At 38.6% G+C, this 57,671-nt stretch carries 50 protein-coding genes and 2 pseudogenes (1 of these 52 only partly in view); 21 read left to right on the forward strand and 31 right to left on the reverse strand.

Going from position 1 to position 57,671, the window contains the following annotated elements; genetic code table 11:
* The 3 genes and pseudogenes from J3U42_RS07900 to gss all read right to left on the reverse strand — a co-directional run.
* Positions 1-2,351 (reverse strand): annotated as a pseudogene (locus J3U42_RS07900) (hypothetical protein); the annotation flags it as partial.
* Positions 2,352-2,462: 111 nt separating this feature from the next.
* Positions 2,463-3,287, reverse strand: a complete 825-nt coding sequence (locus J3U42_RS07905; protein WP_267336160.1) for a virulence factor SrfC family protein — start codon at positions 3,285-3,287, stop codon at positions 2,463-2,465.
* A 161-nt stretch (positions 3,288-3,448) separates the two neighbouring features.
* Positions 3,449-5,344 carry a bifunctional glutathionylspermidine amidase/synthase gene (gss, locus tag J3U42_RS07910; protein WP_220218695.1) on the reverse strand — a complete coding sequence of 632 codons (1,896 nt, stop codon included), beginning with the start codon at positions 5,342-5,344 and terminating at the stop codon, positions 3,449-3,451.
* A 198-nt stretch (positions 5,345-5,542) separates the two neighbouring features.
* On the opposite strand from gss, the gene ybeD reads away from it, so the two are divergent.
* Both ybeD and J3U42_RS07920 read left to right on the forward strand, forming a co-directional pair.
* On the forward strand, positions 5,543-5,812 hold the full coding sequence (gene ybeD, locus J3U42_RS07915; RefSeq protein WP_294954205.1) for a DUF493 family protein YbeD: 270 nt from the start codon (positions 5,543-5,545) through the stop codon (positions 5,810-5,812).
* Between the two features lie 66 nt (positions 5,813-5,878).
* Positions 5,879-7,156, forward strand: coding sequence for a bifunctional O-acetylhomoserine aminocarboxypropyltransferase/cysteine synthase (locus J3U42_RS07920; protein ID WP_220218693.1), 1,278 nt, complete (start codon positions 5,879-5,881; stop codon positions 7,154-7,156).
* Between the two features lie 59 nt (positions 7,157-7,215).
* Here J3U42_RS07920 and adk read toward each other — a convergent pair whose 3' ends face one another.
* The 11 genes from adk to putP all read right to left on the reverse strand — a co-directional run bounded on the left by adk (position 7,216) and on the right by putP (position 18,270).
* Positions 7,216-7,860 carry an adenylate kinase gene (gene adk, locus J3U42_RS07925; RefSeq protein WP_220218692.1) on the reverse strand — a complete coding sequence of 215 codons (645 nt, stop codon included), beginning with the start codon at positions 7,858-7,860 and terminating at the stop codon, positions 7,216-7,218.
* 38 nt (positions 7,861-7,898) lie between these two features.
* Positions 7,899-8,150: a zinc-ribbon domain-containing protein gene (locus tag J3U42_RS07930; RefSeq protein ID WP_220218691.1), complete on the reverse strand. Its 252-nt coding sequence runs from the start codon at positions 8,148-8,150 to the stop codon at positions 7,899-7,901.
* A gap of 3 nt (positions 8,151-8,153) precedes the next feature.
* On the reverse strand, positions 8,154-9,620 hold the full coding sequence (der, locus tag J3U42_RS07935) for a ribosome biogenesis GTPase Der (protein WP_267329635.1): 1,467 nt from the start codon (positions 9,618-9,620) through the stop codon (positions 8,154-8,156).
* Between the two features lie 18 nt (positions 9,621-9,638).
* Positions 9,639-10,811 carry an outer membrane protein assembly factor BamB gene (bamB, locus tag J3U42_RS07940; protein WP_267336161.1) on the reverse strand — a complete coding sequence of 391 codons (1,173 nt, stop codon included), beginning with the start codon at positions 10,809-10,811 and terminating at the stop codon, positions 9,639-9,641.
* A 46-nt stretch (positions 10,812-10,857) separates the two neighbouring features.
* Positions 10,858-11,562, reverse strand: a complete 705-nt coding sequence (locus tag J3U42_RS07945; protein ID WP_220218688.1) for a YfgM family protein — start codon at positions 11,560-11,562, stop codon at positions 10,858-10,860.
* A 23-nt stretch (positions 11,563-11,585) separates the two neighbouring features.
* On the reverse strand, positions 11,586-12,863 hold the full coding sequence (hisS, locus tag J3U42_RS07950) for a histidine--tRNA ligase (RefSeq protein WP_267329633.1): 1,278 nt from the start codon (positions 12,861-12,863) through the stop codon (positions 11,586-11,588).
* Between the two features lie 24 nt (positions 12,864-12,887).
* Positions 12,888-13,997, reverse strand: a complete 1,110-nt coding sequence (gene ispG / locus J3U42_RS07955; protein ID WP_267336162.1) for a flavodoxin-dependent (E)-4-hydroxy-3-methylbut-2-enyl-diphosphate synthase — start codon at positions 13,995-13,997, stop codon at positions 12,888-12,890.
* A gap of 86 nt (positions 13,998-14,083) precedes the next feature.
* Entirely contained in the window at positions 14,084-14,524 is a 441-nt protein-coding gene (locus tag J3U42_RS07960) for a helix-turn-helix domain-containing protein (protein WP_220218685.1), read from the reverse strand.
* Positions 14,525-14,583: 59 nt separating this feature from the next.
* Positions 14,584-15,450, reverse strand: coding sequence for a pyridoxal kinase PdxY (gene pdxY, locus J3U42_RS07965; protein WP_267336163.1), 867 nt, complete (start codon positions 15,448-15,450; stop codon positions 14,584-14,586).
* Between the two features lie 4 nt (positions 15,451-15,454).
* Positions 15,455-16,726 carry a tyrosine--tRNA ligase gene (gene tyrS, locus J3U42_RS07970; protein ID WP_267336164.1) on the reverse strand — a complete coding sequence of 424 codons (1,272 nt, stop codon included), beginning with the start codon at positions 16,724-16,726 and terminating at the stop codon, positions 15,455-15,457.
* A 50-nt stretch (positions 16,727-16,776) separates the two neighbouring features.
* The gene (putP, locus tag J3U42_RS07975; protein WP_366518715.1) at positions 16,777-18,270 is read right to left on the reverse strand and encodes a sodium/proline symporter PutP; all 1,494 of its coding nucleotides are present in this window, start codon (positions 18,268-18,270) and stop codon (positions 16,777-16,779) included.
* A gap of 259 nt (positions 18,271-18,529) precedes the next feature.
* Here putP and nth point away from each other — a divergent pair, with 259 nt between their 5' ends.
* Together nth and smrB are read left to right on the forward strand one after the other, a co-directional pair.
* The gene (gene nth, locus J3U42_RS07980; RefSeq protein WP_255556188.1) at positions 18,530-19,168 is read left to right on the forward strand and encodes an endonuclease III; all 639 of its coding nucleotides are present in this window, start codon (positions 18,530-18,532) and stop codon (positions 19,166-19,168) included.
* Between the two features lie 6 nt (positions 19,169-19,174).
* On the forward strand, positions 19,175-19,705 hold the full coding sequence (gene smrB, locus J3U42_RS07985) for an endonuclease SmrB (RefSeq protein ID WP_267336165.1): 531 nt from the start codon (positions 19,175-19,177) through the stop codon (positions 19,703-19,705).
* 572 nt (positions 19,706-20,277) lie between these two features.
* Here the strand turns inward: smrB and cgtA are convergent.
* The 4 genes from cgtA to rplU form a co-directional block, all read right to left on the reverse strand.
* A complete protein-coding gene (gene cgtA / locus J3U42_RS07990; RefSeq protein ID WP_267329628.1) occupies positions 20,278-21,447 on the reverse strand; it encodes an Obg family GTPase CgtA in 1,170 nt (389 codons plus the stop codon).
* A complete protein-coding gene (locus tag J3U42_RS07995; RefSeq protein WP_220218679.1) occupies positions 21,447-22,412 on the reverse strand; it encodes a DMT family transporter in 966 nt (321 codons plus the stop codon). The genes cgtA and J3U42_RS07995 overlap by 1 nt, the downstream gene beginning before the upstream one ends.
* Before the next feature lie 86 nt (positions 22,413-22,498).
* Positions 22,499-22,759, reverse strand: coding sequence for a 50S ribosomal protein L27 (gene rpmA / locus J3U42_RS08000; RefSeq protein WP_025314437.1), 261 nt, complete (start codon positions 22,757-22,759; stop codon positions 22,499-22,501).
* Positions 22,760-22,774: 15 nt separating this feature from the next.
* Positions 22,775-23,083, reverse strand: a complete 309-nt coding sequence (gene rplU / locus J3U42_RS08005; protein ID WP_220218678.1) for a 50S ribosomal protein L21 — start codon at positions 23,081-23,083, stop codon at positions 22,775-22,777.
* A 214-nt stretch (positions 23,084-23,297) separates the two neighbouring features.
* Here rplU and narX point away from each other — a divergent pair, with 214 nt between their 5' ends.
* Together narX and narL are read left to right on the forward strand one after the other, a co-directional pair.
* Complete coding sequence (gene narX, locus J3U42_RS08010; protein WP_267336166.1) at positions 23,298-25,121, forward strand: nitrate/nitrite two-component system sensor histidine kinase NarX; 1,824 nt, start codon at positions 23,298-23,300, stop codon at positions 25,119-25,121.
* Positions 25,122-25,125: 4 nt separating this feature from the next.
* On the forward strand, positions 25,126-25,779 hold the full coding sequence (gene narL, locus J3U42_RS08015; protein ID WP_220218676.1) for a two-component system response regulator NarL: 654 nt from the start codon (positions 25,126-25,128) through the stop codon (positions 25,777-25,779).
* A gap of 142 nt (positions 25,780-25,921) precedes the next feature.
* Here narL and cysG read toward each other — a convergent pair whose 3' ends face one another.
* From cysG to nirB, 4 genes are read right to left on the reverse strand one after another with little or no spacing between them, the layout of a single operon-like run.
* On the reverse strand, positions 25,922-27,295 hold the full coding sequence (gene cysG, locus J3U42_RS08020; protein ID WP_220218675.1) for a siroheme synthase CysG: 1,374 nt from the start codon (positions 27,293-27,295) through the stop codon (positions 25,922-25,924).
* A gap of 10 nt (positions 27,296-27,305) precedes the next feature.
* Positions 27,306-28,079: a nitrite transporter NirC gene (nirC, locus tag J3U42_RS08025; protein WP_267329625.1), complete on the reverse strand. Its 774-nt coding sequence runs from the start codon at positions 28,077-28,079 to the stop codon at positions 27,306-27,308.
* Between the two features lie 25 nt (positions 28,080-28,104).
* On the reverse strand, positions 28,105-28,440 hold the full coding sequence (gene nirD, locus J3U42_RS08030) for a nitrite reductase small subunit NirD (RefSeq protein WP_267336167.1): 336 nt from the start codon (positions 28,438-28,440) through the stop codon (positions 28,105-28,107).
* A gap of 1 nt (position 28,441) precedes the next feature.
* Positions 28,442-30,967, reverse strand: coding sequence for a nitrite reductase large subunit NirB (gene nirB, locus J3U42_RS08035; RefSeq protein WP_267336168.1), 2,526 nt, complete (start codon positions 30,965-30,967; stop codon positions 28,442-28,444).
* Positions 30,968-31,526: 559 nt separating this feature from the next.
* Here nirB and J3U42_RS08040 point away from each other — a divergent pair.
* From J3U42_RS08040 to agp, 11 genes are all read left to right on the forward strand, one after another.
* The gene (locus J3U42_RS08040; protein ID WP_220218671.1) at positions 31,527-32,024 is read left to right on the forward strand and encodes a MarR family winged helix-turn-helix transcriptional regulator; all 498 of its coding nucleotides are present in this window, start codon (positions 31,527-31,529) and stop codon (positions 32,022-32,024) included.
* A gap of 76 nt (positions 32,025-32,100) precedes the next feature.
* Entirely contained in the window at positions 32,101-33,213 is a 1,113-nt protein-coding gene (locus J3U42_RS08045; protein WP_267336169.1) for an HlyD family secretion protein, read from the forward strand.
* Positions 33,210-34,379 carry an ABC transporter permease gene (locus tag J3U42_RS08050; protein ID WP_220218669.1) on the forward strand — a complete coding sequence of 390 codons (1,170 nt, stop codon included), beginning with the start codon at positions 33,210-33,212 and terminating at the stop codon, positions 34,377-34,379. The genes J3U42_RS08045 and J3U42_RS08050 overlap by 4 nt, the downstream gene beginning before the upstream one ends.
* Positions 34,380-34,810: 431 nt before the next feature.
* Positions 34,811-35,593: a transcriptional repressor AgaR gene (agaR, locus tag J3U42_RS08055; protein WP_220218668.1), complete on the forward strand. Its 783-nt coding sequence runs from the start codon at positions 34,811-34,813 to the stop codon at positions 35,591-35,593.
* Positions 35,594-35,642: 49 nt separating this feature from the next.
* Positions 35,643-36,809 (forward strand): SIS domain-containing protein, encoded by a 1,167-nt coding sequence (locus J3U42_RS08060; protein WP_267336170.1) that lies wholly within the window; start codon positions 35,643-35,645, stop codon positions 36,807-36,809.
* A 45-nt stretch (positions 36,810-36,854) separates the two neighbouring features.
* The gene (agaV, locus tag J3U42_RS08065; protein WP_267329619.1) at positions 36,855-37,343 is read left to right on the forward strand and encodes a PTS N-acetylgalactosamine transporter subunit IIB; all 489 of its coding nucleotides are present in this window, start codon (positions 36,855-36,857) and stop codon (positions 37,341-37,343) included.
* 15 nt (positions 37,344-37,358) lie between these two features.
* A complete protein-coding gene (gene agaW / locus J3U42_RS08070; protein WP_267336171.1) occupies positions 37,359-38,141 on the forward strand; it encodes a PTS N-acetylgalactosamine transporter subunit IIC in 783 nt (260 codons plus the stop codon).
* Positions 38,131-39,027, forward strand: a complete 897-nt coding sequence (locus tag J3U42_RS08075) for a PTS system mannose/fructose/sorbose family transporter subunit IID (RefSeq protein WP_220218664.1) — start codon at positions 38,131-38,133, stop codon at positions 39,025-39,027. The genes agaW and J3U42_RS08075 overlap by 11 nt, the downstream gene beginning before the upstream one ends.
* Before the next feature lie 9 nt (positions 39,028-39,036).
* Complete coding sequence (gene agaF, locus J3U42_RS08080; RefSeq protein ID WP_220218663.1) at positions 39,037-39,474, forward strand: PTS galactosamine/N-acetylgalactosamine transporter subunit IIA; 438 nt, start codon at positions 39,037-39,039, stop codon at positions 39,472-39,474.
* Entirely contained in the window at positions 39,464-40,621 is a 1,158-nt protein-coding gene (nagA, locus tag J3U42_RS08085; RefSeq protein WP_220218662.1) for an N-acetylglucosamine-6-phosphate deacetylase, read from the forward strand. The genes agaF and nagA overlap by 11 nt, the downstream gene beginning before the upstream one ends.
* 113 nt (positions 40,622-40,734) lie before the next feature.
* The gene (gene agp, locus J3U42_RS08090; protein ID WP_267336172.1) at positions 40,735-41,994 is read left to right on the forward strand and encodes a bifunctional glucose-1-phosphatase/inositol phosphatase; all 1,260 of its coding nucleotides are present in this window, start codon (positions 40,735-40,737) and stop codon (positions 41,992-41,994) included.
* 141 nt (positions 41,995-42,135) lie between these two features.
* On the opposite strand, the gene J3U42_RS08095 is transcribed toward agp, so the two are convergent.
* From J3U42_RS08095 to gatA, 8 genes and pseudogenes are all read right to left on the reverse strand, one after another.
* The gene (locus tag J3U42_RS08095; protein WP_267336173.1) at positions 42,136-42,798 is read right to left on the reverse strand and encodes an HAD-IA family hydrolase; all 663 of its coding nucleotides are present in this window, start codon (positions 42,796-42,798) and stop codon (positions 42,136-42,138) included.
* 1 nt (position 42,799) lies between these two features.
* Complete coding sequence (locus J3U42_RS08100) at positions 42,800-43,654, reverse strand: tagatose bisphosphate family class II aldolase (RefSeq protein WP_267336174.1); 855 nt, start codon at positions 43,652-43,654, stop codon at positions 42,800-42,802.
* Positions 43,655-43,680: 26 nt separating this feature from the next.
* The gene (lacC, locus tag J3U42_RS08105; protein WP_267336175.1) at positions 43,681-44,619 is read right to left on the reverse strand and encodes a tagatose-6-phosphate kinase; all 939 of its coding nucleotides are present in this window, start codon (positions 44,617-44,619) and stop codon (positions 43,681-43,683) included.
* A 205-nt stretch (positions 44,620-44,824) separates the two neighbouring features.
* Entirely contained in the window at positions 44,825-45,598 is a 774-nt protein-coding gene (locus J3U42_RS08110) for a DeoR/GlpR family DNA-binding transcription regulator (RefSeq protein ID WP_267329614.1), read from the reverse strand.
* A gap of 93 nt (positions 45,599-45,691) precedes the next feature.
* Positions 45,692-46,735 carry an alcohol dehydrogenase catalytic domain-containing protein gene (locus J3U42_RS08115; protein ID WP_267336176.1) on the reverse strand — a complete coding sequence of 348 codons (1,044 nt, stop codon included), beginning with the start codon at positions 46,733-46,735 and terminating at the stop codon, positions 45,692-45,694.
* A 95-nt stretch (positions 46,736-46,830) separates the two neighbouring features.
* A pseudogene (locus tag J3U42_RS12430) lies at positions 46,831-48,232 on the reverse strand (PTS galactitol transporter subunit IIC).
* A gap of 4 nt (positions 48,233-48,236) precedes the next feature.
* Positions 48,237-48,521 (reverse strand): PTS galactitol transporter subunit IIB, encoded by a 285-nt coding sequence (gatB, locus tag J3U42_RS08130; RefSeq protein WP_065734968.1) that lies wholly within the window; start codon positions 48,519-48,521, stop codon positions 48,237-48,239.
* Positions 48,522-48,538: 17 nt separating this feature from the next.
* Positions 48,539-48,991 carry a PTS galactitol transporter subunit IIA gene (gene gatA / locus J3U42_RS08135; RefSeq protein ID WP_267336179.1) on the reverse strand — a complete coding sequence of 151 codons (453 nt, stop codon included), beginning with the start codon at positions 48,989-48,991 and terminating at the stop codon, positions 48,539-48,541.
* A gap of 293 nt (positions 48,992-49,284) precedes the next feature.
* Between gatA and gntK the strand changes: the two genes are divergently transcribed.
* Together gntK and edd are read left to right on the forward strand one after the other, a co-directional pair.
* On the forward strand, positions 49,285-49,815 hold the full coding sequence (gene gntK, locus J3U42_RS08140) for a gluconokinase (RefSeq protein ID WP_220218653.1): 531 nt from the start codon (positions 49,285-49,287) through the stop codon (positions 49,813-49,815).
* Positions 49,816-49,861: 46 nt separating this feature from the next.
* The gene (edd, locus tag J3U42_RS08145) at positions 49,862-51,667 is read left to right on the forward strand and encodes a phosphogluconate dehydratase (RefSeq protein ID WP_267336180.1); all 1,806 of its coding nucleotides are present in this window, start codon (positions 49,862-49,864) and stop codon (positions 51,665-51,667) included.
* Between the two features lie 111 nt (positions 51,668-51,778).
* Here the strand turns inward: edd and J3U42_RS08150 are convergent, their stop codons facing one another.
* Positions 51,779-53,500 (reverse strand): thiamine pyrophosphate-dependent enzyme, encoded by a 1,722-nt coding sequence (locus J3U42_RS08150; protein WP_220218651.1) that lies wholly within the window; start codon positions 53,498-53,500, stop codon positions 51,779-51,781.
* Between the two features lie 288 nt (positions 53,501-53,788).
* On the opposite strand from J3U42_RS08150, the gene J3U42_RS08155 reads away from it, so the two are divergent.
* Together J3U42_RS08155 and fmt are read left to right on the forward strand one after the other, a co-directional pair.
* Positions 53,789-55,630: an SLC13 family permease gene (locus tag J3U42_RS08155; protein ID WP_366915704.1), complete on the forward strand. Its 1,842-nt coding sequence runs from the start codon at positions 53,789-53,791 to the stop codon at positions 55,628-55,630.
* 1,348 nt (positions 55,631-56,978) lie between these two features.
* Positions 56,979-57,671: the 5' portion of a methionyl-tRNA formyltransferase gene (fmt, locus tag J3U42_RS08160; protein WP_267336181.1), read on the forward strand. The gene runs 264 nt beyond the window's last position; 693 of the gene's 957 nt are visible here — the first part of the coding sequence; it begins with the start codon at positions 56,979-56,981; its stop codon lies beyond the right edge, outside the window.

A 57,671-nucleotide genomic window follows, 5' to 3' on the forward strand; every position in this document is an offset into this window, starting at 1 on the left:
GGTGCCGTTGGCGTTGACGCTACTGGTTTCGTCGGCTCTACCGAATTCGTCGGTGCCGTTGACGTTGACGCTACTGGTTTCGTCGGCTCTACCGGTTTCGTCGGTGCCGTTGGCGTTGACGCTACTGGTTTCGTCGGCTCTGGTTTCGTATCAGACTCTACCGGTTTCTTCTGCTCTACTTTTGGCTCCGGTTTTACTGATGCCGCCTGCTCTGGCTTCGTATCAGACTCTACCGGCTTTTTCTGCTCTACTTTTGGCTCCGGTTTTACTGATGCCGTCGGCTCTGGCTTGGCATCAGACTCTACCGGTTTTTTCTGCTCTACTTTTGGCTCTGGTTTTACCGATGCCGTCGGCTCTGGCTTGGCATCAGACTCTACCGGTTTTTTCTGCTCTACTTTTGGCTCCGGTTTTACCGATACCGCCGGCTCTGGCTTCGTATCAGACTCTACCGGCTTTTTCTGCTCTACTTTTGGCTCCGGTTTTACTGATGCCGTCGGCTCTGGCTTCGTATCAGACTCTGCCGGCTTTTTCTGCTCTACTTTTGGCTCTGGTTTTACCGAGGCCGTCGGCTCTGGCTTCGCATCAGATCCTGCCGGTTTCTTCTGCTCTACTTTTGGCTCCGGTTTTACTGATGCCGTCGGCTCTGGCTTCGCATCCGATTCTACCGGTTTCTTCTGCTCTACTTTTGGCTCCGGTTTTACTAATGCCGCAGGCTCTGGCTTCGCATCAGATTCTATAGGCTTTTTCTGCTCTACTTTTGGCTCCGGTTTTACCGATGCCGTCGGCTCTGGCTTCGTATCAGACTCTACCGGCTTCTTCTGCTCTACTTTTGGCTCCGGTTTTACTGACGCCGTCGGCTCTGGCTTCGTATCAGACTCTACCGGTTTCTTCTGATCTACTTTTGGCTCCGGTTTTACTGATGCCGTCGGCTCTGGCTTCGTATCAGACTCTACCGGTTTCTTCTGATCTACTTTTGGCTCTGGTTTTATTGATGCCGTCGGCTCTGGCTTCGTATCAGATTCTACCGGCTTTTTCTGCTCTACTTTTGGCTCCGGTTTTACTGATACCGTCGGCTCTGGCTTCGTATCAGACTCTACCGGCTTTTTCTGCTCTACTTTTGGCTCCGGTTTTACTGACGCCGTCGGCTCTGGCTTCGCATCAGATTCTACAGGCTTTTTCTGCTCTACTTTTGGCTCCGGTTTTACCGATGCCGTCGGCTCTGGCTTCGTATCAGACTCTACCGGCTTCTTCTGCTCTACTTTTGGTTCCGGTTTTACTGACGCCGTCGGCTCTGGCTTCGTATCAGACTCTACCGGTTTCTTCTGATCTACTTTTGGCTCCGGTTTTACCGACGCCGTCGGCTCTGGCTTCGCATCAGACTCTACCGGCTTCTTCTGCTCTACTTTTGGCTCTGGTTTTACCGATGCCGTCGGCTCTGGCTTGGCATCAGACTCTACCGGCTTTTTCTGCTCTACTTTTGGCTCCGGTTTTACCGACGCCGTCGGCTCTGGCTTCGCATCAGATTCTACAGGCTTTTTCTGCTCTACTTTTGGCTCCGGTTTTACTAATGCCGCCTGCTCTTGCTTCGCATCAGACTCTACCGGCTTCTTCTGCTCTACTTTTGGCTCTGGTTTTACCGACTCTTGTTGTGTTTGCAACGTTTGCTCTGTTTCATTTTTGAAGATCATAAAATACCATGTTGCAAAAGCGGCACCACCAAACATCATAAGAATAAAAAATAGAATAAAAATAATTCCCAAACGGCTTTTTTTCTTAACAGTCTTTAAGTTCTGTCCTTTCTTTTCTTCAGGTTTTTGCGGATCTTGTACCGTTTCGCCTTCAGATGTAGACTCGTCGTGTTCAGCAACTGTTTCATTTTGAGAATCAATATTCGGCTCTTCAATGAATGCTGATTCATTTTCACTAGCCGATTCTTTTACAGACTCTGACGCTTGTTGCATGTCTACTTGCTCATCGTCGGGTAATGTATCTTGCATACTCGATGCTGTTGAAGGACTGACCGTTTCTGAAAAATTGATTACACCGCCACAAACACAATTTACATTTTGTTTATCACGGATTTGCATTGAAAATTGAATCTGACCTTCTTGGGATAATAATGAATCAATCAACCATTCATCAATTTGACCTATTAATTGTTCATTATCTAGTGTGATCTTTTCAATTGTATGCCAACACTCTTCTGGGCCCCATTGATTGTGTTCCAATAGATAATAGTTATCCTGAGCTCGTTGTATTAGTATCTCAACATCAGAACTACCAATCCATTCATGTACTAAAAACTTAATACTATCGGGGTTATCTCCAATTAATTCAATGCGTAATGCCATGATATCCTCTACCTTATACTCAAAAATTTATGAGCTTTATTTATTTAATTTATGAAGTAGAAAAATGCCTTTCGCTCAAAAGACGTTGTTACTTCAATTTTATTATTTATTTTAAAGAATATGATACTGCTCGAAACAATTCACAATTTTACCTGATTGGTGATTGTTTTCTTGATTGATTTCGCAATCTCTATAATGTGCTATGTTTGTATTCACAAATGTAATAAGCCGATTTAATATTGCATTCTGAGAATAATTTCTAGTTATATTGTTTAATCCTGTTAATGAATGCGTTACTTGAATATTAAATTCACCGTTTGGTGAAGAAAAAATCGGTTTATTATTATTTAATCTTTTTATAAATTTATCACTTGCTCGATTTTTAACAAAAACATACCAAACAATAAAATCTGCTAATAAAGTATGGGCAGTACCAGCTTGTCTGAACGCCATATCGTCACGTTTACGGCTTGTATAATTGTTTTTGAAAAGCCCAAGGGTTAAATTTGCTTGGATCTTCATACTACCAATAGCAGTAATGAGTTGTTTCACTATAAAAGAAAGCGATTTTATAAACTTTGAGTGGATTGATAATCGGGTGGAGGGTTTGACTGTTAGCGATGATTTAGATTGAGAAAAGAATTTAGAATCTACTTTTAATCTTAATTTATTGAGGATATTAAGAGCGGTTTTTAGTTTTTCACTGACCGAACTGCAAGCAATATCGTTGTTACTTGCATCAGAAGGTGTGTACCAATCAATCCTATTGGCTATAGCATTTTTTTGCAAAATAGCTAAATCATTGGCATATTGCTTACCAATTTTTAGTTTAAATATTTCACAATTTTGCACGCCAACAAGATAGAAGGCTGTTCTATCATGTTCTAGCTTTTTGAAACATTTGATATCACTACTTCTGAGCAATGCACTTGCCATATGTTCCTTTCTATTCCCTATGTATTATTTCTTATTAATTTTTAATTTTTAATTTTTATTAATTTTTTAATAATTATATTATTATTGATTATTATATTATTTTATATATTAAAGCTAAGTTTAACAGAAAATACTATTAATGTAATCGATATCATCAATTTTTAATTATTCTTTTTGGCAACTTGTTTTAAAAATTCCTCATCGGTTAATACTCGTAATGGTTGCATATCACTTTCACCTCGTATCACTAAAGAAGGATCGGAGCGTAAGCAGGCGCCACCATAATGGCCTCCAACAGTGAAGGTACAAACCTGTAGATAGCGATCATCAACTTTTGGTAAGCACCATAGTTCTTGATAAATATTCTCTTGCTTAGCAAATTTACCAACCGTTTTATCAAGGATTTGCTCTTTACTGCTAACTAATTCAATATCACTACCTCGGCGACCAGCAATTGGCTTAATAGCATAACCTTTTTTAATTAGATCATCATTGAGCTCAAACGTTGATTCTAACAAGTAACGATGATGAGGAAATAAAGACCATAACACAGGTAATATCGCTTTATTACTTGGGATCACAGTCCATAAAGGTTCAAAAACAGATACTTCGGGACGTAACAAAACATCAATTAGTCTCACAGCATTTTCAGGATGCCAAGTACGAATAGGCAATCCGGCAACTTGTGCTTCACTTTCTTGACGCAGTTGCTCTAAAACGGTTTCCCATGCCCATGTTTTCCATACGCAAGTAACTTGACGATCTTCATCATCAACCAATCTACCTTGTTTATCCCATTTTAAACCAGTAAGGCCACGTAAAATTTTACTCTCAAAACCAGCTTGCGTTAGCGCTTTTTGCATAAATAATGCATGATAATTCTCTTCACTATCATTATCTTGCATGATATGAACAAAGGCTTGAGCATCACTATGTTTCCAACAGTTTGCTAAAGAATTGAGCAAGCCAGCACTTGGATTCACACCAACATTTAGTTCAGCTTGTATCGCCCAATTTTGTAATATTTGCCCGGCTTCAGTATGGCACGATGCAGAGTCTGCATTATATTCATAAACTTTAAAACCTCGTTCATCCATACAAAAATCTAAACGACCGGTTATCATTTGATAACGCCGTTGTTGCCAAGAGAGTCTTAACCTTGGCCAGAGAATTTCCGGTACATTAAAATTGAGTAATAATTTATCATCTTTTAAAACTTTATCAGTAGCATGTAAATACATTAAATGCAGTTCATTGGTTGCGCGAATAAGTTCTTGCTCAGCACTTTCTGAAATAGTGAAGTAACGATAATGGTCATCATGGCTAATAGCATGCCCGGCAGCTAGCACATATGCACTCTCGAGCGGGTCAAGCTCATTTAACCACTTCTTATCAAATTGACCTTTGTTTTTAATATGTACACTATGAATAGCAAGTAATGGCGCTGGAACATTAGGTTGAGGTAAACTGTGTTGGTTTTTTTCGGTTTGAATCATCCACCCTAAAATAGTGGTATCGTCAAAGGTGTCATGAATATAATAACCTTGATCGTTAACGGTCATCTTTAATTCACGTGTCCATTGTTGGCCAATTGGTAAACGTGTGTGAATTACATTTTGTTCAGCAATGCGGATTTTATCTTCGAACACTTCAGTAATAATGGCAACATGTCCTGTTCTATCAAACACGCCACCATCATCCCATATAAGCAAAGAGCCAGCTTCTGGCATTTTTTTGCTACCGTTAGCAAATGCTTGCAAAGGTAAGATGGCTTCATTGATAACTTGGCGAAGAAAACGCAAGGAGAAAATTTCGTGAGCCATACCTACATCGGTAAACACAATACCATAATTGAGAAATAAAAACCGTCTGGCAAATTCAACACATTGCCACTTGTATCCCATATATTCGTGACCGGAATAACTACGAAATGAGGCATCATTAGGGTATTGGCAAGGATCTAATGTTTCATAATCAGATGAATAAATCGCAACGCCACCAGGCGCATAACCTAATAATGTTCCAAAAGGCTCTTTAATAGTAGACTGGGATGACATATTTTTTGACCTTTTTAATTGAAAGCAAGCCACAGTTAGCAAGCTGTGTTAGAATTTTATTATCATAGATCAAATTATAACCTTTAAAAAGAAATGTTTATTTCTCATCACTTGAAGAATAATAAAGAGGCTATATATGAGCTATTATAATTAGTAATACCAATTAAAACAGTTAGATTAAATGAGAATAATAAAATGATGCAACAAAAGACCAAATTAAATGAATTATTAGAATTTCCATGCTCTTTTACTTATAAAGTCATGGGAGAAGCAAAACCTGAACTTGTTGATAAAGTAGTGAGTGTGATTCAAAAACATGCTCCCGGGGATTATACACCTTCTATAAAACCGAGTAGTAAAGGTAATTATCATTCAGTTTCTATTACTATTAATGCAACACATATTGATCAAGTCGAGAATTTATATAAAGAATTAGGTGAAATTGATATTGTGAGAATGGTTTTATAACGCTTTACATTTTTATCATTTTTTGCACAAAATAGAGCCTTATTGTTTTACTTTTGAGGCTCTACCATGAAACCAGAAACGATCGCTCTTCACGCAGGCTATACGCCAGAACCAACAACCCACGCCGTTGCGGTACCAATTTATCAAACAACCTCTTATGCTTTTGATGATACTCAGCATGGTGCTGATTTATTTGATTTAAAAGTTGCGGGTAATATTTACACACGAATTACCAATCCCACGAATGCTGTACTTGAAGCTCGCATAGCTGCCCTTGAAGGAGGCATTGGCGCACTAGCTGTCGCATCGGGCATGGCTGCCATTACTTATGCCATTCAAGCGATCACTTTTGCGGGTGAAAATATTGTATCGGTTTCTAAATTATACGGTGGAACCTATAATTTACTGGCACACACTTTACCTAATTTTGGTATTACCACAAAATTCGCACCACATGATGATCTTCAAGCATTAGAACAACAGATTGATGATAAAACAAAAGCCATATATTGCGAAAGTATCGGTAATCCAGCGGGTAATCTTGTTGACTTAGCAGCACTTGCAGATATTGCACACCGTCATGGGATCCCTTTGATTGTTGATAATACTGTCGCCAGTCCGGCGCTTTGCCGTCCGTTTGAATTTGGTGCTGATATTGTTGTCCATTCATTAACTAAATATATCGGTGGGCACGGTAATAGCCTTGGTGGCATGATAGTGGATTCAGGTAAGTTTCCATGGAAAAAATACAGTGATAGATACCCGATGCTTAACCAACCTGATCCATCTTATCATGGGGTCGCTTATACCGAAACTTTTGGTGATGCAGCTTATATTGCTCGATGCCGAGTGATACCATTACGAAATATGGGAGCGGCACTTTCGCCATTTAATACGTTTTTATTGTTGCAAGGGCTTGAAACGCTTTCTTTACGTATGGAGCGCCATTGCCAAAATAGCCTCAAAGTTGCACAGTATCTCCAATCTCATCCACAAGTTGAATGGGTCAATTATGCCGGTTTAAGTGATCATGCTGAACATGCCTTAGCACTAAAACAGATGGATAATGGACTACCAGCGGGTATTTTATCTTTTGGAATTAAAGGGGGTAAGCAAGCCGGAGCTAAATTTATTGATGCATTAAAGTTAATTATTCGCTTAGTCAATATTGGCGACACCCGATCATTAGCCTGTCATCCGGCATCTACTACACATCGTCAACTTAACGATGAAGAGCTACATAAAGCTGGCGTAAGCCAAGAGATGATTCGTTTGTCTATTGGCATCGAACACATCGATGATATTATTGCCGATCTAGCGCAAGCTCTTACTGCCGCGAAATAATTCAAAGCACAAAAAAAGCGAAATAGTCTATCCTATCTCGCTTTTTTAATTAAAACTAATTAACCTAAAATTTTAATTAATTCGTTGGTTACATCAGCCACCGGTTGAGTACCATCTACACGGAAATATTTGGTACGCCCTTCTTTAGCTTCATGTTGATAGTAGTTAATAAGTGGTTTAGTTAAATCATGATATTCAACTAAACGTTTACGTACAATCTCTTCATCATCATCTTTTCGGGTGGTTAATGGTTCACCAGTGATATCATCAATATCTTCAACTTTTGGTGGGTTGTGGCGCACATGGTAAACACGACCTGAAGGCGCATGAATTCGGCGTCCGCTCATTCTATCGATGATAACTGAATCCGGTACATCAAATTCCAGCACATAATCAACATTAATACCGGCAGCTTTCATAGCGTCAGCTTGTGGTACAGTACGCGGGAAACCATCTAATAAAAAGCCATTTACACAATCACTTTCAGCAATGCGCTCTTTTACTAATGCAATAACAAGTTCATCGGTAACAAGCTTACCGGCATCCATTAGCTCTTTTGCTTGTAATCCCAGTGGAGTTCCTGCTTTTACTGCTGCACGTAGCATATCCCCGGTTGAAATTTGTGGAATGCCATATTTTTTCATAATAAATTGTGCTTGGGTTCCTTTCCCTGCCCCTGGTGCTCCTAATAAAATAATTCGCATAAACTAACCTCGTATGGCTCTAATAAAAATAGATTGTTCTATTCTGGTAAATAATGAAATATCACCTTACTGCTGGATATTAAACCGTCAGTAGGACAAATGTAATTGATTGCGCCACAGCCTTTAATCATTTGTAGATTTTGTTGGCAAATTGGACATATATACTGTTCAAGATAGTGCGTCTTACAACTAGGACAATCATAATGCTGAGGTGATAATACACTCATTTTATTATGACATTTTGGACAAAACCCTTCTTTTCCACTATCAACTGTGACTTTTTTTGGCATAAATTATTTACGACCTCTAACATGTTTCATTAATCGACGTCGTTTGCGTTGTTGCGACGCTGTTAGGCTATTTTTACGCCCTTCAAATGGGTTGGCACCTTCTTTAAACTGAATACGAATTGGCGACCCCATAATTTTTAATGAACGTCTAAAATAATTCATTAAGTAGCGCTTATAGGAATCCGGTAAATCTTCAACTTGATTACCATGGATCACAACAATTGGCGGATTATAGCCACCAGCATGCGCATATTTCAACTTAACTCGACGACCTCGAACTAAAGGAGGTTGATGATCGTCTTGCGCCATTTGCATAATTTTAGTTAAAAGTGCAGTATTGACACGACGAGTTGCACAATCGTATGCCTCTTGAATTGAATCAAATAAATTCCCAACACCTGAACCATGAAGCGCAGAAATAAAGTGTACTCGGGCAAAGTCAATAAAATCTAACCTATCATCTAAAGTTGCTTTGACCTGCTCTTTAATATCTTGTGACAAACCGTCCCACTTATTCACTGCTATAACAAGTGAGCGCCCACTATTAATAATGAATCCAAGCAATGATAAGTCTTGATCAGATACCCCTTCTCTGGCATCTATAACCAAAATAACGACATTGGCATCTTCAATAGCTTGTAAAGTTTTGATGACTGAAAACTTTTCAACCGTTTCCGTCACTTTTCCCCGCTTACGTACACCCGCCGTATCAATCATGATGTACTCACGTTCATCCCGAGTCATTGGTATATAAATACTGTCTCGAGTGGTGCCGGGCATGTCGTATACGACAACCCTTTCTTCACCAAGTATACGATTGGTTAGTGTTGACTTACCAACGTTTGGTCGCCCAACAATCGCCACTTTAATTGGTTGATCAATTAGCGATTGAGTTTCATCGTTGAGCTCATCATCAGAGAAAGATTCATCATCAAATGGCTCATGACTTGCAAACTCATCATCTTGTTCATTTGCAAATTGGAAAATAGGATCTAAAGCGGTTTCAATTAGGACACTTACACCACGACCATGACTGGCTGCTATTGGATGAATTTCACCTAATCCTAAACCATAAAAATCTGAAATAGCGGTATCGGCATCAATGCCATCAATTTTATTAGCGACTAAAAAAGTTGCTTTTTCACGTGAACGGAGATGCTTAGCAATAGCATGATCAGCAGGCATTGCACCAGCTCTGGCATCAACTAAGAAAAGAACAATATCAGCTTCTTCGATCGCTTGCAGGGATTGTTCAGCCATAAAGCTTTCAACCCCATCTTCTGTGCCATCAATACCACCAGTATCAATGACAATATATTCATGACCTTTGATTTCAGCACGGCCATATTTACGGTCGCGTGTTAATCCTGGGAAATCAGCGACTAATGCGTCTCGAGTTCGAGTTAAGCGATTAAATAAAGTCGACTTTCCAACATTCGGACGCCCAACTAGTGCTACTACAGGTACCATGTTTATTCTCTAATAACCTTAATTTTTTGTGAAAGCGTAGATATCACCATTTTTTGCTTGAACAACTATTTTATTATCAACAACTAATGGTCGGGATATTAACCCACTACTACTCACTTGTGTTTTAGCGACAACTTCACCATTTTCTTTATTTAACCAATACAGGTAACCTTCAAAATCACCTACAACAATATTATCTTGGTAAATAACTGGATCAGTCAATTGACGGTGTGAAAGTGCTGACTGAGTCCATAATACTGAGCCACCATCTTTAGAGACAGCTTGAATATTATCATCTTGGTCAACAACAAATAATTCTTGAGAGTCTACCACAAAGCTATGCGTCGATCCTAACTGTTTGCGCCAAACAACTTGTCCATTACTTAAATCAAGCGCAGCAACATATCCATTATAACCAATTGCATAGACCAGACTACCTTCAACTACTGGGGTAGAATCAACATCATTTAATTTTGCAATTTCTGTCGATCCTGTTGGATTTGATATGCGTTGTTGCCAAATCATTTCTCCGTCATTGACATAATAGGCATTAACACGTCCATTATCATCACCAAAAATTGCCGCACCATGTGCAATTGTCGGTGTTGAATTTCCTCTTAAGGTTAATAATGGAACTTCAAGTAACACATCCCATAATTCATCACCAGTATTACGATCGAAAGCTTGTAACATGCCATTTGCAGTATGGACGATTAATTTATCATCGGTAGATACCGGGCGAGCAAGAACTTCACCTTTAGCCGCTTTTTCCCATACTACTTTACCATTACTACGATCTAGAGCATAAACAACGGCACGTTCACTACCCACATAAACATATTTATCATCTGCACTCACACCACCAGAAAATAAGGCTGTTTTGCTACTAAAAAAAGAACTTTGCGATAAATTGACATCCCATAACGTATTGCCACTGGTTAAATCAATCGCTTTAACTTGTCCACTGCGGCTAGCAGCGTAAACAACATTATCATAGTTTATAGGACCTAATAATGAATAGATTTGAGTATTGCCAGATGTACTGTTTCGCCATACTTGTGGTATAGAAAATTGATTATTTACTGCTGGTGAAGGTGAGACTTGTACAACTTCTTCTTCTCCACCAAACAAAGAACATCCAGCAAGTGAAAACATAAAAACACTAATAAAAAGATATTTTGATAACTTCATTGTATAGACCCTTATACCAGGATGAATTAATTCTTGTTTAGTTCAGTTATTTATTTTCTGTCTGAGCCGCCTGTTCGGCTTTCTCTTTAGCTGCCTGTGCCTCTTGTTCAGCTTGTTGTTTTGTTTTTAGAAATTCAACTTGATTTAACTTCATTTTAATACTTTGCTCAAGCCCAGGCATTGGTGATGAAGTTAACGCCACATTATAAGCGGCAATCGCATTAGTATAATCGGCCATTTTTACTAATATATCACCACGAATATCATTAACAACTGGCGCCCAACTCTCTTCTGTGACTTGATTTAATGTTGTTAAACTTTGTTGATATTGCTCAAGTTGATACTCTAATCGTGCAATACGGATATTAATAATTGAAGCAATTGTTTCAGAATCATTCTTCTTTAATGCATCAAGTAATAATGCTTTTGCACCCGAATAGTCTTTAAGTACTTCAACATAAAATTTGGCGGCCTGCAAATTAGCAAACACACTAAAAACAGTGGTGTTATCTTTAGCAAATGCGACTAATTCATTCACTGACTCAGGTTTAGTATTATCTAAATTAGCAACTAATTGTTCATACTTGTCAGATGATTGCGTTATTTTTTCTAAATTGTAAGATTGCCAGTATTGCCAGCCATAAAAGGCTAAAAGTCCAATAACAATAATCGCAACTATCAATTTCCACGTTTTAGCAAGAAACTCTTTTATCTCTGAAAGCTGCTCTTCACTCGATAATTGATGACTCACATTTTTCTCCTATTTCCCTTACTTTACAGTATCGCCATACAAGTCGGAACAATATCGTTTTGTGCTACTTCAACTTGTTCGCCTGTTTGTAAATTTTTAATTGTCACTGACTGGTTAGCGATTTCATTTTCACCAATAATGACTGCTATTTTAGCACCTAATTTATCTGCTTTGGCAAATTGTTTCTTAAAATTACTACTACCATAATTTGTAACGATGCGTCTTTCCGGTAATCCGTCACGTAATTGCTCAGCAACACACTGCGCAGCAGATATGGTATTTTCATCACCAGACGATATCATATAAATATCAATCGAATTATCTCGATTTAATGACGGATTAACTGCTTGAACCAGTAGAACCAAACGCTCAAGCCCCATAGCAAAACCAACTGCGGGCGTTGGCTGTCCACCGAGCTGGCTAACAAGTCCGTCATAACGACCACCACCGCAAACCGTACCTTGTGCACCTAAACTACTGGTGACCCATTCAAACACGGTACGATTATAATAGTCCAAGCCACGAACTAATCTTTGATTAATATTGTATTTTATACCTGCATTATCCAGTAACCGGCATAAGCCTTCAAAATGTTGCTTAGACTCTTCATCTAAATAATCAAACAGTTTCGGCGCTTGATTAAGAAGCTCTTGCACGACCGGATTTTTCGAATCCAGAACACGTAGTGGATTAGTATACATTCTACGCAGACAGTCTTCATCCAATTTATCTTTATGTTGTTCAAGGAAGTTAACTAACGCATTTCGGTAATTCGCTCTTGCTTCAACTGAACCAATTGAATTAAGCTCAAGTGAAGTATGATTTTCAATACCTAACGCTTTCCAAAAACGTGCCGTTAATAAGATAAGTTCGGCATCAATATTAGGTCCTTCAAGTCCAAAAACTTCCACACCAAATTGATGAAACTGTCGATAACGACCTTTTTGCGGTTTTTCATAACGAAATGCCGGACCTAAATACCAAAGACGCTGCTCTTGATTATAAAATAGACCATGTTCAATACCGGCACGTACGCAACCAGCAGTAATCTCTGGGCGCAAAGTAATACTTTCATCATTACGATCATTGAAAGTATACATCTCTTTTTCGACAATATCGGTCACTTCGCCGACAGCGCGTTTAAATAGTGCAGTATCTTCAACAATTGGCGTTCTAATTTCGTTATAACCATAACTGTTTAAAACACCTTTTACAATTTTCTCTATTTGTTGCCAACTCGCACTATCACTAGGGAGTAAATCGTTCATTCCCCGTATAGATTGGATTTTTTTCTCTGTCATTTATTTATTCGCTATCTAATAAAATTATAGTTCAGTTGCTGCAATTCTGTTTTTTAATAGTGATGCTTTTGCTCGTATTTTGGCTTCTAACTCATCGATCATTTGCTCGTTATCGATACGACCAATACGAACGCCGTCTTCATAAAAACCACTTTTATTATGACCACCAGCAACACCCATAGTCGAAGCTAATGCTTCGCCTGGACCATTGACCACACAACCAATAATTGATACATCCATTGGCGTAATAATATCTTCTAAACGTTGCTCTAGAATATTTACCGTATTAATGACATCAAACTCTTGCCTTGAACAGGTTGGACAAGCAATAAAATTAATACCACGAGAGCGGATACGTAACGATTTTAAAATATCAAAACCAACTTTTACTTCTTCGGTTGGATCCGCTGCTAACGAAACACGCAACGTATCACCAATGCCTTGAGCTAACAACAACCCTAATCCTATTGCAGATTTTACCGCACCACTGCGCACACCACCAGCTTCAGTTATCCCTAAATGTAATGGTTGCTTGATCTGTCTTGCAAGCAAGCGATATGAATCAACCGCAGTAAAAACATCTGATGCTTTAACACTTACTTTAAACTGATCAAAGTTTAATTTGTCCAGTATCTCAACATGGCGCATAGCTGACTCAACAATAGCTTGCGGTGTTGGTTCACCATATTTCTCTTGAATATCTTTTTCTAATGAGCCCGAATTTACCCCAATACGTATTGGGATATTTTTATCTTTAGCACAATCAACAACCGTTCGAATCCTTGATTCATTACCGATATTTCCGGGATTAATCCTTAAACAATCAACACCATATTCAGCCACTTTTAAAGCAATACGATAATCAAAATGTATATCGGCAATAAGTGGTACTTTTGCTTGTTGTTTTATAAATTTGAATGCTTCAGCTGCATCCATTGTCGGTATTGAAACACGAACAATATCAACACCAACACGCTCAAGCGCTTGAATTTGAGCAACTGTTTTTTCAACATCAGTTGTACGCGTATTGGTCATGGACTGAACAGCAATAGGCGCACCGCCACCAATAGGAACATTGCCGACATAAATTCGGGTTGATTCTCTTCTGTTAATTGGTGAATCGTGATGACTCATAACCTGCCTAATCATATTACAAAATAACTAGCTGGCAATCTTAACAAGAATTACAGCAAATGTCTGTATGAGATTAAGAAAATTTGCTAACTGTTAACACGATCTGATGTTGGTGGGGAAATATAATGGCTAACTTCAACAAGATTACTTTTATCTTGCTTAGTCACAAAATAAAGTGTGGCACCTAACGCGCATAAGAAAATAAATAAGAAGGCAAATAGAACTTTACTACTACCTTTTGTTTTTTTATCTTTCGGAACAAGCTCAGCAATCTTCTGAGATGAATACTGTTTTTTCAAATCTTCAAGATAAGGTTGATACTCTTCATTTGGCAAACCAACAATTTCAGCATAAGCACGAATATAACCTTTAACAAAAACAAAAGGGGCATGAACAAGCTGGTCGTTTTCAATTTCTGATACAACCGCCTTACGTACATGAAGTTTATTGGCAATATCTTCTTGAGTTAATCCTAAATTATCTCTTGAATTGGAAAGAATCTTACCCAATGAAATATTGTCTTCCATTAATCCCCTCGTTTAATACTGTATCCGTAAATTTTCTATATTTTTACATATTTACAAAATTAATCAATTCTTTTCGCTTTGAACCATTGATTTGGTGTTTCAATTTCATTTTGGGCAGCCACTAATTGTAATTCATACGCCTCTCGTTTCAACGTTTCTAGCATAACTGCGTATACAGCTGATGTAGTATGTTCTAAAGCTTCAACCAGTGATTTTCCAAGCAAAATATTAGCTAAAAACAAGCCACTTGTCATATCACCGACACCAACTGGTTGTCTTTCACCAAAATCAACTAATGGGCGTTCAATATGCCATGCTTCTTGCTCAGTCACTAAAAGCATTTCAAAACGATCTTTACGATAACCGGCTCGACTTAAGTGTTTTACTAAAATAGCTTTCGGTCCTTTTTTACAAAGTTCACGACAGGCAACAATCGCTTCATCAACATTTTTGATTTGCTGCTTACCATTTAGCTCCTCAAGCTCTAATATATTAGGCGCCATCATATCGGCCATTGGTAAAGCGCTATTACATAAAAATTCAGCGACCCCTGGGGCGACAAAACAGCCTTTTTCAGGGTGCCCCATAACAGGATCACATAGATAAATTGCATTAGGGTTAACTGCTTTTACTTTTTTTACAATTTCAATAATTGCATTACCCTGCTCAGGCGATCCCATATAACCACTTAGGATCGCATCACAATGCTTTAATTCATCAATTGCATTAATTCCATCAACAATCTCAGTTAGATGAGATGCAGGCATTACCGTTCCAGTCCATTGACGATATTGAGTATGATTAGAAAATTGTACTGTATTTAAAGGCCAAACATTCACGCCCAATCGACGCATCGGGAAGACGGCGGCACTATTTCCAGCATGACCAAATACCACATGTGACTGAATCGATAATATATTTTTCATAAAATTAATTCCAAATTAATAAGCAGTAATATTTCTTACCACGACGAAGTAAAGTATAACGGTTAAAAAGTTTATCACTATCAGCGAATCGATAATCCGTTGTTGCATTACGCTCACCATTAATCGAAATAGCATTTGATTCAATCATTGTTCTTGCTTGACCTCTGGAAGGGGCAAACTCAGCATTAACAATTGCTTGTTGTAAATCAATTTCATCACTCACCGCTAAAGTTGGCATACCGTCTTGCGCTAATTGTTCAAAATCAGCCTCGGACAAGTCGGTCAATTTACCGGAAAATAGACTTTCGGTGATTCGTTTAGCAGCAATAAGCCCTTCTTCCCCATGAACTAAACGGGTAACTTGTTCGGCAAGTACATATTGAGCTCTTGGCGCAACGCCACTATTTTTATCTTCTTGTTCTAATTCATCTATTTCATTCAATGGCATGAAAGTAAAGAATTTCAAGAATCGATAAACATCAGCATCAGCAGTATTAATCCAAAATTGATAGAATTTATAAGGACTGGTTTTCTTCGGATCAAGCCATACCGCACCACTTTCAGTTTTACCGAATTTAGTCCCGTCAGACTTAGTAATCAACGGTACAGTTAAACCATAAACTTGTTTTTGATGTAATCGTCGGGTTAAATCAATACCAGCGGTAATATTCCCCCACTGGTCAGAACCACCAATTTGCAAAACAACATTTTGTGATTGATTTAAACAAGCAAAATCATAAGCTTGCAGTAAGCTATAAGAAAATTCTGTAAATGAAATACCCACTTCGTCACGGTCAATACGTTGTTTAACTGATTCTTTATTAATCATCGCATTAACCGAAAAATATTTGCCAATATCACGCAAAAAAGTCAGTACATTCATGCCACTAAACCAATCATAGTTGTTAGCTACAATTGCGGCATTTTCACCACAATTAAAATCTAAAAATGGCGAGACTTGTTGTTTGATTTTCTCACTCCATTCAACAACTGTTTGTTCGGTATTGAGTTTTCGTTCAACAGCTTTAAAGCTAGGATCGCCAATCAAACCAGTTGCGCCACCAACTAGAGCCACAGGCTTATGCCCGGCTAGTTGAAAACGTTTTAAACAAAGTAATGGAACTAAATGACCAAGATGCAAACTATCAGCCGTTGGATCAAAACCACAATAAAGCGCAATAGGATTTTGTTCGACTTGTTCTATTAGTGCTTTTTCATCAGTAAGCTGAGCAATCAGTCCACGCTCTTGTAGTTGTTTGATCACATTTTTTGTCATGATTTTTACCTATTAAATTTTGTTACAATGATATTCTACTAAAGTAAGATTTACTCAGTTTTGTTATGATAACGTTTATACGCTTGTTTAAAATGATCTTCCACTATTTCGTTAGGTTTTTTATCACATAAACTAAAAATCACAATAGCGATTGAAGCAAATAAAAATCCGGGAATAAGTGAATAGAGATTGAACCAATTAAAATTGATCCAAAGTAAAACGGTTATCGCACCAACCACCATGCCAGCTAGTGCACCATTTCGGGTCATACGAGACCAAAATACTGAAAAAACCACAATAGGTCCAAAAGCCGCACCAAAGCCAGCCCAAGCATGGCTTACTAAATCAAGTACACTATTGTTAGGATTGATGGCAAGTAAAATCGCAATAACAGAAACAATTAATACCATAATGCGACCAACCCAAACCAATTCACGTTGCTTAGCTTGTGGTCTAAAAAATGCACGATAAAAATCTTCCGTTAAAGCACTTGAGCAAACTAAGAGTTGGCAACTTAAGGTGCTCATCACTGCGGCTAAAATAGCAGCAAGTAAGATGCCTGCAATCCAAGGGTTAAACAGTAGTTTAGATAACTCAATAAAAATTCGTTCATGCTTACCATTATTAATTAAATAAGCCAGATCAGGATTATTAGCAAAAAAGGCAATACCAAAAAATCCAACCGTTATTGCACCAGCTAAACATAAAATCATCCATGTCATACTGATTCGACGAGCATTTTTCATCACCTCATGCGAATCTGCCGCCATAAATCTAGCTAAAATATGTGGTTGCCCAAAATAGCCTAACCCCCAACCTAATAATGAAACAATAGCAACAAAATCCATATGGGCAAATATGTTAGTATAATCAGGATTAAGCGATTTGATATTAGCCATTGCATCGGTAAAGCCACCGGCATTGACCATAACCATAATCGGCGTAAGAATAAGTGCAAACATCATCAAGCTGGCTTGAATGGTATCTGTCCAGCTAACCGCTAAAAAACCACCGATAAACGTATAAGCTATGGTAGCGCCGGCTCCAGCTAACATTGCCCAGCCGTAACTCATACCAAAGGTACTTTCGAACAATTTTGCACCAGCAACCACGCCAGAAGCGCAATAAATAGTAAAAAAGATAAGAATAATGACCGCCGAAATAATCCGTAACAACGTACTTTTATCATCAAATCGACGAGCAAAATAATCAGGTAAAGTTAAAGAGTTGTGATTGATCTCAGTAAAAACTCGTAGCCGACCGGCAATAAGTAGCCAATTAAGGTACGCCCCAATAATTAGACCTATTGCAATCCAACTTTGCGAAATACCAAATAAAAAAACGGCACCCGGCAGTCCCATTAATAACCAACCACTCATGTCGGAAGCACCTGCAGAAAGCGCTGTCACAACACTACCAATACGACGTCCACCCAAAATATAATCACCAAAGTTTCGCGTTGCACGAAACGCAAAAAAACCAATCGCAATCATTCCTAAAATGTACACAGCAAAGGTGACAATCATTGGTAACGACATTTTTATAACAAACCTTGTATTTATGAAATTAAAAAATGGTTGACTAGCTTATCACAAAAACCCCTTGCTAAAAAGCAGACAATCGAGAGATGTTCAACAACAAAAAAGGAAAAATCACCTTAATCAAATCACTACACAGCGCTTCTATAAATACGCACGATACTTTTGATAGAATATATCAATATAAAAACTCAGTTTAATCTAAAGATAATACCAAAATTAAAGTATATAATAATAAATAATCTTTCTTATATATAATTATTACGTGAAACAATCAACTCGCATTCAGATTTTAGAAAAGTTAAAACAACACATTAAAGATCCAACAACCGAACTGGTATATCAAACCCCTTTTGAATTACTTATTGCGGTTGTGCTTTCAGCGCAAGCAACCGATGTGAGCGTTAATAAAGCGACTAAGCCTTTATTTGCTGTTGCTAACACACCTGAACAAATTTTAGCACTTGGGGTTGAGAAGCTTAAACAGTACATACGCACAATTGGACTGTATAATAGCAAGGCTGAAAACATTATTAAAACCTGTCAGATATTAATTGAAAGATATCAAAGCGAAGTACCGGAGAATTTTAATGCGCTTATTTCGCTACCCGGTGTAGGCAGAAAAACCGCTAACGTAGTTTTAAACACGGCTTTTGGTTGGCCAACTATAGCGGTTGATACCCATATCTTTCGGGTAAGTAATCGTACTGGTTTTGCGCCCGGAAAAACCGTTGAAGCTGTTGAAGAAAAATTATTAAAAGTTGTCCCCGAAAAATATAAAATTAACTGTCACCACTGGTTAATTTTGCATGGGCGTTATACCTGCATTGCCCGAAAACCTCGTTGCGGGGCTTGTGTTATTGAAGATTTATGTGAATTTAAACAAAAAGTTTACCCAGAGTGATAACCAATGTCTGATAAATTTAATTTAAGTGAAGAAGACCTAAGCTTGTTTAAAAGTAGTATTGGTAATACAAAAAAAATAAAACAAGACACCGTGATTCATAAACCACAAAAACGCACCCAAAAAGTGATTGAAACACAAAAACAGCAATTAGCAAAAATAAATGCTGAGTTTTATTTTTCTGATAATTATCAGCCACTGTTACAACAAGATCCTATTCGCTACAGTCGTGAAAATGCTGATCCTTATGAGATTAAACAATTACGTCGGGGATTTTATGAGCCAGAATTCTTTTTAGATCTGCATGGACTAACTCAGAAAGAGGCGAAAAAAGAAATAGCCGCACTCATTGCGGCCTGTTTACGCGAAAAAGCACAATGTGCTTGTATTATGTATGGGCATGGCAAAAATATTTTGAAAAAACAGACTCCGATGTGGTTAGCACAACATCCTAACATTATCTGTTTTCATCAAGCACCGAAAGAATTTGGTGGGAGTGCCGCATTACTCATTTTATTTGATGTTATCAATGAGTAGAAATAAACCTGAATAGTATCAACCTTATCATATAAAGCTTTACTGAACCAAATCATGTTTATCTGTGTAATTCATGTCTTTTTATTATCAATGTGCTGAAATCGATACTATTTTGGTGAAGGTAAGAGATTATATTGAAGCCTACCATACGAATAAATAAAGATATGTTTAGATTGAAGCTGTTTGCGCTTTGCTTGAAGTAAGTAGATCACTTTATAGTAGGCATAATAAATAAAGTGCGATTAACTCACCATACAAAATAAAAAAGCCAGCATAGTTGGCTAGGCTGGCAAACATTGGAAGCAATGTGAGCAATGTCATACTTTTTCAGAAGTCTTTCAACTCTCTAACAAAGTACAATTGAATGATAATCATTCTCATTAATAAAAGCAAGTAGTTTTTTTGATTTTTTCCAAATAAAGAAGATAGACCGATCTAATTAACCGGCATGGAAATACTAACTAATTGATTCTATGAAAAGAAATTAAGATAAGTGCAGGGTAAGTTACCCTGCATTGTAGAAATTATTATTTTTAATTACAAATGAGATAGCCGCGATAAATACCGCTTTATTATTTTTGGTAAATGAATTCAACGCCTTCTTCGTCGCTTTCATCCCAGTCATCGAAATCATCATCGTCATCATCAAAAGCATCATCCATAGCCTGTTGATGATAATCATCCCACATAAATTCCACTTTTTCTGCTGCCGTTTCTGCTTCTTCTGCTTCACGAGGATGCGCATTCATGTAATCCATGAGATCCCAACATAAAGCTTTTACACCTTCATGATTAACCGCTGAAATCACATAATATTTATCATTCCAATCGAGTGCTTTTGCAATTTCCGCTGCACGTTTGGCGCTTTCTTCTTCACCCAATACATCCATTTTATTAAATACTAACCAGCGTGGTTTATTGGCTAATTTTTCACTATATTGGTGAAGTTCTTGAATAATAACTTTAGCATTTTCAATTGGATCTGATTCATCAATTGGAGCAATATCAATTAGATGAACTAAAACCCTACAGCGTTCTAAGTGTTTTAAAAAACGAATACCAAGCCCAGCGCCGTCTGATGCACCTTCAATTAAGCCGGGAATATCAGCAACCACAAAACTTTGCTCGTTATCCATTCTCACCACACCTAAACTCGGCACTAACGTGGTAAAAGGATAATCGGCAACTTTCGGCTTAGCGGCCGATACGGAACGAATAAAGGTAGATTTACCCGCATTTGGTAATCCTAACATTCCTACATCAGCAAGTAATAACAGTTCTAATAATACATCACGTTTTTCACCGGGAGTTCCGTCGGTTTTTTGTCTAGGCGCTCGATTAACCGATGATTTAAACCGTGCATTGCCAAGCCCATGGAAACCACCTTTAGCAACTAAAACCTTTTGTTGGTGATGCGTTAAATCACCAATGATCTCACCAGTATATTTGTCAGTGATCCTTGTTCCAACCGGAACTTTAACAGTAATATCTTTACCACGCTTACCGGTACAATCTGAGCCTTGCCCATTTTGACCACGCTCTGCACGGTAGTTTTTTTCAAACTGAAAATCAACTAATGTGTTGAGATTCTCATCTGCGATAAAAAATACATCACCACCGTCACCACCGTCGCCACCATCTGGTCCACCTTTTGGAATATATTTTTCACGACGAAAACCGACACAACCATTTCCGCCATCACCGGCTTCAACTCGGATTGATGCTTCATCAACAAATTTCATTATTTATCCTCTTTGTTGCGGTTAATTAGCAAACCTTTTCTTGGGTGCCATATATAATGCCCAATAGTTGCAAACATAGCACCAGCTACAACCGATAATGCGCCAATATAACCTAAAATATTTAAATATTGCATTGCAAACTTTTCCGGCCAAATTAAGGCAAACAAATCCGAAAAGATTAACGCAAACAGTGGTGTTAATGTTGTTATCGCACTCACTTGCGCCGCCTGCCAACGCTCCATTGCCATCACTAATGCACCATAAGCAATAATGGTATTTAAACCACAAAATACAATAGCAAATAGCTGAGTAGCATCAGCATTAGCCAATTTGGTTGGAGAGGTGAACGGTAATAGACCGACCGTACAGATCAAATAAATCAACCATAATAACTGTTCTGCCCGTAATTTTCGCAATAATACTTTTTGCGCAAGCGCATAACATGCCCAAGAGACCGAAGCAAGCAACCCTAGCCAAACGCCAATGCCATAGGTAGACATGTTTGAAAACAGATCTGCAATATTTTTATTAAAAAATAGTACTAACCCAATTAATAATACCAAAATCCCAATGATCTGGGTTGGTCTTAATCTTTCTTTAAAAACAAAAGCACTTGAAATCATAAATACCACAATGCCCATTTGCCCCACAACTTGAGCCGTTGTCGCAGAAAGGTACTGAACTGCACTGGCAAATAAAGCAAAATTGCCGAGCAAACCAAATCCGGCAATCATCAATAAGACAAAACGACGACGTTTTTTAAACATCGCTAAATTAGGGAACTGTTTTTTATATGCCAGCCATATTGTGATGCCAACAGCTGAAATAGCCAATCTCGACCATGCTAAGGTTAACGGATCGACAACCACTAAAGCATATTTCATTGCAATTGGCACAATGCCCCACATAACAGCGGTTAACATTGCTAATGCAAAACCTAATTTGACATTTTGTGGTGTTATCATAATGGGTAATATTATATAAAATTCAAGAAATGAAAAAAGCCCCACAATAACTGTGAGGCTTCTATAAACTTTTGAACCGCTTTTAATTAGCTGTTAGCAATTACACTAACATAACGACGGTTTTTTGGTCCTTTAACTTCGAATTTTACTTGTCCATCGATTAAGGCAAATAGTGTATGGTCACGACCACAACCTACGTTTGTGCCTGGGTGGAATTGAGTTCCACGTTGACGAACTAAGATATTTCCAGCAAGAACTTCTTGACTACCATAACGTTTAACACCTAAACGTTTACTTTGGGAATCACGACCATTACGTGATGAACCACCAGCCTTCTTATGTGCCATTGTTCGATACTCCTATTAAGCGATTGCAGTGATCTTCACATCAGTGAACCACTGACGGTGACCTTGTTGTTTACGATAGTGTTTACGACGACGGAATTTAACGATTTTCACTTTGTCACCACGACCGTGTTCAACAATCTCTGCTTTAATTGTTGCACCTTCAACAAACGGAGCACCAACTTTGATGTCTTCACCATTTGCTACCATTAAAACTTTATCGAAAACGATTTCAGAACCAGTTTCGACTTCAATTTTTTCCAAGCGAACGACTTGTCCTTCGCTGACTCGGTGTTGTTTGCCACCACTTTGGAAAACTGCGTACATACTCAACTCCGCAATAAAAAACAGACCATTACTTGATTGTACATATTTGTCTGCATTGATTAATCTTATAGGGCGTGAATTTTACGCAAAATTTATTCTTGTTGCAAGCTCTGTTTACTAAAAGATCGCAAAAAGTTATAAAAAAGATCTGAGACATACCGTTTTAGCGTTACAATATGATAAATCATTATTTACTTGGTAATTTATTTATAAGATGTCAAGCGGCAAAATACCCAAAAAAAAGACCAATTATCACGCCTCGACAATTAATCGCTTCTCATTATGGATGTTTTTTCTCGGGATAATTGCGTTAATCGCATTATCCATCTCCATTCAAGTTGCTAATGATACCAAAGGTAGTGCTTACCTAATTAATCAATTAGGGCTAATTCGCATGAAAAGCTATCAGCTATTATCGATGATCCCATTAAGCCAACAAGATAATTATCGCTTAGATATATTTAATGATATTACCAGCGAAAAACAACACTCGACTCTTTTTAAACAATATCACTTATCAAGTGAATTTGAACAGTTACAACACAAATGGGCAAGCTCAATAAAACCCAAAATACATCAAGCCCAACAAATGGATGCAATCAGAGAGGATATTGAACAATTTGTCCTACAAACTAATGAGTTAGTAAATAAAATAGATCAGAAAACTGAAAATCAAATACAATATATTTTCCGCTTACAACAACTGTTTATCATTATTATAGCGATATTTCTTATTGCACAATGTTACTATTTACGCCGTTATCTTCTCAACCCTTGGCGTAAACTTATTAATATGGCCGAAGCCATTTCCAAACACAATTTCAGTGAACGTTTTACTATTAGATCAAGAAAAAACGAATTTGATTTATTGGGCTTAGCATTAAACAATATGTCTGAGCAAATTGAATCCCAATACTTATTACTCGAAGAGCGAGTAGCCGAAAAAACAGCCGAATTACAACAAACCAATAAAATCATTTCGTTTCAATATCAAGCAACCAAACAACTCCACACATCAGAACCATTATGTGAACGTTTTTTAATCATACTGCGCCAATTAGAAGAGTTAGTTCCACTTACCCAATTCCAGATTCGCTTTTATGAATCAAAAGACCCTGAACACTATCAACAGATCAGTTATGATAATGAGCAAAAATTGCCTTATTGCCAAAATCCCCATTGCCATGCTTGCTTAATTCCTTCGAAACCTTATCCAAAAAATGGTTTTCAACGTTATTGGTACCTACAAGATAATGGAGAAAAGCTCGGCGTTTTATTTGCCAGTCAACCACTAGAGGTAACCCTAAGTGACGAGCAAGAAAATCTAATTACCGGGTTAATTGAGCAGATGACAACAGCCATAATGCTCGATAGGCAGATAGAACAACAAAAACAGTATCTATTAATGAAAGAGCGCTCAGCAATGGCTAGAGAATTACATGACTCGATAGCTCAATCCCTTTCTTGTCTAAAAATACACCTAAGTTGTTTACAAATGCAATCGGATCTGACTTCACAAAATAGCATTGATCTATTGGCTACCATGCGTAAAGAGGTCAATATCACCTATTCGCAATTAAGAGAGTTGATCACCTCTTTCCGGTTACGCCTTAACCAGACAGGCTTTTATGCCAGTTTAATGGAGTTAATAGAAGAATTTAATCAAAAGCTAAAATTTAATATTCAACTCAAATATCAATTACCGCTCAACATTATCCAAAGTAAACATGCTTTTCATTTATTGCAATTTCTTCGTGAAGCACTCAATAATGTCTACAAACATGCAAAAGCGACGCAAGTCATCATTGATTTAACAATTGATGACCTTCAAATTATTACCTTAAGCATTGCTGATAACGGCATTGGTATACAAAACAATGTAAAACAAGACAACCATTATGGTATGGTGATAATGCGTGATAGAGCTGAAATACTTAATGGCAATTTGATCATCAATAGTCAACCACAACAAGGTACGCAAGTTATGATAAAATTTAAAGCCAACAACACCATTCCATTTAAGACAATAGAAGAGTAACCAAATGGAGCAGATAAAAAGTTCAATACTGCTAATTGACGATCACCCTATGTTAAGAAATGGCGTAAAGCAATTAATTAATACTGTTAACCACTTTGAAGTTGTAGGTGAAACAGGATTAGGTACTGAAGGGATTAAATTAGCGGAAAAACTTGAACCGGAAATTATTTTATTAGATATCAATATTCATGGTATGAGTGGTTTAGAAATTTTACGTTATTTACGTGAAAAAAACATCTCAAGCCGGATCATCATGTTTACCGTATCAGATGACAAAGAAGATATTATATCCGCCCTTAAAAATGGTGCTGACGGTTATTTATTGAAAGATATGGAGCCAGAAGATTTTCTCAACGCTTTAAAAGATATTGCGGAGGGAAAAGTTATTATGGATGAAGCCATTTCGCACATAATTATCAATTATATGCGCCAAAGCACAAAGCCACAGACCAAACAAATTCATGATGTAAAGTTACTCACACCAAGAGAACATGAGATATTTAATCTGCTGGTGCAAGGTCTATCTAACAAATTGATCGCAAAAGATTTGGATATTGTTGAAAGTACCGTAAAAGTTCATGTAAAAAGTATTTTTAAGAAATTAAATTTCAAATCACGCATGGAAATGACCGTATGGTATTTACAGAGCAAAGAGTAATGCATTAATTGAAGATAATTGATTATACTGAACTCAATTGAAGCTTTTAAAGGCCGTTACCTATTAAATGATGCTATTAAACGGCTAACGTTAAGATAATCGGCAAGACCACCATTTTGTAAAGTAGCCTTGCCGGCTTAAATCAATGATTTGAAAACCAATTGAGTTTTTCTCGCAGCGCAACAACTGGCCCGACAATGATTAAACTTGGACTACGCGCTTGTAAAGCCAACGAGGCTAAATCACAAAGCAAACCGGCTACCACTTTCTGTTTGGTGCTGGTACCTTCCTCAACAATTGCTACCGGCGTTTGCTCATTCATGCCATGCTGAATTAATTGCTGACTAATATTTTGCGCTTGTGAAAGTCCCATATAAAAGACTAACGTCTGCTTTTCCGCCGCTAAACTTTGCCAATCAAGATGACTACCATCTTTTAAATGTCCGGTAATTAAACGAACACTATGTGCATAATTACGGTGAGTCAATGGAATACCGCTATAAGCTGAGCATCCCGAAGCAGCGGTAATACCGGGCACGACAGAAAATGGAATATTTGCATTAAATAGGGTTTCAAGTTCTTCCCCGCCACGACCAAAGATAAACGGATCGCCCCCTTTTAACCGAACCACCCGTAAACCTTTTTGCGCTTGTTCTAATAAGATCTGATTGATCTGTTCTTGAGGAACGCAGTGATACCCTGCCCGCTTACCCACAAATATCCGTTGAGCATCACGCCTTGCCAGATTCATTATCTCATCGGAGACTAAACGGTCATAAACAATAATATCAGCTTGTTGGATCTGCTGTAATCCTTTTAATGTCAATAACCCTGCATCACCCGGACCTGCACCGACTAAAACAACTTCGCCCCGATCATCAAGCGAAAGTTCAAATAGCTCGTTGGTTAACTTTTCAACCTGCTGTGAATCATTATTGGCAATGGCTTGCGCTAACCGATCATGAGTAAAAAGCTTCTCCCAAAAGCGGCGACGCTCAGTCAGTGTTTTATAAGTCTGTTTGGCTTTATTACGTAAATAACCGGCATATTGCGCTAATTTACCTAAATGCTGGGGTAAAATCGATTCAAGTTTTTCTCGTAATAAACGAGCTAAAACCGGTGCATGCCCGGCAGAAGATACGGCAACCATAATCGGCGAACGATCAATAATAGAAGGCATAATAAAGCTGGCATCTTTCGGCGAATCAACTACATTACAAAAGATACGGCGATTTTCCGCCGCTAAACTGACCGCTTGATTTGTCTGCTGACAATTTGTTGCTGCTATAACCAACCATTTATTATCCAGCAATTGGGCATTAAATTCGCCTTGCTCAAGTACCAACTGATTCTGTTTTTGCCAGCATAAAAATTGCTCATTAAATTCAAGCGCATTAACCGTTAACTTTGCACCCGCTTCAAGTAATAGCCGAGCTTTTCGCTCGGCAATTTCACCACCACCAACTAACAGACATTCACGGTTTTCTAACTTACAAAATAGTGGTAAATAATCCATAATGGCGCTGTTATCCTTTTGGTCGCTCTGTTTTAGGCGTTGAATACCAGTATCCTAATCCCATAAAGACCGCACCGGAAACAATATTACCCAGCGAGACCCAAAGTAAATTATGACCGATACCCACTAAATTATAAGCTTCACTATGATCACCAAACCATGAAAGTGAAAACAACGTCATATTGGCAACGGAATGTTCATAACCACAAGCAATAAAAGCAAGTAAACACCACCAAATGGCAATAAATTTGGCTGACCCTTCAACACGATTTGCCATCCAAATGGCTAAACACACTAACCAGTTACACAAAATGCCACGAAAAAATAGCGCACTCGCCGGTGCCATTGTTTTAGCCAGTGCAGCGCTATGCACTAAGCTGGTATTGACTGATAATAATGGTGTTGAGGCATAAAAATATAATGCGGCTACAAAAATAGATCCCAATAAATTAGCTAACCACGTCTGCGGTAAAACAAGCCACATTTGCTTATTTGTGATCTTGTTACATTTAACACCAAAAGTTAAAAACATGGTGTGACCAGTAAACAACTCTGACCCGGCGATAACAACTAAAGTTAAGGCGATACCAAATGTTGCACCCATAACCAACGGTCTTAACGAAGGATCGAGCAAATTGCCTAATGTGAAAATTAAAATAATGCCAAGACCAACATAAGCGCCCGCCATAGCAGAACTTAACCAAAACCCAAATGGATTAGTTTTGGCTAAACGAACAATACGTGCTGCATTAGTAGCACATTTATTAATTGTTTCGGTATACATAACTATCTAAACCTTAAAAACTGTTTTAACAAGACGATTTAACTTCAACAAAACCGTCTGCATTCACTTTGACTTGATAATGTGCAATTGAGTATTTAGCATCATCGATGCAATAGCCATCTTTCAAACGAAAACGCTGTTTTTTTAATGGGCTTGCAACATACAACTCATTTTCATGCTGTCCAATAATGCCTCGAGATAATACACTTGCTTCGGCAAAAGGATCGATATTACTGATAGCATAAAGTTCAGCGGTATCATAAGGGCGAAAAATGGCCACATGCTCATTGCCAACCAGTGCACACACCCCTGTTTCAGGTAAAATGTCATCAAGTTTACAAATGGTTATCCATTGACTCATATTATTGCTCCTCTAACATTGCTTTACGTTCTGCTGCTGTCGCCGGGCGATGTTGTTCTCGTTCTGCGATAAATTGCACGTTATCATCACGCTGATTACTATTAATAAAATGGCTAAATCGTTGTTGATTCTCTTGATGCTCAACGGTCTGTTTCCATTCACAAACCGTTAACTTGCGTAATCGTGTCATCTCTTTTTCAAGCTCGTCATTAATGCCAAGCTTATTATCAATAATGACACTTCGTAAATAATCAATTCCGCCGTCTAAATTCTCCAGCCACACAGATGTTCGCTGTAATTTATCCGCAGTACGAATATAGAACATAATAAAACGGTCAAGATATTGAATTAAAGTTTGCTTATCCAAATCAGCGGCAAGCAAATCAGCATGTCGTGGCTTCATACCGCCGTTACCACAGACATAAAGATTCCACCCCTTTTCCGTTGCGATAACACCAATATCTTTGCCTTGCGCTTCAGCACATTCACGGGTACAGCCGGAAACACCAAGTTTAAATTTATGCGGTGCACGGATACCTTTATAGCGATTTTCCAGTTCAACACCCAAACCGACACTATCGCCTACACCATAGCGGCACCAAGTGCTACCAACACACGTTTTAGCCATTCTAAGTGCTTTAGCATAAGCATAACCACTTTCAAACCCGGCATCGATTAACTCTTTCCAAATAGCTGGCAAATCATCTTTTTGGGCGCCAAACAGTCCAATACGCTGTGAGCCGGTTATTTTTGAATAGAGATGATATTTTTTGGCAATTTGACCAACAGCAATCAAGCCTTCTGGTGTGATTTCACCACCGGCACTACGAGGAATAACCGAATAAGTTCCATTTTTTTGAATATTTCCCAAAAAGATATCATTACTATCTTGCAACGGGATTAAATTTTGTTTGAGGATATAATCATTCCAACAAGAAGCCAGTAGTGAACCAATGGTTGGCTTACACACTTCGCAACCATAACCCTTACCATGTTTTTTAATCACTTCATTGAACGATTTTAACCCTTCAACACGAATCAAATGGTATAACTCTTGACGTGAATATTTGAAATGCTCACATAAAGCATGACTGACTTCGATACCTTGTTTAGCTAATTCTGAGTTTAATAGCTGAGTCACTAATGGAATACAACCACCGCAACCTGTACCAGCTTTAGTTTCAGCCTTGATTGCCGCAACCGTATGACAACCAGCATGAATCGCATCGATAATTTTTGCTTTGGTGACATCAAAACATGAGCAAATTTGTGCCGTATCTGGCAATGCCTCAACCCCCATGGCAGGTTTAGCCCCTGCATGAGCAGGTAAAATTAAGGTATCGGGATGCTCAGGAAGATCCATTTCATTTAACATTAACTGTAATAAATTACTGTAATCTGCGGTATCACCGACTAACACCGCACCCAATAATCTTTTATTATCACCGCTAACCACCAGCTTTTTATAAACAGGTGCATTTTCATCTAAGTACACATAACTTCGGCTGTTTGGTGTTTTACCTTTAGCATCACCAATGCTACCAACATCAACACCCATTAATTTCAATTTAGCGCTCATATCAGCACCATTAAATTGGCTTTGCTCACCGATTAAATGGGCAAGTGCGACCCCAGCCATTTTATAGCCGGGCGCCACTAAACCAAACACCTTACCTTGCCAGCATGCGCACTCACCAATAGCGTAAATATCCGGATCTGAGGTTTGGCAATTATCATTAACAACAATGCCGCCTCGTTGACCAATCTCAAGCTGACAATCTTTAGCCAGTTGATCATTTGGTCTGATGCCGGTTGAAAACACGATAAAATCGACTTCCAGTGCAGAGCCATCAGCAAATTGCATAATCTTACCGGACGGCGTATGCACAATTTCTTGTGTATTTTTACAGGTATGAACGCCAACGCCCATTTCCTCGATTTTACGACGTAGTTGCTCACCACCCATAACATCCAGTTGTTCAGCCATTAATACCGGCGCAAATTCAACAACATGCGTTGCAACACCTAAATTTTTAAGCGCTCCGGCAGCCTCTAGCCCAAGTAAGCCCCCACCAACAACGGCGCCCGACTTACTACGCTTAGCACATTCGGCGATAGCATCAAGGTCTTCTATTGTTCGATAAACAAAACAATCACAACCATTTGCCCCTTCAATAGGTGGAACCCAAGGATAAGATCCCGTTGCAATAATTAACTTATCATAAGAAACAATACGACCGGTTTGCGAGTGAACCTCTTTACGTTGACGATTAATTAAGATAGCTCGCTCATTCAGTAGTACATTGATATTGTTTTCTTCATAAAGTCCAGCTCGAACAAGTGAAAGTGCTTCAGCGGTATAGTCAGAAAAATAAGAAGAAAGATGCACACGGTCATAAGCAAGGCGAGGCTCTTCACAAAAGATAGTAATATTGAACTGATCAGACAACGATTTACCAACTAACTCCTCGATAAAGCGGTGCCCAACCATCCCATTACCAATGATAACGAGATTGGTTTTACTCATACAAATGCTCCAATTTTATTTTAATTCAATTATTTAATTTATTACTGATAGCTATTGTATGTGACTTTGACAAGAATATAATTACCCTCAAGGATTACCACTTTAGTAGTAATCCAAAGAACAATATTTAAAACAAAGAATTACAGATAACTGCTTCATGACTTTATCGAATTTGGTTAGGTTGATATTGCACTCGATTTTGTTATCAATAATCACCAATCAAAAAATCAGCATTAATATACTTACTAAGTACTACTTGTCATGAAAGATAACAGTCTATGATTTAAGCATGATCAGATTAAAAAGTTGCTGGTTTAACGGTGAAGAAAGTTCCCGGCTATTAATTAAATATAGTTAACAGAAAAGATGACCAAAATAGCAAAGTAAGCACTTAATCACGTTACGAGTGATGTCATAAAAACCTTAATTATCAATACAATCGCTAATAAATTATCAGGAGATTGATTAACACCGTTTTAAGTTAAAAAACAACAAATTTTGTTGCCAATTGAGATTAAAATAGTATAATTAGCCGACTAAATAAATTGAGTAGTGATAATTGAATTACAAGTCTAGAGTACTTCCGTCTCGTGAAACCTTAGCACGAGCTCAAAGATTTAATGATGAAATTGTCGATGTTTCAGGCGTCGATCTCGTTTTAAGCTTGATTACCACAGCTGATTTAATACGATCTAATATTTATGCACAACTTGCTAAAGATTATGATGTTTCTGAAGGCAAGTTTGCCTTATTAATGTCACTGTTTTCCGAAGGTGAAACTTGTGCAAGCGATCTTGCATTACGTATAGGAGTGACACCAGCAACAGTATCGGTAATGGTTAAACGAATGCTAGCAGCAACCAACCCACTTATATCCATGACAAAAAATGATGAAGATGGTCGGTCACGTTTAATTACATTAACACAAGCAGGCATAACATTAATTCAAAATGCATTACCCAATCACCTAAAATCGATTCGTGCTTTTGCTCAGGTTTTAAATCCACAAGAACAAGAATCTTTAATATTGATGTTACGTAAATTATTACGAAAATAACTGACTTTATTAGCATAAAGTCATCTTACTTTACTTAAATACTTAGCTGACTAAATAAATGGAAAATAAGCTATATATGAAAAAAAATATCAAAATCCCAGTTATATTTTTATTAATATTAACTTTTGCATCATTCTTAATCTTTTTAGGCTCACGAAACGACGCTGTAACTGTTGCCAAAAGCATCAAATCTGGCGTATTAACTGCTGATGAGATTAACATTGCCTTTCAAAATGTGGGCGGAAAACTCATTAAACGTTACGTGCAAGAGTCACAAATAGTGAAAAAGGGTGATCTTTTAATGCAACTCGAAGATGTCGATACAAAATTAGCTATTAACCGTCTTCAAGCACAAGTTGACAGCCAAAAGGCAATGGTTGCCCAAGAGCAAGCCGCCATTGAAATCACCGAAAATGAAACCAATCTAAATGAGTTATCAACATGGCGTAAAATTGAAGAGGTTAAAGCCAATTTAGAAGCGGCAAAATCGACAGAAAATTTAAATCGCATTGAGTATAACCGTTACATGCAAATGCGTAAGGGCGGTAACACATCGCAATCGCAACTCGATAATGTCAGTAATGCTTATACCGCATCAAAAATGCAAGTGTTGCAAATTAAAAGCCAGCTATCAACACTGATGATTGGTGCAACACCGGAGCAAGTCAGCCAGTTTGAACAAACACAAGATGCAACCGGTATGACTTTACAATCAATCACCATTGCCAGACAAAAACTGCAAAATCGCCAAAATCAGTTAGCTCAACTCAAAGCACAACTGGCTCAAGCTGAAACAGAATTAGAACAGTTACAAATCAATTATAAACGTCTTACTTTAACTGCTCCGGAAGACGGTAAAGTTTTAAAACTGATGTTTGAAGATGGCGAAATGGTACCAAATGGTGCGCCAGCGGTATTGTTAGAAACCGATCGAAAATATATCGACATTTATGTTAACGAAAAAATGGTCAACGATTATCAACCCGGCACCATGGTAAAAGCCAATGTTATTGCACTTGATAAAGAAGTAAAAGGTAAAGTTCGTTTTGCAACTACCGCACCGTCTTTCGCTGACCTCCGTATGACACGGGAACGAGGGCAAGCGGATTTAACTTCTTACCAAGTCAGAATTTATATGGAATCTATTCCACATCTATTAACCGGAATGACACTTGAGGTCGATCAATGATGCAAAACATCATTAAATCTATTCTTGAAGAGCTTGACGCAATGTTGTCAGGCCATTTTATACCTTACTATAAAGTTGCCATTGGCTTAGCGGCAATTGTTGCGCTGGTTTTCTCAATAGTCCTAAGTCACGGCGCTGTATTTGAAGGCAAAATTGCCGTTATTGATCTTGACGGTTCGAACTATTCAACCGAACTAATTAGTAAAGTGAATACTTCGCCTTACATTGAAGTGTCCGAAGTTATTCGCTCACCGGTAAACCCAATTACCTTAGTTTCGCATGATCGTAATTTAGGCGTGTTATACATTCCTAAAGGTTTAGAAAAAAGCCTAAAACGAGGTGATCAAACTGTTCGTTTAGGTTATTTTGCCGATGATACTAATGATGCGCAAAACGCTAAAGTATTACAAAGCCTTAATGAATATATCCCAGAATTAGGTGCCGAACTGAGTGTCGGTAAAGTTGCTGCATTAGGATTAGGACGTGAAGCTACTGAAGCGACCTTATCGCCAATGCAACTTAAAACACGGTATATGTTTAACCCAGCCAGTTCATCAACAATATCAACTATCATCTACTTTGTGTACTTTTTCTCATCACTGACTTATGGATTAACTTCACTGATGATTGTTGGTCGACTAAAAGTTACCGGCATGTGGGAAATGGCATTAGAACGAGGGTTTGTATCACTTTTAGCTAGAACGATCCCCTACGCACTTTTTTATACAACAGGATTAACCTTAATTACCGCAGTGCTGGTGATTTTTGGGCAATTGCGTTTTGACGGTAACTATTTTGCATTTGTTCCGAGTATCTTCATGACCGGACTGGCTTTCGGTTGGCTAGGCTTACTCCTATCTTGGACAACCAATAACCCGGGCGAAGGTGCCAGCCGGATGATTTTCCTAGTACCACCAGGATTTATTATGGGCGGTTCAACCATGGCGGTCGGCATAATGCCAATTTGGACTTATTATGTCAGCCATGCATTTCCTTTAGTCTGGTTATTTCGATTCTTCCGCGATTTTGCCATGCGAGGGCGCTCATTGGTTGATATGCTAGCAACTTATGGTATGTACATTATCTATTTAACTGTGATTGCTTTTGTCGTGATGTTAGTGGTTGAACGGGTAAAAAAACCAGCAGAGCAAGCGCAATTAAATTAATCTATTCAAACATAAGTTATTGAAACACTCCGGGGTTTCAATAACTTTCTTTTTTTTCGCTGTTTTCTTTTTGGTTTTTACACTAAAAATAGCTTCAATATTTGGGTAAACAGCTCAAAGCCTTTAAGTTTATTGGGTATTAATTGCTCATTTTGTGATATTCATCACACTTCAAAATGAAATTAGCCTTATTTTTATCATTCTAAAATATTTTTCTTATCGTCACTAATTTTGCCTTAATTGATTGAATTATCGAAGCAATATTACCTTTCTCTGCCGCTAAAGGGCACCTTCCCCCCTTTCAATTCATTTCAAACGAAAGCATTTTCTGTTCTTTTTTAACAAAATGAGTTTTGTGACTTATTTATCGTTTTTCGATCCTTTTCGTATGTTTAAATCGAATAACACAATGAAAACAAATTAAGAATTATATGAATAATGAAATAATTAACGCATTACAACGACGAGAAAAAATTATTCACCTCCTCGGTAAAAAAAACACAGTAACAGTTAACAAACTCAGTAAATTATTTAACGTTTCAACTGTCACCATTCGCAATGACCTGCGTTACTTAGAGCAAAAAGGTTGTGTATTACGCTCCTACGGTGGCGCAATGCTAAACAAAACTTTTGCTTTCGATCGCCCTTTATTGGATAAAAGTCGCATTAATTCAACCATTAAAAACAAAATCGCTCAAAAAGCGGCAGCAATGGTGCACGACGGCGATCGAATTATCCTCGACTCAGGCTCAACGACAGCGGCGATGGTGCCCTATTTACGCCAAAAACAAAATCTTATTGTCTTTACTAATGCCATTAATATTGCCTACGACTTATCAACTAATACCGATATTGAAGTAATTATTGCCGGCGGCAATATTCGCAAAAATGCTTACTCCATTTCAGGACCTACCGTTGAACAGCAATTAAAAATGTACCACTTCAATAAACTCTTTTTAGGTGTTGACGGATTTGATTTAAGCGCCGGCATTACCACACCTAATTTTGGTGAAGCATCGGTTAACCGTGTCATGTGTCAGGTTTCGGGGCAAATTATCGCTGTCACCGACTCAAGCAAATTTGGTCGTAAAAGCTTTTGTATGATTGAAAAGATTAACCCAATTGAAACACTGGTCACTGACTCAAAAATCCCCAAAGAATACTTAACGCAATTACATACTTTAGGCATTAATGTTGTTATTGCAGATATATAAACAGCCTCTTTTTTAACCAGATAAACACTTAATAAATAGGATAAAGAACATGCAAAAATATTTAGATTACTCATTAGATTGGCTCACAAAACATGGCGCAGAAAATACCGCTAAAGAGATTTGCCAACAACCCCAAATTTGGCGGGACTTATTAGAAATCATTACCCAACAACACGAGCAGTTAAACGCATTTTTACAGCCATTACTTGCCGATCCCGATCTGGAAATCATTCTAACAGGTGCCGGCTCCTCTGCTTTTGGTGGCGTTGCGCTGGCACCTTGGTTAAGAGAGCATACAAAGCGTAATGTCCGTGCATATGGCACAACTGAAATTGTTGCTGATCCTTTGCAATATTTATCACCGAATAAAAAAACATTAGTGGTATCTTTTGCCCGCTCCGGTAACAGTCCGGAAAGTATCGCAACGGTAAAATTAGCCGATCAATTAGTATCAGATTGCTATCACCTATTTTTAACCTGTAATCCAACCTGCGCACTAACCGATTACGCGCATGAAAAAAACGACCCTAAACGTATATTGCAATTTGTTATGCCTGAAGGATCACATGATTTAGGTTTTGCCATGACGTCAAGTATCAGCAGCATGATGTTAGCCACGTTATTACTACTTGGCGATATTGGCCATGACGATGCTTGTAAGACAGTTACAACCATTGCCAACATCTGTGAAGATAAAATTTTAACCTGGCAACCTATTACCAAACAACTTGCACAACAACCACATGAGCGAGTGATTTATGTTGGCAGTAGTTGCTTTACCGGTGTAGCACAAGAATCAGCTTTAAAAATTTTAGAATTAACCGCCGGCAAAATAGCCAGCCGCTTTGATTCAATACTAGGGTTACGCCATGGGCCTAAATTTATGGTTGATTCGAGCAGTTTAGTGGTCTGCTTTTTCTCTAACGATCCTTACATTCGTCAATATGATAACGATTTATACAATGAGCTAGTACATGACAAGATTGCTATGGATGTGATAGCCCTCAGTGGTCAACCTAGTTCAGACAAACAGATGCAGGTAATCGATTGCCCATTGGCGGATTGTTGGTTGATGTTCCCGTATCTGCTTTTTGCACAAATGTTAGCCTTTGAAAAATCACTAAGGTTTGAATTAACCCCAGATAATCCTTGCCCAACAGGCGAAGTAAATCGGGTTGTAAAAGGCGTACATATCTATCCGTTTAATCAAAAATAAGCAATTTAATCGGTTTAACAAATCAACAAAAGGATACAAAAACATATGAGCACACCTAATATTCTTATGACACGTATTGATAATCGTTTAGTGCATGGTCAAGTTGGTGTGACTTGGGTCAATGCGCTAGGCGCTAATCTACTACTAGTTGCCAATGACAGCGCAGCGCAAGATCCGGTTCAACAAAGCCTAATGGATATGGTTATCTCACAAGGAATCCAAACCCGATATTTCACCTTACAAAAAACAATCGACATTATTGGCAAAGCCGCAGAACGGCAAAAAATATTTATTGTTTGTAAAACCCCGCAAGACGTATTAACACTGGTTCAAGGTGGAGTACCTATCAAATTTGTCAATGTCGGCAATATGCACTTTTCGGAGGGAAAAAAGCAAATTCACAAAACGGTATCAGTTGATGACGATGATATCGCCGCTTTTAAAGCGCTGACGCAATTAGGCGTCACCTGCGAAATTCGTCGTGTACCTGATGAAACAGGCGAAAACATTACTGATTTACTTAATCTAACTTAAGACAGGGAGCAAACTATGTTATTCGATGCATTGTTAATTGGATTACTCGCCGGTATTGCAGGTGTCGACCTATTTGACGGACTCACTCACTTACACAGACCAATCGTGATTGGTCCATTAGTTGGTCTGATATTAGGTGATATCCAAACCGGCTTATATGTTGGGGGATCACTCGAACTGGTATGGATGGGAATGGTACCTTTAGCCGGCGCTCAACCGCCCAATGTGGTAATCGGTGGCGTGATTGGTACCACTTTTGCCATTTTAACTGATGCCGATCCTAAAGTTGCCATTGGTATTGCCGTACCATTTGCCATTGCGGTACAAGGTTGTATCACCATTTTATTTACTATCTATTCGCCGATGATGCATAAATGTGATCGCTTTGTCGATAAACTCAATTTCAAAGGAATTGAATGGGTTAACTACTTAGGCATGATTATTCTATTTTGTTTCTATTTTATTGTGGCATTTTTGCCGATCTATTTCGGCGCCGATGCGGCAACCGCATTAGTTGAAAAATCCCCTAAATGGCTACTCGACGGCTTAAGCGTTGCTGGCGGAATGATGCCTGCGATCGGTTTTGCCATGTTAATGAAAATAATGATGAAAAAAACATATGTTGCCTACTTTATTCTCGGCTTTTTAGGTGTGACATATCTTAACTTACCGATTTTGGCTATTGCCTTAGGCGCTTTAGCCATTGCCATGATTGATTTTTATAATAGTAGCCGAAATAACAATGACAATACCCCGTCAGAAAACACAAATGCAATGGAGGTGGAAGATGGAATTTAACCATGATGAAGATAAAAAAATGGCCGAAAAAGCAGAAAAACGTATGGCACAAGCATTAGCAACAAGTAAAGGCACGTCCGATACTTACATCGATCAAAGTCAGGATGTGATATTAACTAAAGGTGATATCAACCGTATGGCGTTTCGATCACTGGCACTTCAGGCCTCTTTTAACTACGAACGTATGCAAGCAGGCGGCTGGCTTTATACTATCTTACCGGCGCTGCGCAAAATCCATAAAAATAAAGATGATTTAAAAAACGCCATGCACATGCATATGGAGTTTATTAATGTTCACCCTTTCGATGCCACTTTTTTATCCGGCTTAGTGCTGGCAATGGAACGAGGTAAAGAGAACATTTCAACCATACGAGCGGTAAAAGTTGCCTTAATGGGGCCATTAGGCGGTATTGGTGATGCACTGTTTTGGTTAACATTACTGCCGATATGTGCCGGCATTGGTGCGTCGTTGGCCTTAGAGGGCAGTTTGTTTGGCCCCATCATTTTTCTATTAATGTTCAATATCGTCCATTTTGGTTTACGTTTTGGTCTTGCACATTATGGCTATCATGCAGGTACCAGCGCATTGCCTTTATTAAAAACCCATACCAAACGCATTTCACATGCTGCTTCAATTGTTGGTATGACGGTAATTGGCGCATTAGTGGCGTCGTATGTACATCTCACCACACCGTTAGAAATTAACGCCGGTCAAGCCCATATTGCACTGCAAGCTGAAGTGTTAGATAAATTGATGCCAAATCTATTACCACTAGGCTTTACGCTAGCGGTTTACAGCTTGATGAAGCGTAACTTTTCGCCCGTCAAATTAATTGGTTTAACCGTGATTATCGGGGTGGTAGGTAAATTAGTGGGCTTTTTATAAGGGGGATAAATGATAGGTGTAATTTTAACAGGTCACGGTAGCTTTGCTACCGGACTTTATCAAGCGGCTTGCCAAATTATTGGTGAACAACCACAATTTATTGCCGTCAATTTTCCCGACGGTATGAGTAGCGAACAGTTAGAACAACAATTAAATAGCGCGTTAACACTTTGTGATAGTGGCGAAGGTGTGATATTTTTAACAGATATTGTTGGTGGCTCGCCATTTAGGCTGGCAGCAACGATAAGTTATCAATATAATAATATTGAAGTTGTCAGTGGTATTAATATGCCACTATTACTTGAAGTATTACTTCGGCGTGATGAGCTGGATTTACCCACACTCCGCCACCATACCATTGAAAACGGTAAAAATACGGTCACCAGCTTATGGCATGAACATCAAAAAAAATCGCTAACAAATAAGGAGCGTACGGATGGAATTTAAACAAATCCATGCTAAGCAAGTGTTTACACCTGTTGGTTGGCTTGATAATGCTATCGTTGACATCAAAGATGGCAAAATTATCGATATCAAGCCAAGTAACACGCCCTGTCCCAATCAATTCAAACTTATGCCGGCACTGATTGATACCCATATTCATGGCGTAATGGGTGCCGATACAATGGACGCCACTCATCAATCACTTAATACCATTAGCTCATTTTTAGCCAGCCACGGCGTCGGTGCATTTTTGGCGACAACAGTGACAGAAAGCCATGAAAAGATTGAAGCGGCGTTAGTTCAAGTCAAAGAGAGTATTAAACAGGGAGTCGCTGGCGCCACCATACTAGGTTCTTATTTAGAAGGTCCTTTCTTTAATGCCGTTCATAAAGGCGCACATCCGGAAGAACTTTTACAAGCCCCCGACCGTGAACTTATTGAAAAGTGGCTTAAGTTAGCTGACGGCACACTAAAATGTATTGCGCTGGCGCCGGAATACCCAAGTGCCTTACCGATTATTAAATGGTTATGTAGTCAAAATATCCGAGTCATGATTGGTCACACTAATGCCGATTATGAAACAACTAAAGCGGCACTTTTAGCCGGTGCTAGTGGTGTTGTACATTGCTATAACGGCATGTCCGGTTTGCATCACCGTAATCCGGGTGTGGTCGGTGCGGCACTGAGCATTGATAATTGCCAAACCGAAATCATTGTTGACGGTCATCATGTGCATCCGGCAGCGGTTAGCATTGCACATAAGTGCTGCGGTCACAATCTGCTATTAATTACCGACGCCATGCGAGCAACCGGAATGCCAAACGGCGATTACTATTTAGGTCAATTACCCGTGCACATGGAAAACGATGTAGTGCGAACTCAAGACGGTAGTTTAGCTGGCAGTACCTTAACGCTCGATCGGGCGGTGAATAATCTTGCCAACTTTACCCGTATTACCTTTGAGCAAGCTTGGCTCCATGGTAGCCATTATCCGGCAAAAGCATTAGGCATTGATAATCAGTTAGGTACTATTGCGGTCAATAAAGTGGCTAATTTAGTCCTGCTTAATGAACAAAATCAAGTTACTGCAACCATGGTAAATGGCAATTTTGTCTATCAAACCGAGCAATTTAAAAGCCAATATCAATGACCAAACCCGATGCACAGCAAAGCTTAAATAAAAGGAATTAAACGTATTGATTAATGGTCAGCAGTTATGAACCTCATCAATTACAACATGTTATACCAGTCAAAGGAGAGCATATGAAAAAAATACGATTAAAAGGCGTGTTAGCTTTAACGTGTATTTTATCTTTTTCAACTCAAGCATTAGAAACACTGAATCATTACACGTTGGAACAAGTGGTCGTTTTTAGCCGTCATGGTTTACGAGCCCCCTTAGCCAGTCCCAATAGTACTTTGGGCAAAGTCACCCCTAATCAGTGGCCACAGTGGGATACCCCGGCAAGTTACCTCACCACTCGTGGTGGGGTGTTAGAGAGCTATTTTGGTCATTATTTTAGTCAATGGTTAGCCGATAATAAGTTATTAGATCAAAAAGATTGCCCTGACCAAAACGATGTATACATCTATACCAATAGCCTACAACGCACTATCGCAACCGGACAATATTTTGCGGTTGGTGCCTTTCCTGGCTGCACCGTGCCTGTTGTGCATAAAGAAACCTTAGGCACAATGGATCCGCTATTTTTCCCGGTGATCAGCGATGATAGCGCTGAATTTAAACAATCGGCGATTAATGCCATTAATAACATTGCCGACAGTGACGGTGTGAAAGGTTTAAATAACAAATTGGCTCATGCCTATCAAGACATGTCAGATATTCTAAATTATTCACAATCGCAAAATTGCCTTACCGATAAACAGTGTGATTTTTCGACTTTACCCACTAAGCTCATCATTGAAAAAGGAAAAGAGCCGGGTATCACCGGACCGTTACGTACAGGCACATCGATTGCTGATGCATTTATTCTACAATACTATGAAGGCGCCCCTTTGCAAGATGTTGCATGGGGTAAAATAAAAAGTAATCAACAATTTGAACAGCTGGTTGCCATAAAAGAAAATTACAACACGGTATTATTTGGTTCACCGGTTGTTGCTAAGCAAGTTGCCACAAAGTTAGTGAACTACATCAATCAGTCGTTTAGCGAAAATGAAAATAAACCAAAATTCACTTTACTTGTAGGCCATGATTCTAATGTCGCGTCACTATTTTCAACCATAAAAATTAAACCTTATCAGCTTGCCGATCAGTTTGAAACAACGCCTATCGGTGGCAAGGTTGTCTTTCAGAAATGGCGTAACAATCAAACTGGTGAAGCGATGATGAAAATTGAATATTTTTATCAATCTACCGATCAAATTCGTCATTTAACCGAATTAAACCGACAAAACCCACCACATAAGGTGACGTTGGAAATGGAGAATTGCCCAATTAACACGCTGGGCTTTTGTGCTTTTTCAACCTTTAAACAAGCGATGAGTAAGGCAACGCAATAACCTTTAACGAGTTGAAAGTATGCATAAATTTAGCTAAATTTTGTATACTTTCAATCTTTCGTATACTTTCAATCTAAAGACGGTTAAATCAATTGCACTTGTGTGGAGCAAAAGCAGGTAACACCGCCGGGGGTTATCTTATTAGCAAAACGTTTTTTTATTAATAATGAATTGATCGCTACCTGTGATTTTTTCAACAATCAGATCATTAAAGTTATCGATATTTAGCTGGGCATGATGATTAATCAAATTAGACGTATTAACACCAATCACCTGACAATTAGCCTTATTTGCTGACTCAATGCCCGCAGCGGAATCTTCAAAAACAATACACGAACTGGCAGCTAAACCTAATAGTTTTGCGCCTTGCAAATAGCCGTCCGGCGCTGGTTTGGTGTTAACCACCATTTCGCCGGTGATAAATACCGCCGGTTTGGTAACCTGTAGCAAACTAAATCTTGCTTCAGCCACAATTTTAGTGCCGGAAGTAACAATCCCCCAAGGGATATTCATTGAAGATAATTGCCGCAGAAAATCGCTTGCGCCCGGTATTTCATCAATCCCTTGTACATCATTTGACTCTAATTGCTCCATCCAATGATATTCTTGCTCAATCAAACTAGCGGGCTGATCAGGTAAAAACAGCTTAATATTATCGATAGCTTTACGCCCATGAATGGTTGTTAATACCTGAGTGGCATCTAAATGATGCCGCTGAGCAAATTTCAACCAGCAGCGTTCAACTGCCGGTAGAGAGTTCACCAAAGTTCCATCTAAATCAAACAAAATACCTTTAGCTTTCATATTATAATTTACCTGCACTTCCACAAATACGGATTTTATCTTCCACAATTTTCGCCATTGCCAGTTTAGCTGGTTGCATGTAGTGCCTTGGGTCGTTAGCATCCGGTTGCGCTTGAAAGTATTGTTTCAACGCATCTGAAAAAGCAATTTTTAATTCAGTTGCCACATTCACTTTACAGATACCTAATGAAATCGATTTTTTCACCATTGCTTCAGGTATTCCCGAAGCGCCATGCAACACCAATGGAATGGCAACTTTTTCGCGTATTTTGGCTAATCGATCAAAATCCAATTTAGGCTCACCTTTATACATCCCATGAGCGGATCCAATTGCCACCGCTAAAGAATCGATGCCAGTGCGCTCGACATATTCCCTTGCTGCATCCGGATCGGTAAAGGCACTGTCTTTATCATCCACGATAAGATCGTCTTCTTGCCCGCCCAGACGCCCTAATTCAGCTTCAACACTGGCATTAAATTTATGACTAAATTCGACCATTTTACGCACAATGTCAATATTTTCTTCAAAGGGATGATGTGAAGCATCGATCATAATTGAGCGAATGCCGCCGGCAATTTTGGCTTGAATATCATCGACATCTTCATGGTGATCAAGATGCAAAGCAAACGGGAAATGCTTAATTTGGGCTGCTGTTTTACAAATATTGATTAAATACTCTGTGCCGGCATAACGATAAGTGCCGGGGGTGGCGGCTAATATAACCGGCGACTGCAACTGTTTTGCGGTATCAATCACAACTTGAATTGTTTCAAGGTTATGAATATTAAATGCCGGAACAGCATAATTTTCACGTTGCGCTTTTTTTAACATCTCTTGACTTGAAATAAGATACATAATAACTCCTGAATTAATCTTGATATTTAATAAATTTGGTTAACAATAACTTGTTGAAAATAATCATCATAATTGTGCATATTCACAAACCCGGTTTGCGATTCCATGGCATTTAACATGCCCATTGTCATCGCCCGTTTGAGCATGGTTTCTATCGATTCGTTTTCATGGATACTCACCGCAAGCCCCGCTAACGTCACATCGCCAGATCCAACCGGATTGACAACATCAATTTTAGGGATTGAAACTTGATAATATTGCTGATGACAACGCGCAAAAGCACCATTTTTACCCAGTGAAATAATGATGTAAGGGATTGCATTTAGCAGTGGATGATCAACCGCCTTAATCAACGAAGCCGTATCATTTACATCAATATCCATTTGAATTATTTGTTGTAATTCATCTTTATTCGGCTTAATTAAGTAAGGTTTATGTTCAGACACCAGCGTAGCTAATAACATCTTGCCGGAGGAATCTAGCAAAACAGGAATGCCCTTTTTATTGGCGATTTGAATTAATGTGGCATAAAAATCAACCGGAAAACCTTGTGGCAGCGATCCGGAAATGGTCATCACTTTGGCTTTGTCCATTAACGTTTGATAGTGCGCTAAAAAGGCGTCCACCTCTTTTTGTCCGAGTGTTGGCCCGGATTCGAGAATTTCGGTTTGATTGCCTTCATGTAGTATTGCAATACAATTTCGTGATTCATGCTGGGTAACATAAAAATGGTAGTGGATATTGTCACTATCTAACTGTTTTTGTATATATTCACCTGTTGTACCGCCAACAATACCGGAAGCTAACACCTCGATGCCGGAAAACTTCACACCTCGTGTGACATTGAGTCCTTTACCACCAGCAGTTTTTCTAACATTGGCAACACGATTAATATCATTAATATGGAGCGTATTGAGTGGATAAGAGATATCCACGGAAGGATTCATGGTAATTGTTAATATCATATTCTCACCTACGTATTGATTGCAAAGTCATAGCATTGGGAGAAATAACAAGCTTAAATAATCAAATGAGTTCAATAGTATTAATCAACCAAATAGCCAACAACAATCCATTGCTATCATTACGTTCATTACCCAAAATCGACTATTTAGCTAAAAGATCTTTTAAGCTTTGTTCAAAAAGATACACAATCACCAGTTAAAAAATTTAAACAGCTATAAAACCAATGCCTTTTTCTTCAAATTGTTGTTTATAACTGTTATCGACATCAGTATCGGTAATTATGGTACTTAGTTTATTAAGTGGTAATACGATATTAATGCCATTTCGTCCAAATTTTGATGAATCTAAAACCGCAACAACCTGCCTTGCCGCATTAGCCATCACACTACTGATAGTGTAGCCTTCGTTAAACGTTGTTATTCCTCTTTTTGCATCTATTCCATCTGCACCCACAAACAAAATATCAGCAGAAATGCCGTCTAACGATTGCTCAGCAAGTTTTCCATGAAAAGAACGGGTCTTATGCCTCAGCGTACCACCACACATAAATAACATAATGTCACTGTTATCCGATAAAATAAATGCAGAAGTAAGACTGTTGGTAATGACAGTGATATGCTTGAGTTTTACTAACTCTTCAGCTATCAACATTGTGGTACTACCACTATCTAAAATAATGGTATCCCCCTCTTTAACATGTTTAACTGCTTCAATTGCAATGCGTTTTTTGGCTTCTATAAAACGTTGATAACGTTCTTCTAATTGCAACTCTTTAAATGATTTTAAATCGCCTTTACTCATGATTTTGGTTGCGCCGCCATGAAATCGAGTCAAAACCCCTTGTTTTTCCAACAAACGAAGATCTGTTCTGATTGTCACTTCCGAAACATCATATTGTCCTGATAAATCACTAACCAAAACAGTTCCTTTCGTATTAAGAAGTTCGACTATTTGTTGACGTCTTTCACTTGCATTCATAATATTTCCTTTTTCGAAAATTTTTCAGCAGTGTATAACAAACAAAATCAAAAGATAAGCGCTCATTTTTATTGGCTGATTTAAATCAGATAATTACATGCAATTTAATAAAATCTTACCGTTCATTGGATGACCGTTTAACGCACTAACTTGCTGAGTAAATTCATCAAAATCCCCCACCCCAGCAATTAACTCATCAAGCCTGATTTTACCGTCAACAAAAAACTGACTAACGAGTTGCCACTCTTTGCCAGGCCATGGTGCTGAGTAATTCATCCAGCTACCTAAAATCTCAAGCTCTTTGCGTAAAATCATTCCGAACGTTTTTTCTGAAAGGGTCACATCATGATGCAATGTGCCAATCAAACCGACTTTGGCTCTAGCGCCAGCTATTTCAATGGCTAAGCTTACTGTCGCTGGTGTGCCGGCGGTTTCTAATACCACCTGATCAAATCGATGTGGCATCAATGCTTCATAGATCGCCGAAGCTGTCATATTTTTTGAGTGATAAACCGCATCAGCACCTAGTTTTTTAGCCAGATCTAAGCGCTCTTGATTAATATCTAATACCGCAACAAATTCAGCGCCCATCGCTTTGGCACACTGCATAGCAAGCAAACCAATGGTACCGCCGCCAACAATCACCACATTTTTATTTTGACAACCGTCAGCCAATAATAGTGCATGCATCCCAACAGTCATTGGCTCAAAAAATGCCCCTTCAATAGGGCTAACACTTTTCGGTAACTTAAAGGCATTTTTCTTATTTATGACGATATACTGTGCCAAACCGCCGGTAATTCTTGAACCAACGAAGGTGTAGTGTTTACAAAGTGAATAGTAATGTTTTTGACACTCATCACATTTAAAACAAGGCAATAAAGGTACACAAGAGATCAGATCACCAATCTCAAACTCTGTCACATCGCTGCCCATTTCGACAACCGTGCCACTAAATTCATGACCAAGTGTGATTGGGTAAAAATGTGCACCATGATGAAAAATACGCGGAATATCAGAACCGCATAACCCACAATACGCCACTTTCACCAGAATTTGATCTGGTGAAGTGATTTTGGGCATCTCAATATCTTCTACAGATAAAGTCCCCTCATCATTAACAACGACTGCTTTCATATTATTTTCCTATGTTAATAATTAAATAGGTTGCTGTTTTAACGTTCACTGGTTTGACAGTGAACGTTGCTTAATGGATTTAAAAAATGACTTTTTTATTGCTTATTTACGCTGTTTGCACCGTCTACCTGTTGCTGTTTTAATAACAATTTGTATTTTTGCGCGCGTTGCCAGGTCAAAAATAGGCAAAACAGGTAAAAGAGACCAATGCAGGCAAACCCGATCGGTTGTTTTAAATTAACCAGTTGAACTAAGATATAGGTAATTGGCGAACCACCTTGATCCATTGCGCCAACCGAGATGCCATTACCGGCAGTAATGGTACCGGCATTGACGGCAAGCTGAGTGGTTAATGGCACCATTTGCGTGGCAATCCATAAGGTAATAGCAATAATGATTGAACCGGAAATAATAATCCTAAACAGATTGCCTTGATGAATCGCCACACCCATTGCGATAAAAAAGCCGATAGTTGCTAAGTCACCAAAAGGAAGCACTTCATTACCGGGCAGCACAATGGCAATAAAAATACTTAATGGGATAAAAATTAAGCTGGCAGAAACAACGGTTGAATGACCCAATAATAGAGCCGGATCTAAGCCGATAAGGAAGTCTTGCCCACCAAATTTTGATTGTAGATGTTTACGTGCTTGTTTAGATATTGGGGTTAGACCGTCCATAATAGGTTTAATCACTCTTGGCATTAATAGCATGACCGCTGCGGTTTGAATCGCAAGTTGTAAAGTCTGTTTCACCCCATAACCGGCTAATACGCCTAATAAAATCCCCATAAATCTTTTTTTTCATAAATAAACCGACTGTGACGGGCTCGCCAAATGCGCCAAATCTTTTTTGCATATCTACCGCATTGAAATTAATCTTTCTAATACCGGGTATTTTTTCAATCACCGCATCAACAAATACTGCTATCGGTCCACAATAGGCCGAAGTACCATGTGGCACGGCAATGCCGTCAAGCTCAAAAAAATCTTTGGTATCTTTAGCAAACCAATCCCCCAATTTATAAGCAATAATTGCATGCACAACCACACCAGCAATGCCTAGCCAGTAAGAGCCGGTTGCAATATAAACCAGCGCCCCGCTGAAGGTCATATGCCAAATGTTCCAAATATCAACATTAACAACACGGGTTAATCTTAAAAGTAACATGGCAATGTTTACTGCAATGGCAATGGGAATGGCAACCAGCGCAATTTGCGATGCCCACGTCATAGGGGCAGCACCAGGCCAACCAACATCGACAACATTCAAACTGATATCAAATCTTTCTGCCATAGCTTGAGCTGCCGGCCCAACTGAGCTGGTTAATAAGCCAACCACCAAACCAATACCGACAAAGCCAATCCCAATATGAATCCCGGCTTTTAATGCATCACCAATTTTCATTCTTAGCGAAAGTGAAAACAGAATAATCACAATGGGGAGCATTACAGACGGTCCCAAATCTAAGATGTACTGCATAATTTCAGTAAACATAGGTTCATCCTTTTAAAATAGACAATATTTTTGCTTTTAACTGCTCAATTCCAACGCCAGACACAAAAGGCATACCATGCACAATCGGAATATCACCAAATGTTTGGTCCATTTTTGCCGTCGTACAGATCAGGTCGACATCATCAATAAAGGTATTAATTTCATTAATACGACACTGCACTAAATCGAGCTCAATATTATTTTCATTACATAGCTCTTTTATCTCTTCTGCTGCTAAAGTTGACGTCGCAACAGCGCCACCACATGCAACAATAATCTTTTTTTTCATAATGCCTCCTAAACAACTTATTGATTAAATATCACTTCATTAAAACGTTCAGCCACTTCGTCTTGCGAGCGATTTAATAAAAAGTGATAAAATTCTTTATTTTGTAAATGGGTAAAAAGTGCTTTTAACAGTGATAGTTGATCAGCCGGTGAAGTCACTACCAATGAAATAATCAATGAAACATCAACGGTGCCATCGTCATCTGCACGTTGAAATGAAACCGGAGATTGGGTGCGAAGAATAAAAATCGCAGGACTGTTAGCATGCTCAGCTTCACAATGTGGAATCGCCACTGCATAGCCATCGAGCAAAATACCGGTTGGATATAATGCTTCCCGATCAAGTAAAGCTTTCAAATGGCTCTGTTTGACAATCCCTTTTTCTTGTAACTGTTGACTTAAATAAGTCAGTAAGGCTAACTCATTGTCAAATTTAAGATTGTCTTCGAAAAGAAGCTGACATTTATTCATATTTACTCTCCATTTTTTATCTTTTTGATATTACGTTTTAGGTTATTACTTTCGAAAACAAAAACAATATCGAAAGATTAAATACTTTCGAAATAAAAAACAAATAGGATTTTATATTTTTGTGATCGAAATCTATTTTTTAAAATAAACTTGAGATCCCAAATCGGGATAAAAACCTTTACCCAAAACAAAGTATGATCCAGATCACAAAATCAACTTTTTTGAATTGCAATAACGGATTAAAATGTCAAAATGTTACCCGTAACAACATGGGAGCAAATTAAGGACAAGTAATGACGAAAAATAATAAACATGTTTTTGTTTTAATGGGGGTATCGGGTAGTGGTAAATCAGCAGTTGCCAAACAAGTAGCCTATAATCTTGACGCCGCTTTTTTAGACGGTGATTTTTTACATCCGAAAGCCAATATCTTAAAAATGCGCAGCGGTACGCCGTTAAATGATCAAGACCGTATGCCATGGCTTGAACTAATCAGTAATGCCGCCTTTGCGATGAGTAATGTTAATGATGTGTCGTTAATTATCTGTTCATCCTTGAAACGACAATATCGGGACATTATTCGTGGCGAAAATGAAAATGTTCATTTTATCTATCTAAAAGGCAGTTTCGATGTGATTGCTAAGCGACTTGCTGAGCGTAAAGGGCATTATCAAAAAGCCGGCATGTTGCAATCACAATTTGATACGCTCGAAGAGCCCGATCAAGATGAGAAAGATGTTTACACGGTCAATATCGAACAATCATTAGACGGGGTGGTTAACGATACTGAACAAGTGATTTGTTCAATTTGCCAAGGTCAGTAACATATAAAAATTAATAACAAGAATAAAGATAGTCCAAGAGGTTAATGTGAATCCTACCGTTGAAGCTGTAACACAACGTGTTATTGAACGATCAAAAGCTTCTCGTGAAGCTTATTTGCAAAAAATTGAGCAGGCGATGCAACATAACGTAAACAGAGCCAAATTGCCATGTAGCAATCTGGCGCATGGTTTTGCCGCCTGCTGTGCGGATGAAAAAAACGATTTAAAAAATATTTTAAAAAGTAATATTGGTATTATTAGTGCCTATAACGATATGCTCTCAGCGCATAAACCCTATGAGTTTTATCCGGAGCAAATACGTAAAGCACTACACCAAGCCGGCGCAGTTGGGCAAATGGCTGGGGGTGTGCCGGCTATGTGTGATGGGGTAACGCAAGGCGAACCGGGCATGGAACTGTCTTTAATGAGTCGAGATGTGATTGCCATGTCGGTTGCTGTCGGGCTGTCACATAACATGTTTGACGGAGCATTGTATTTAGGGATCTGCGATAAAATCGTACCGGGTTTATTGGTTGGGGCTTTAACATTTGGTCACTTACCGGCAATTTTTATTCCAGCCGGACCGATGCCGTCAGGACTATCAAATAAAGAAAAAGTTCGCATTCGTCAGCTTTATTCGGAAGGGAAAGCATCGCGTGAAGATCTGTTAGAATCTGAGTCAGCCTCTTATCATACCAGTGGCACATGTACCTTTTATGGCACAGCCAATAGTAATCAAATGGTTATTGAGTTAATGGGATTACATTTGCCGGGGGCGGCATTTGTTCATCCTCAAACGGCATTAAGAACGGAACTGACTAACGCCGCTGCTAAACAGATAACTCGCCTTACTCACCAATCCGGTCACTATCTGCCTGTTGGTAAAATGGTTGATGAAAAAGTGATTGTTAATGGCTTAGTTGCACTATTAGCCACCGGTGGCTCGACCAATTTAACCATGCATATTGTCGCTATGGCAAAAGCGGCTGGGATTATGATTAATTGGGATGATATCTCCGATCTATCAACGGTCGTTCCATTACTTTGCCGTATCTATCCAAACGGGCCGGCCGATATCAATTATTTTCAAGCAGCGGGTGGCACGGCATTATTAGTTAGAGAGCTATTAGCTGGCGGTTTACTCCATGAAGATGTTGAAACAGTGGTCGGCCACGGTCTTAGCCGGTATACCAAAGAGCCAATTTTAGAAAATGGCAAACTAGTATTTCGTGAAGGACCAACGCAATCATTAGATGAATCAGTGATTGCCTCCATTAAAAAACCGTTCCACTCGCATGGTGGCTTAAAAGTGCTGTCCGGTAATCTAGGACGAGCAATTATGAAAACGTCAGCGGTTGCCACTGAGCATCAAATTATTGAAGCACCTGCGGTTATTTTTAACAGCCAATATGATTTAGATGCGCAGTATAAAGCCGGAAAGTTAAATAAAGATTGTGTCGTTGTAGTGCGCTATCAAGGACCCAAAGCCATTGGTATGCCGGAACTGCACAAACTGATCACCCCGCTTGGTGTACTGCAAGATCGGGGCTATAAAGTGGCACTGGTCACCGACGGTCGATTATCCGGCGCTTCCGGTAAAGTCCCAGCAGCAATCCATGTAACGCCGGAAGCTTATGACGGTGGATTGTTAAGTAAAGTACAACCGGGCGATAAGATTCGAGTCAATGGGCTAACCGGTGAGCTTACGCTACTGGTCGATGAAGCCGAGCTTGCTAAGCGGCAACCAGATCCATTTGATTTGCGTGATTCTCATCAAGGTTATGGGCGGGAGCTATTTACTGTTCTTCGTGAAAATTTAACCTCAGCTGAACAAGGCGCTGTTAGCTTTTAAAGCAATTATTCTGCCGCATAAAGCGGCAGAGTCTTTTTTTCAAGGTTGCGACTGAACATCACTAACAGCAATAATGTTTAATCAAAATTAGCGATAATAGAATCTTAAACGTTATTTTTTAATGAAATTATCGACCAATAAGTGCACCACATCCCCCATTTTACCACTCAATGAAGCTTTGACACTGTAAAGTGCCATACCCATAACTTGTGAGGCTTTGATCTCCGGTGGCATAACTAATTCATTAGCGCTGGTTTTAACATCTAATAGCGCCGGTCCCGGATGCGATAAGAATGATTGCACCGCCGCTTCTAATAAATCAGAACGATCAACACTAATCGAGAATAAGCCCATGGCTGCGGCCACTTTAGCAAAGTCGGGATTTTTCAAATCAGTATAGTGGTCAACCAGCCCTTCGGATTTTTGTTCCAGTTCAACAAAGTTAAGAGAACCATTATTTAATACAATAACTTTAATCGGTAGATTTTCTTGAATGGTGGTTAACAGATCGCCCATTAACATACTAATCCCGCCGTCGCCGGATAAGGTGATAACTTGACGATTAGGAAACGCTTTTTGTACCCCTAAAGCCTGCGGCATCGCATTGGCCATGGTGCCATGTTTCAAGCTAATCACCGTGCGCCTTTTACCATTGGTATTAAAATGTCGGCTAGCCCAAACCATTGGCGATCCGACATCAGCGCATAGTACCGCATCATCAGAAGCATATTTATCAACTAATTCAGTTAAATATTGAGGATGTATGGTCGATTTTGACGCAATCGATTTTTTATTTAATTTCGCCATCGATTTTACATATAACTCACGGCATCTTTCTAAAAATGCCGCATCGTGTTTTTCATCAATTAAAGGCGTTAAGGCGGCTAACGTTGGTTGACTGCTTCCAACTACCCCAATATTTACCGGATGACGGCGACCAAGATGTGTTGCATCAATATCAACTTGAATGAGTATTGCATTATCGGGATAAAATTGTGACCAGGCAAAATCAACCCCTATCATTAAAAGTACATCACACTCTTTAATCGCTGTTGCACCTGACTCAACGCCAAACATACCTGTCATACCGACATTATACGGGTTGTTATATTCGACAAAATCTTTCGCTCTTGAGGTATGTATAATCGGCGATTTTAATTTTTCTGCCAGCCCAATAAGCTCATCATGCGCTTCATGCACACCTTGTCCGGCGAAGATCGCAACTTTATCATGTTTGTTCAACACTTCCGCAATTTGCGCAAGCTCTCTATCTGAAGGGCGAATAATCGGTTTAGGGTGGTAGATCTTATGCCCGCTGTTATCTTCCACTTTTTCTAAACTAATATTATACGGAATAACTAAAACAGCTACCCCACGTTGATTAATCGCCGCTTGAATTGCCGCAGTGGTGATTTGTCTTGCTTGAGTTGGATCACTAATTTCCTGACAAAATACCGAACAATTTTTATAAACCGCCTCAAAGTCAACTTCCTGCGGAAAATCGTTATTTTGCTGGGATGTGACCAGTTGGCTGGCTAATAAAATTACCGGCACTTTGTTACGCTGAGCTTCGTAAATGCCATTGATAAAATGTAAACTCCCCGGACCACATGAACCGGCACACGCAGTGATTTGATCGGTTAAATAAGCCTCTGCCCCCGCCGCAAAAGCACCAACCTCTTCATGCCGAACATGTACCCACTGAATATCACTTTTTTTAATCGCATTAGTAATTTGGTTTAATGTATCACCCACAATACCATAGCAATTTTTAACCCCTGCTTCAGTAAGCACATCAACGATGATTTGGGCTACTGTTTTTTTTGATGACATATTGTCTCCTAAAGATGACTTATTAATGGGATGACTCAAATTGATTAAATTATACCCAACTTTAACCAAAGCAAATAGGAGAAATGAAAAAAAGCAAAAAATGTTAAAAATGTCATTATTTTGCTAATTAAAACATCATAAACTTTATTGAGGTATATTCCCTATTACAATAAATCAAGGTATTATGTCTAAAATCCATTCGACATTATAGAGCTACTTTTCGTGGAACATTTGTCATCCGGGCAAAATTTTTTAACATCTATCACTGCATTTTTGCCTAATTATATCATCGAATATTACCCATTAATCACTGTTTGTCTTTTGCTATTTATTGCCATTTTGATGTTTTCATTTAGTAAACTGAGAATGGATATAATTGCATTATTGACTATTGCCGCTATCACAACAACTGGCGTATTAACGCCTGCCGAAGCCTTATCCGGCTTTAGTGATCCCAATATTATTTTAATTGCATTACTGTTTGTTATTGGTGAAAGCCTTGTTCGAACGGGCATATCTTTTAAAATGAGCGAATATATTTTAAAAGTATCGGGTAAAAATGATATTCGGATTATTACCTTTATTATGCTGGGCGCTGCGTTACTTGGGTCAATAATGAGCTCAACTGGCGTTGTGGCGATTTTTATTCCGGTTGCTATTAGTATTGCCAATCATACCGGCATCCATGTTAAAAAATTAATGATGCCATTATGTATTGCCGCCTTAATTAGTGGCATGATGACGCTGGTAGCGACTGCACCTAATTTGGTGGTCAATAGTGAACTGAGCCGGGCAAATTTAACGGAATTTGGCTTTTTCTCAATCACCCCTATCGGTTTAGGTGTTTTAGTCGTCGGAGTGATTTACTGTTTATTGACCCGAAATTGGTTACTCACCTCAGAACAAGTGACCCCAACTAATACCCAACCACAAAGACGAAGAATTACCGATCTAATTCGAGATTACAAATTAATTGGCCGGGCACACCGAGCACAAATATTAGCCGGCTCGCCTTTTGTTGGTCGCACAATTGACGGACTCCATTTGCGTAGTGAGCATGGGGTCAATGTGATTGGGGTTGAGCGTTGGCGAAAATTTCAAAAGGTCTTAATTCCGGTTAACGGATCGACCGAATTTCGCGAAAACGATATTTTATTACTCGATATGTCACACTCTGAAGCCGATTACCGAACATTTTTAAACACCAATAATCTTGAGCCTAAAGTTTTACGCGGTGAATACTTTTCCGAACAGGTTAAAGAGGTCGGCATGGCTGAAGTGGCACTGTTACCTGAATCATCACTGTGCGGCAAAACCCTTAACGAAATTGATTTTAGAGGAAAATATTTTCTCACCGTTATTGGTATTTGGCGCAACCATGCACCGGTTGAAACCAACAACTTATTCCAGGAACGCTTAGAAATGAGCGACACCTTATTGGTGTGTGGTGATTGGGGATCAATTCAAAAACTGCAAACTCGTACCAGCGATTTTGTTGTATTGGATTACCCTTCTGATATTGATGATGTTGCGCCAGCCAGTTCACAAGCTTATGCGGCTTTAATCAATCTGGCGATTATGATCATATTAATGGTGACCGGCATTGTGCCAAATGTGGTTGCTGCGCTAATTGCATGTTTATTAATGGGCGCAACTCGCTGTATTGATATGGCCAATGCCTATAAATCCATACACTGGCCAACACTGATTTTAATCATCGGTATGATGCCTTTTGCCGTCGCGTTAAATAAAACCGGTGGTATATCACTTATATCAGCATGGTTAGAGATTCACCTAAAATCGTTTGGCCCTTATATGGTGCTGACATTTATCTTCTTACTGTGTTCAACAGTCGGATTATTTATCTCCAACACAGCAACCGCTATTTTAATTGCGCCTATCGCCATTGATCTGGCTATAAAATTTGGTTACTCGCCTTATCCATTTGCCATGACAGTTGCGATAGCAACATCAGCATCATTTATTACACCGGTCTCCTCGCCAATCAAAACAATGGTTGTCGCCCCCGGTGGATACAGTTTTGGCGACTTTGTTAAAGTGGGCGTACCGTTGACTTTCTTAGTCATGGCAGTCAATATTGCTTTAGTACCGATATTCTTCCCGTTTTAGTCTCATTGGGGATTTTGCTTAAAATCCCCCTGTTTGGGAACGGCTTAAGGCACATATCATCTTCGAGCGCTGAAGATTAACTCAATCTAATCAAGCTTTGGCGCCAGTTAGCTTTATAAAAAGCGGAAAATTTCTGTCAAGAAGTTTCAGAAAATGTATACGTTTAAGTAAAAAATATAATCTTTAATTTTAAAAAAGATAAGGATGCAATTTCATACCGAAAACCAACAAAGATCAATCCCGTTAAACGGCTTGATTAAAACAGATAAGACTTAAATTGGCTTTTTATAAAGTCAGAAAATCTTGTCAAGAAGTTTCAGAAAATATATACGTTTAAGTAAAAAATATAATCTTTAATTTTTATAAAGCGATAAGAATGCAATTTCATACCGAAATCCAATAAAGATCAATCCCGCTAAATGGCTTAATCAAAACAGTTAATATTTAAATTGGCTTTTTATAAAGCCAGAAAATCTTGTCAAGAAGTTTCAGAAAATGTATACGTTTAAGTAAAAAATATAATCTTTAATTTTTATAAAGCGATAAGGACGAAATCTCATACCAAAAACCAACAAAGATAAATTCCGTTAAACGGCTTAATAAAAACAGATAAGACTTAAATTAGCTTTTTATAAAGCCAGAAAATTCTTGCCAAGAAGTTTCAGAAAATGTATACGTTTAAGTATAAAACTATAATCTTTGTTAAAGAAAGATAAGGATGCAATCTCATACCAAAAACCAACAAAGATCAATCCCACTAAACAGCTTAATTAAAAGATAAGGCTTAAATTGGCTTTTTATAAAGCCAGAAATTCTTGTCAAAAAGTTTCAGAAAATGTATACGTTTAAGTATAAAACTATAATCTTTAATTTTTATAAAGCGATAAGGACGAAATCTCATACCGAAAAATAACAAAGATAAATCCCGTTCAACGGCTTGATTAAAACAAGTAAGACTTAAATTGACTTTTTATAAAGCTTGAAAATTCTTGTCAAGAAGTTTCAGAAAATACATACGTTTAAGTAAAAAATATAATCTTTAATTTTTATAAAGCGATAGGACAAAATCTCCTACCAAAATCCAAAAAAGATCAATCCCGTTCAACGGTTTAATAAAAACAGATAAGACTTAAATTGGCTTTTTATAAAGCCAGAAATTCTTGTCAAAAAGCTTCAGAAAATGTATACGTTTCAGTATAAAAACGGATAATCTTTCGTTTTTTAAAATGATAGTCAGTTTATGCCATAACGGCTTATCTGGTTAATCAAGCTATTTTTTAAATTAAAGATTCTGACTTAAATTTCCAGTATAATCGCTGTAATTTTTTCGATGATGGATATGATACTTATGCCTAATGCCACTAAACCACTTAATATCATTTTTGCCGGAACACCGGAATTTGCCGCCACCCATTTAAAGGCGCTGATTGAGGCTAACTACAATGTGATAGCGGTTTTTACTCAACCTGATCGCCCGGCTGGTCGAGGAAATAAATTAACGGCAAGCCCGGTAAAACAATTAGCGATTGAACATAATCTTGCTGTTTATCAACCGGCAACACTGAAAACCGAAGAAAATCAGAAATTAATACAACAGCTTAATGCAGATATTATGATTGTTGTGGCTTATGGACTTATTTTGCCACAAGCGGTGCTTGATATGCCAAAATTAGGTTGCTTAAATGTACATGGATCTTTGTTACCAAGGTGGCGTGGCGCGGCACCTATCCAACGAGCTTGTTGGGCAGGCGATACCCAAACAGGTATTACCATTATGCAAATGGATGCCGGGCTTGATACGGGTGATATGTTGTATAAATTGGCATGCCCGATTGAAGCAACCGATACCAGCGCTTCATTATATGACAAGTTGGCAAAATTAGGTCCGCAAGGGTTGCTTGAAACCTTGACATTAATCAGTGAAGGGAAAATTCAACCCGAAAAACAAGATGAATCACAAGCCACTTATGCGCAAAAGTTATCAAAACAAGAAGCTAAACTGGATTGGAATTTATCAGCTCAACAGCTCGAACGCTGCATA

It is taken from the genome of Gilliamella sp. B2923 (assembly GCF_026536565.1).
Classification (GTDB): domain Bacteria; phylum Pseudomonadota; class Gammaproteobacteria; order Enterobacterales; family Orbaceae; genus Gilliamella.

Excerpts from the sequence above, each read along its gene's own strand:
- J3U42_RS07905 (WP_267336160.1), bottom strand. The coding sequence starts at position 3,287 with ATGGCAAGTGCATTGCTCAGAAGTAGTGATATCAAATGTTTCAAAAAG.
- gss (WP_220218695.1), bottom strand. The coding sequence starts at position 5,344 with ATGTCATCCCAGTCTACTATTAAAGAGCCTTTTGGAACATTATTAGGT.
- ybeD (WP_294954205.1), top strand. The coding sequence starts at position 5,543 with ATGCAACAAAAGACCAAATTAAATGAATTATTAGAATTTCCATGCTCT.
- J3U42_RS07920 (WP_220218693.1), top strand. The coding sequence starts at position 5,879 with ATGAAACCAGAAACGATCGCTCTTCACGCAGGCTATACGCCAGAACCA.
- adk (WP_220218692.1), bottom strand. The coding sequence starts at position 7,860 with ATGCGAATTATTTTATTAGGAGCACCAGGGGCAGGGAAAGGAACCCAA.
- J3U42_RS07930 (WP_220218691.1), bottom strand. The coding sequence starts at position 8,150 with ATGCCAAAAAAAGTCACAGTTGATAGTGGAAAAGAAGGGTTTTGTCCA.
- der (WP_267329635.1), bottom strand. The coding sequence starts at position 9,620 with ATGGTACCTGTAGTAGCACTAGTTGGGCGTCCGAATGTTGGAAAGTCG.
- bamB (WP_267336161.1), bottom strand. The coding sequence starts at position 10,811 with ATGAAGTTATCAAAATATCTTTTTATTAGTGTTTTTATGTTTTCACTT.
- hisS (WP_267329633.1), bottom strand. The coding sequence starts at position 12,863 with ATGACAGAGAAAAAAATCCAATCTATACGGGGAATGAACGATTTACTC.
- ispG (WP_267336162.1), bottom strand. The coding sequence starts at position 13,997 with ATGAGTCATCACGATTCACCAATTAACAGAAGAGAATCAACCCGAATT.
- J3U42_RS07960 (WP_220218685.1), bottom strand. The coding sequence starts at position 14,524 with ATGGAAGACAATATTTCATTGGGTAAGATTCTTTCCAATTCAAGAGAT.
- pdxY (WP_267336163.1), bottom strand. The coding sequence starts at position 15,450 with ATGAAAAATATATTATCGATTCAGTCACATGTGGTATTTGGTCATGCT.
- tyrS (WP_267336164.1), bottom strand. The coding sequence starts at position 16,726 with ATGACAAAAAATGTGATCAAACAACTACAAGAGCGTGGACTGATTGCT.
- smrB (WP_267336165.1), top strand. The coding sequence starts at position 19,175 with ATGTCTGATAAATTTAATTTAAGTGAAGAAGACCTAAGCTTGTTTAAA.
- cgtA (WP_267329628.1), bottom strand. The coding sequence starts at position 21,447 with ATGAAATTTGTTGATGAAGCATCAATCCGAGTTGAAGCCGGTGATGGC.
- J3U42_RS07995 (WP_220218679.1), bottom strand. The coding sequence starts at position 22,412 with ATGATAACACCACAAAATGTCAAATTAGGTTTTGCATTAGCAATGTTA.
- rpmA (WP_025314437.1), bottom strand. The coding sequence starts at position 22,759 with ATGGCACATAAGAAGGCTGGTGGTTCATCACGTAATGGTCGTGATTCC.
- rplU (WP_220218678.1), bottom strand. The coding sequence starts at position 23,083 with ATGTACGCAGTTTTCCAAAGTGGTGGCAAACAACACCGAGTCAGCGAA.
- narX (WP_267336166.1), top strand. The coding sequence starts at position 23,298 with ATGTCAAGCGGCAAAATACCCAAAAAAAAGACCAATTATCACGCCTCG.
- narL (WP_220218676.1), top strand. The coding sequence starts at position 25,126 with ATGGAGCAGATAAAAAGTTCAATACTGCTAATTGACGATCACCCTATG.
- cysG (WP_220218675.1), bottom strand. The coding sequence starts at position 27,295 with ATGGATTATTTACCACTATTTTGTAAGTTAGAAAACCGTGAATGTCTG.
- nirC (WP_267329625.1), bottom strand. The coding sequence starts at position 28,079 with ATGTATACCGAAACAATTAATAAATGTGCTACTAATGCAGCACGTATT.
- nirD (WP_267336167.1), bottom strand. The coding sequence starts at position 28,440 with ATGAGTCAATGGATAACCATTTGTAAACTTGATGACATTTTACCTGAA.
- nirB (WP_267336168.1), bottom strand. The coding sequence starts at position 30,967 with ATGAGTAAAACCAATCTCGTTATCATTGGTAATGGGATGGTTGGGCAC.
- J3U42_RS08045 (WP_267336169.1), top strand. The coding sequence starts at position 32,101 with ATGAAAAAAAATATCAAAATCCCAGTTATATTTTTATTAATATTAACT.
- J3U42_RS08050 (WP_220218669.1), top strand. The coding sequence starts at position 33,210 with ATGATGCAAAACATCATTAAATCTATTCTTGAAGAGCTTGACGCAATG.
- agaR (WP_220218668.1), top strand. The coding sequence starts at position 34,811 with ATGAATAATGAAATAATTAACGCATTACAACGACGAGAAAAAATTATT.
- J3U42_RS08060 (WP_267336170.1), top strand. The coding sequence starts at position 35,643 with ATGCAAAAATATTTAGATTACTCATTAGATTGGCTCACAAAACATGGC.
- agaV (WP_267329619.1), top strand. The coding sequence starts at position 36,855 with ATGAGCACACCTAATATTCTTATGACACGTATTGATAATCGTTTAGTG.
- agaW (WP_267336171.1), top strand. The coding sequence starts at position 37,359 with ATGTTATTCGATGCATTGTTAATTGGATTACTCGCCGGTATTGCAGGT.
- J3U42_RS08075 (WP_220218664.1), top strand. The coding sequence starts at position 38,131 with ATGGAATTTAACCATGATGAAGATAAAAAAATGGCCGAAAAAGCAGAA.
- agaF (WP_220218663.1), top strand. The coding sequence starts at position 39,037 with ATGATAGGTGTAATTTTAACAGGTCACGGTAGCTTTGCTACCGGACTT.
- nagA (WP_220218662.1), top strand. The coding sequence starts at position 39,464 with ATGGAATTTAAACAAATCCATGCTAAGCAAGTGTTTACACCTGTTGGT.
- agp (WP_267336172.1), top strand. The coding sequence starts at position 40,735 with ATGAAAAAAATACGATTAAAAGGCGTGTTAGCTTTAACGTGTATTTTA.
- J3U42_RS08095 (WP_267336173.1), bottom strand. The coding sequence starts at position 42,798 with ATGAAAGCTAAAGGTATTTTGTTTGATTTAGATGGAACTTTGGTGAAC.
- J3U42_RS08100 (WP_267336174.1), bottom strand. The coding sequence starts at position 43,654 with ATGTATCTTATTTCAAGTCAAGAGATGTTAAAAAAAGCGCAACGTGAA.
- lacC (WP_267336175.1), bottom strand. The coding sequence starts at position 44,619 with ATGATATTAACAATTACCATGAATCCTTCCGTGGATATCTCTTATCCA.
- J3U42_RS08110 (WP_267329614.1), bottom strand. The coding sequence starts at position 45,598 with ATGAATGCAAGTGAAAGACGTCAACAAATAGTCGAACTTCTTAATACG.
- J3U42_RS08115 (WP_267336176.1), bottom strand. The coding sequence starts at position 46,735 with ATGAAAGCAGTCGTTGTTAATGATGAGGGGACTTTATCTGTAGAAGAT.
- gatB (WP_065734968.1), bottom strand. The coding sequence starts at position 48,521 with ATGAAAAAAAAGATTATTGTTGCATGTGGTGGCGCTGTTGCGACGTCA.
- gatA (WP_267336179.1), bottom strand. The coding sequence starts at position 48,991 with ATGAATAAATGTCAGCTTCTTTTCGAAGACAATCTTAAATTTGACAAT.
- gntK (WP_220218653.1), top strand. The coding sequence starts at position 49,285 with ATGACGAAAAATAATAAACATGTTTTTGTTTTAATGGGGGTATCGGGT.
- J3U42_RS08150 (WP_220218651.1), bottom strand. The coding sequence starts at position 53,500 with ATGTCATCAAAAAAAACAGTAGCCCAAATCATCGTTGATGTGCTTACT.